Genomic DNA, 57,671 nt, shown 5'->3' on the forward strand with positions numbered 1-57,671 from the left:
CGGTAAGCCCTTTGCGGAGGAATTCGGCCGGCGAGAGATTGACCGCAACTGTGAAGTGCTCGGGCCAATTCACCGCTTGTCGGCAGGCTTGCTCTAGCACCCATTCGCCGATCTCTCCCATCAGGCCGTCTGCTTCCGCCAAGGGAATGAACACGGCCGGCGGCACGATCCCAGCATAGGGGTGCTGCCACCGCAGCAGGGCTTCGAAGCCAACGATCGCATCGGTTTCTATGAGCGGTTGGTATTCGAGGAAGAATTGCCGTTCCTGCAGGGCGACACGCAGACTACGCCTTAGCATCTCGCGCTGTTCCAACATGATGAGCATCGAGCGATTGAAGCTTCTGGCTCGCCCGCGCCCATCGTTCTTGGCGGCATAAAGAGCGATGTCCGCAGCCTTCATCAGTTGCTCGCCATCGTTTCCGTCCTCGAGCGCGATCGCGATCCCGACGCTCGCTCCGACGAACACATCGATGCCTTCGACGGTGAACGGCTCTTTGAAAGCATTCACGATCGACTCGGCGAGACGTTCGGCCTCCATCGACGAGCTACTACGCTGGATGACGGCAAATTCATCACCGGCAAGCCGATAAGCGATGTCTCCTTCGCCAAGCACGGCCTGAAGTCGCTCGGCGGTACCCTGAAGTACGAGGTCACCGGCAGCATGCCCGAGCGTATCGTTGACGGGTTTGAAGTCGTCGAGATCGATTTGCATCAGCGCAATTCTTTCCACGCCCTCGACTGGAAAACGGGCGTCCAAGTCGTCGCTAAATTGCCGGCGATTAGGTAACCCGGTCAACACGTCATGCAGCGCCTGGTGGCGAAGGAGAACGCGTTCGTCGCCCTCGAGTGCTAGGGAGAACGGGGAAACTGCGACTTCCCCCGTCTCGAAGATCCCGAGGAGGCCAGATTTGATGCGGCAGATAAACAGCTTCCGAGCAGGGGGGATCACGATGCTTCGCGGAAAACCGGTGACAAGCACCGATTCCACGACCAGCTTATGGTGAGAACCCAAGAGCTCCGGATATACACTCCCGATGGTCGCCTGCGACGATGCGGCGATCTGATATTTTCGCCCGAGTGCTGCGGAACAGCCGATAAGATTGGTATTCTCATAGAAGGAACTGAGCTCGTCGGCCTCCATCAAAGGCAAACTAAAAACTGCATTGAACTCACTCATTGCCGAAACTCTCGTTGGTCCAGAGGTAAGCGCTTCGCGCAGCACCTTGCCGCCAATCCGCACCGCCCCGGATAGGCGTGCCGTTCTGCAGTCAGTCTGGGCTCGCCTCAATTCCGGGCCGCACGTTAATGTTGCTCGTTTCCCCGCCTCAGATGCTATAGCACGGCTGTATCGGTCAATAGCGCTGCCAGTGCAATGCTGATTTCTAAAGTACTTGTATCTTTTTGGAACGAGGTGCGTATCTAACGCAGAGCGGGCGGGGCAACTTTACGGTGGTATGGCTGGTTCTCGCGGGGCCGGCGCCACGCTGATCGGACTTAAAATGGATGCTCAGAGCACCCACACACAGCCAGTAAAGCGTGCAGTTGTCATGGTCGGGCAATCGACGCGGGCGCCGCGGAGCTCATGGCCAGCGCGGGTCGCACCAGACGCGACTTTCTCTTGAACCATCACCGCGGCGTCCACAAATGTGCTGCAGAGGCAGCGAAGGAGTTCAGCTGACTGAATCCGTACCGTAAAGCTGCGTGAATGATGGGGGACGACCCTCCGGGATCGGCTTTCAGGAGCAGGTCTCAAACAAGTCCGAGCTGCTGCGGTAAAGAGCCGTGGTGGTGAGCGTCGGATGAAAAGTTCGGTCGAGATCCGAGCAGGTGCATGTTCGAAAGACGAACGATAGTGAACCCTCCGAAGACGCGCCGTTAAGAATACAAGCGTCGTCGAAACCAGGACTGTTTCGTCATCCTGGGACAAGTCCGCGGGAAACCTGATGACTGGGCGGGCGGCGACCGGCGTAGAGGGGGGCGTGAGTCGGATATAGGCTTTCACGCGGAACTGCAGGAACCAGGCTGCTCCTGATTGCAAAGGGAGAAGCTCAAGCGCGAGCAACCCGCAAGGCGAGAGCGATGCAGGAGACTGGGGCGGACCGCCCCGTATCAGCGTTGAGGGCCCTGTGAATGGGGGCGGAGCAAAGGGGGCCGGGTCAGGTGGTCGTATTGTTTGGAACAACTGGAAACAGGAGATTTCGATAGGTGCGACAGACAAGCCGTTTCGAATTGAGAAGCGGCAGGTGTACGAATCCTACAAAGCGGTCAAAGCCAACCCTGGTGCAGCCGGGGTGGATACTGATGGACTGCTCTTTCTGTCCCCGGAGCGTTCAATACCGCGCCTATGCCGGATCCTGTTTTGCTAGTGCTTTCACTAGGCCGAGGATCCGGTCCCGCACCCTTTTGTCGGTGATCTGGGAGAAGGCGCGAATAAGCGCAAGACCCACATCGCTCGACGCAAACTCTATGATTTCTGGTTGCAGCTTCTTCTGGCCACTGCGGTTGTCGCCGCCGACCGGCGCTGCGCCGGGCATATCTTCGAAGAAATAGGAAACTGGCGCAACCAGCGCGTCTGCAATCTGTTGGAGACGGCTTGCTCCAACGCGGTTGGTTCCTTTCTCGTATTTTTGTACCTGCTGAAACGTCACTCCGATGGCGTCCGCAAGGGCCGTCAGTGTGACCTGCATCCATATCCGGCGCATCCGAATTCGACGGCCGACATGTACATCGACCGGTTCAGGCCTTCCCTTCATTTTATCGGGGTTAGGATTCAGCATTGCACTTCTCCATGTAGTTTCAGCGGTAGCTCTATATCGCGGCTCCGCTAGTGTCTGACTCAGTGCCCCCGCGCTTTGCGCTAAACCGCAATAGCAGATCGCGCGTCAAGTCAGACGCGGAGGAACGGAACCCGGTTAGAGAACCGGACGAGGCCGTTATCATCGCCATACTTGCAGAGGCCGGCCAGAAGCACGAGCCCTCGCTTGGTGCGGCGATCCGACCGCAGTTCTGGCCGAGGGCGAGGCACTCTTCGGATGGCGCTCGGCGGTGCGGGCCTATTCTACGGCCGAGCTGGTGAAGGTGCTCGCCGGCGAGCGAGCGCAGCCCAGCGTCGAAGCGTTCATGGCCGAGCTGCCGGCGTTCCAATGGCCCAACGCCTAAATTGAGGCTTATTCTTCTTGGGTGGCGACCCGGCCAGCAGCAGCGCGATTGCAGCACGCTCTTCTGATGAGGCGATTCCATCAAAATTGGCGGCTAGTTTCAGAGCGGCCCTACTGTGATCCAGGAACGCCAATGTTGCGTCGTCAATTCCGATACCCGCATAAAGACTGTTGAGATCACAACCAATCGTTCTGGCGGTTTCGACGAGCTTTTTCGATGAAATCCGATCCTTGCCGCTCTCGTACTTCCGTACCTGCTGAAACGTGACGCCGATCGCATCGCCCAGTTCCTTCAGCGAGATCCCACTGATCTCCCGAAATCGACAAATGTCGGTTCCCAGCGCCGCGTCGGCGTCCTTGTCCGCTTGGCTTCTCCGCATATGGCTTCAGTCCTTCGTTCACATGCCGGCTCCGATCCGAAGCCTTGATGTGCTCCTATCTCACCTCACTTCAACATTCACCTTAAAAAGGGAATAAACCAGATGGATAGATGGATAAAACCGTGCCTCCCAGCGCGGCGATGCCGCTATGGACAACCATCTTTGTCGCGGAATGCTTCATTTTCAGGAGGCACCGAGGAGGAGCGCGATGCGTCCTCCCGAGCGGGTCAAAACATTAGAATGGACTGCAGCTCTCGCAGCGGTCGTTTTCGTATGCGGCCCTTGTTGCGCGTTACTGTCTTGATGGTTCGATTTTCAAAGTGATGCTGGAGAAGCCTGCTTCGGCTGATCGTCGGCCGGTCAATGTCGGTACGGGCTCAATCGGCCTTGCGGCTAGAGCCTTGAGGTCCTCGGCGAGGCCGGCAAGCTGTGCCGCAAAGTCCAGAAGATTCGAAGCGGCGCACTGTGCCGCGATTTCTGAGAGGTCAGCAACCAGCTCGATTGGGCCCGCGATTTCCGCTTTGCTGTCGTCCAAGTCCAAGCCCTCATTTCCATTGATGTGGGATCAATGGCGAGACCCGTCAAGGGCCGCGGGCCGGTGACGAGCCTCCCGGCCACCTGCGAGGGGGGCAAAGTGACCGACGTCGGTTTAAATTTGAACAGTGCCCGGCCGCCATGCGCCAGTGCGGCTTAACCCGCTAACAAAGCAACCCCTCAAGGACTATCAGGAGAAACGAATGAGCGTCATCATCGCTCAGGACGTGTGAACGAGAGCAACCTCGCGTCCGTGCTAAGCGGCGCTCGATAAATACGGAGACCGGTTCGGAATGGACGTCTCGCACAATATTTCGCCCAGCTCATGCATGAGGGCGGCGACTTTTGCGACCACGCGGTCCTTGCGATGCCGGCGTATCCCGAACAGCGGCACCGGCAGCAGGGAGACGCCGTGGGCGCGTCCGAACGGACCCGCAACAATTCGGGCAAATCCTATCTGTTCCGGGGTCTTCATGGACCCCCATTTTGCCGTCGTAAACCGTTACCGCGTTTACCCAAAGCGACATGAGTAGCGCGGGCGAGGACTGCGTCCCTCTGCTTTTCTGCTTCAGTCAGCATAGCTACAAGGCCGTCGCCTTCAGGGGGCGGAACGGGAGCCGGGGACTTCTCAAGAATTTTCGAAACTTCTGGCTACCGGATTTTGCACCCGAAAGCATTGTAAGCACGGACCCGGCGCAATCAGTGGTTTTACAGGGGTGTGCGAGACACCGCTTTGCGCTATATAGTTTGCGAGGCTGAAAAGTAATGTACCTGTAACCGTCGGATGACGCTCATGGTTCTCATGGGTAGCCTTCTCATTGGTGAGAAGATGGGATCGGACAACTTCCTTCTATAAACATACGGAGATGAAGTGATCTTCAGACCTCAAGCTGAGGCCCCGTGCGTGTATCACTAACGTTATAGACAATGCCCGCTGTCTCGCTCTTGCAGTTTGGGAGGTTTGATTGTTTGTATCTCACAAAATTGCGTTCTTCGGTGTGGCGAGCGTTCATTCGGCCGCCGATGTGCTATCGGCTGTTGCTCAAGAGGCCCGGACTGTGAGTAACCCACCAACCTACATATTGGCTACCAGCGCTACATCGGCGAGTTCGTCTTGCATTGCCACATTCTCGATCATGAGGACCAGGGGATGATGCAGAACGTCAGGATCACCCTGCCGGACGGCCATGGCGGCACCGTTACCGGCCATCACTAGATAGCTGATCGCCTTTTGGGAGGACATATGAGCTTCGTCGGCACTTGGAGTTATCGGAGCCTGATCAACAATCCCGACCTGTCGACCGATTTCAGTGCCCTGGAATTTGGTCAGGGAACGCTGGTGCTAACCGAGTTGGAGCCGGGCAGGGTTGGCGGAACCATCGGCGGGCCGGGCTGGTCGTTAGAATTGACCGGCGCCGTGCAGCCGGGCGACCCGGTCGAACTGCAATTTACCGGAAAAGGCGAGGTGGCCGGAGAGACCTGGATCTACAGTTATCGCGGCTACGTCGTGCCGAACTGGCCGAACGGCGTCGACCAGAGAGATGCCATTGTCGGCAGCGTCGTCCGCGACGTCCCGCATTCGCACGGGACTGCTGCGGCCGGCTACGTCGCCTCTTGGTATGCCGTGCGGCAGTGATGTTCCACCCCTTGCCGTAGCTGCAAGACATTCTGTCTAACACCTGTTCAGGGGATAATCTCGATGACACGCACGCGATTTCTGACGGTTTCACGCCGCTCTTTCGTCAAAGGCGCAACCGCTGCCGCCGGTACAGCCCTTTTCGCACCAAGCATTCTGCGGGCGGCGACCAAGCATAGGCGCAAGAACATGACCAGCGCCGATGGGCAGAAGGACTTGCAAACTTATATGGATGCCGTGACCGCGATGCTGAAGCTTCCGCCTTCGGATCCGCGCAACTGGTACCGCAATGGCTTCATCCACCTGATGGACTGCCCCCATGGCGACTGGTGGTTCACCAGCTGGCACCGCGGCTATCTTGGCTATTTCGAAGAGACTTGCCGCGAACTGAGCGGCAATCCGGATTTCGCCCTCCCATATTGGGACTGGACGGCCAATCCCGAGGTTCTGCCGCCGCTGTTCGGCACGATTCTCGATCCCGTCAACAGCTCCGCCTACATTCCCGACCACAACCGCTTCCAGGACATCATGCAGGAGCCGATCAAGGCCTATTGGGACAGTCTCAGCTCCGCCCAATTGCAGCAGCAGAACCTGCGCGGCTATCCGGATTTTGATGCGCTATGGAGCGACGCAATGGCGAGCTTCGCCAACCAGCCGAACGCCCGCTTCCTGACGGCGCAGAATCCGAAACTCAATCCCGCCACCCAAACCGCAGTCGACATCGACACCATCAAGGCATCGCTGGCGCCAACAACCTTCGCCAACGACGCGGGCGCTCCGGGTCTCGCTTTCAACAGTCCGGTATCGTCCAGCCACCAGGTGGCACCGGTCGGCTTCTCCATTCTTGAAGGCCAGCCGCATAACCGCGTCCATATGAGCGTCGGCGGCCAGAGCGCTCCCTATGGGCTGATGTCACAGAACCTGTCACCGCTCGACCCGATCTTCTTTCTGCATCATTGCAACATCGATCGGCTGTGGGATGTCTGGACCCGCAAGCAGCAGGCGATGGGCCTGCCCGTCGGGCCAACGGCTGACCAACAGACGCAGTACGATCCGGAACCCTATCTCTTTTATGTCGACGCTGACGGTAGCCCGGTCAGCGATAAGACTAGGGCGGCCGACTATCTCGCAATCGGCGCCTTTGACTATGATTATGAGCCCGGCAGCGGCGACGAGGTGATCCCGGTTGCAACCGCCGGCCGCTCGGCCCCCATTCCGGCATTGGAAGCAGCCGTGCCTGCGTCCGCGGCCGTGGCCATAAACAAACCGGCGACTGCCAAGCTCACCGTTTCGCAGGAGCTCGTGGATGTTGCCGCGAAGCCTTCGGAACAGTCGCGTCAATTCGCTAAGGTCAGCATCGCGCCGCCCATGGACGTTGGCGGCCTGAATTTCCTCGTTTTCATTTCCCCCGAGGGAACGACGCCTGATCTCAACCCGGACGGACCGGATTTCGCCGGCAGTTTCGAGTTCTTCGGTGTTCGTCATCATCATACCGACACGGTCAGCTTCACCATACCGATCGACAAGGCGCTCGATAGGCTGATCGACGATGGTAGGCTCAAAGCGGGCGAACCGATCGACTTCAACGTTGTGGTAGCGCAAGCGGGCAAACGTATCGAAGGCAGCATGCCGGCGGAGGCAAGGCTGACCGACATTCAGGTTGGGTCGTTCTGAGCGGCTCTAGGCCCAGGAACCCACGGTTTTGGTCATGCCGTTGGCCGCAAACACGCTCGTGGTGTTTTTGCAATGGCAACGAAGGATAACGGCAGCGCGCCTGCTGCGGGATTTAAGCGGAGATGGCCGATCAACAACGCAAAATTGTGATCAACCTGCCGCGGGCGCCGCGGCCGGACGAGACCGTGGGGCTCAATATCATCACCGGCCCGTTGCCGCTCGGCGCGGAAATCCGCTTTCGAACCGCCGCCGGCCACTTCATCGGTTCTGCCGTTCCATTCGGCAGGACCGATCCTGACAAGCAACTGGTATTCCAGCTATCGCTTTCCGGCCGCGACATCGATGGTTCCCTGCTGGAAATCTTCGCGGACATGCTCGACGCCGGGAGTTCCTTGCCGCGGGCGCCAACCGAACACGAACTTGTCTCGGTGACGGCGTGGATTGTGCAAAAGTGAGGTTCTTCTTGTTACCATTTTGCGTCGACCGCCGATCGGCTGCGCCAGGCGAGGCGCGTTTAATATCCGCATCAGCGCTTTGATCGAGACCTCAACACCCGGACGATGCGCCGATATGGCAAATCGCGGCGTGCTTTGTTCGATGAAGTCGAGCGCGACCAGCTCAAGCCGCTGCCGTCAACGCCGTTTGAGTATGCGGAATGGAAGGTCGCCAAGGTCCCATCCCGATTACCATGTCGAGGTCGACAAGACGTTTCCGTGCCGCACGCTCTCATCGGCAGACGGGTCGATATCAGGCTGACGTATCGGGCAGTCGAGATCTTCTTTGACCACAAGCGTGTCGCCAGCCACATCCGAAGCTCGCAGCGCTCGGGCCACATTACCGTCAACGAACATATGCCCAAGGCTCACCAGCGCTACGCAAACACGACACCCCACACATTGCGCAGGGAAGCAGCAAAGGTCGGAACCAACACGGCGATTTTTATCGAACGTCTGTTATGCGACCGCCGGCATCCTGAGCAAGGCTACCGATCTGCCCAAGGCGTTCTTTCCCTGGCGCGTCGTTACGAATCCGATCGGCTGGAACTGGCTTGCGAGCGAGCGCTGGTCATCAACGCACTGAGCTATTCGTCTGTCGCCAACATTCTCAGATCTGGTCTCGATCAGGCTCCGGCCATGAGCGAGGCTGTGAAGCCGGCGCCGCCGCACGGCAATATCCGCGGCAAAACCTACTACCAATGAAGAGGACATCAGATGCTGACACATCCAACACTGGATCAGATGAATGCGCTTGGTCTTGCCGGGATGGCGACCGCCTATCGCGAGCTTATCGAGCAGGCTCATGGAAACGACCTTAGCTTCGACGAACGGCTGGGGTTGATGCTCGATCGAGAGATCGCCGTAAGAACAGACCGACGGCTGACAAACAGGCTCGCTACAGCAAGGCTTCGTTTTGCCGATGTCTCGATCGAAGACATCGATTTTGGATTCACCGCGGTCTTGACCGCCGGAACGTCCTATCCCTGGCGCAAGGCGCATGGCTGAAGGCAAACGAGAACCTAATCCTGACCGGCCAAACAGGCACTGGAAAGACGTGGATTGCCTGCGCCTTCGCACGACAGGCCGCCCGCCTCGACTACTCGGTGCTCTACGTTCGTATGCCACGACTGTTCGAGGACCCCGCACTTGCCAAGCTCGATGGACGCTTTCCGCGCCTCGTCGATAAGCTGGCGCGCGTTCAGTTGCTGGTGCTCGACGACTGGGGAACCCACACCTTGAACGATCGACAGAGCCTCGATCTACTGGAAATCTTCGAGGAGCGGTATCTCCGGAAATCGACCCTGATAACGGCTCAGCTTCCCGTGGCCGCCTGGCACGAAATGATCGGAGAAGCCACGTTAGCTGACGCGATCTGGACCGTATTGTTCACAACGCTCACCGCATAACGCTCGAAGGCGATAGCATGCGGAAACGAAAAACGCCGACGCTCTTGACCGGCGCCGAAACAACCGAAATCAATCACCCGTAACAGCAATCAGGCAACCGGAAAATCGATCGCATCCGTTGTCCGCGACTTAGCGAAACGCTTGGAATGCACCCCTCAACTGAGACATATTAAGTAGCGGACAGTTTCTCGAATACAGGAACTGAAATGGTTGGAAGAAAGCCGAGATTTAGCAAAGAAGAGAAGCTCTCCATGCTCGTGCCGATGCACAACGGGGAGAACGTCAGCCGTCTGGCCGACGAACTGGGTATTCACCGTCAACGCTTGTATGCTTGGCGTGAGCAGCTACGAACGTGCGGCAATCTAACGCCGGCCCGGCAGGGACGGCCAAAGAAACAGCCCCCGCCCGAGGCACCGCCGGACCCCCAAACCCTGGCGGCGAGCTTTGCAGTATCGGCGGAACAGCGTCGTGCGGATGCATTGGCCAAAGCCCGTCGCCGCATTGTCGAACTTGAACGCAGGATTGGCCAGCAACAGGTTGAACTGGATTTTTTTCAAGAAGCCTTGCGGCATGTCAGGGGCGGTCAACAGCAGAAAGACGCGCCTGGAGGGGCGGCGTCTTCGAAGTCATCCAGAAAATGACAGCCCGCATGCCGCAAGGCTCGACAGGAATCGAACAGACGTGCCGTCTGGCTGGCGTTAGCCGGGCGGGGTACTACCGGTATTGGCAGCGATCAGCGCCGCGTCAGGAAGAAACCGGTCTACGAGATGTCATCCAAAGGCCGGCCTCGGCGAATCGGCATTATGGATATCGCCGGATTGGCGCTCTTCTAGCCGGGAGGGCTGGCAGGCGAACCACAAACGTGTGTTGCGTTTGATGGGAGAGGACAATCTCTTATGTTTGCGCAATCGGCCGTTCGTACCCCGGACCACCGATTCCAAGCATAGCTGGCGCGTCGTCCCAAACCTGGCTCGGGGGATGGAACTGACAGGGATTAACCAGCTTTGGGTCGCAGACATCACCTATCTGCACCTTGCCGAGCAGTTCGCTTATTTGGCGGTTGTGCTCGATGCCTTCAGCCGCAAGGTCATCGGGTGGGCACTGGAACTCCACTTGCGGGCCAGCCTTGCAGTCGACGCCCTGAAAATGGCGATCTCCGCACGCGCTCCAGTCGCGGGCAGTTTAATTCACCACTCGGACAGGGGAGTTCAATACGCTTGCAGCAGCTATTCTGACATCCTCCACGCGCATGGGATCCAGCCGAGTATGAGCCGGGTGGGCAATCCGTATGACAATGCGCGTGCGGAGAGCTTCATGAAAACCTTGAAGCAGGAAGAAGTTGCAGGATTGGCTTATCGCGATGCCTCGGACGCCCGGCGACGTGCTCATTGGACTCGCGGCGCATCAGCCTGTCCTCGCTGTGTACGAAGATGTGCATTGGGCAGATCCGACCTCGCTGGAACTGCTGGATCTTATTGTTGAACGCGTGCAGGGCTCGCCGGTGCTGGTGCTCATCACATTTCGCTCCGAGTTTCTGCCACCCTGGATGGGCCATCCGCATGTTATCGCCTTGACGCTTAGTCGTTTGAGCCGCCGCCAGGGCGCAGATATGGTCGAGAGCCTGACCGTTGGCAGGGCTCTGCCTGCCGAAGTGCTCCTGGCCATAGATGAAGCGATAGATCGTCTCGGTTCAGACGCGGACGGCGCTCACACCATCGGCAAGCAGACGGCCGGCGATCTGCTCCGGCGACCACGCAGACGCAAGCCGCCGGCCGGTTGGAGCTGGTCAGGGTGTTGATGCTCTGTGACTACTCAAACCCGGACCGATTGGATCTTGTAGATCGGCTCGGCCAGTCGGAGGACCGCAATTTCCCAGGTTCTGTCGTGGTCTGCCTTAAACGCGCGTTTGATGAAGCAGTCCACCTCAACCCCCTTCGTTACCGGCGGAGACTCAGAACTGTACGCGCGGTGGAACTTGGCAGAACTGCGGCCCGTCCCTTAGAGAATACGTTGTGAGCGCACGTCACAGATATCGCTCGTCAGTGAGTGACGCGGTTCCCCATGCCCGAAGAATGCCGAGGCGAATCGACAGCAATCCGATTGCGTTATAGGGTGAACGTTAGCGTCCATTACATGTTGGAGTCCTCTTCACTTCATGGGCACATTCGCGACTAGGTATTTCGGACGATTGCCAAGTTTTGCGATAACCGTGTTTCGCACTTTCGAGTAAATGCTCTCGTTCAGTTCCATGGTCACGATTGATGTCGTGATGTTGAAGTCGGCGTCCCACTTCAGAAAACCTGCCACGGCTTTCTCGAATGTGAACTTTAGAAGTGCGATCGATATGTTTGGACTGTCGCCAGAAATGTAGCTCGGCCCGACAATGACGACCCCCTCGTCGCCAGCCAAGGCTGCATTGCTCCATATGTTGATTGCACTGCTTGCGGCGGGTAGCTGTTGAGATGCCACGATGCTGGAGAGGACGAGGTGATCCACATTTTTCGGCATGTACGATGCAATTAGCTCCCCCCAGTTCACCGGTGATGCGGCAACTTCGGTTCTTTGGCTAAAGTTGCCAATTATCCATCCCACAACTGAGAGCGTGCTGAAAAAAGTCTTTTGCCAATCGCCCGTCGCTGCATGCCTGTTGAAATGTTTGTCAGCAGCCAGCTGGGCGAAGAGAAGTGAGTTGCTGATGTCATCGATCATCTGTTTTGCAAGACCATCGTCAAAAGCTAGCAGTGCCCCTTCATTAACCTGTGCTGAAGGCGCTCCTGCCGGCGAGAACTGCGTCGCTTCGGATGTTGAACCAGTCTCAAGCAAGCGCTCCCGCGCAGAAGGATCAGAGAGCGTAATCTCATTGAAATCTACGGACATCACAGGTCTCTTGCTCAGTTTGGGGCGACACACAAGCGCGCTCTCGGCGCAGACTTGGAAGACGCCAGGTGGGACAACAATAGATGTGAACGGGCGGTCGTGGCCATCCCCGCAGCTTCTAAATCGGCGACGGCCACGACGTTGTGTCTGCGTCTGGCGTTAAATGGGAATGTCTGCGACTAACTGCGCGGCGCGATCACCGAGTTTATCGATAACAGCCTGCCGAACCTGCGAATAGACGCTATCGTTGAGCACGAATTTGTTGGCAGCGCGCTGTATGCGGATGCTAGAGGATTCCCATGTCCACCACAAGAACCGGGAATGAGTGGTGGATGCATTGAACTGCATGCCATCAAGCACCATCACGACGTCCCCGTTGGGCAGAGCATCGACCGGAAATATTTGGAAATTCCCGTTGTTGCCGTCATTCGACTTTGCATCCCAAATGGTCATTTGTTTTGAATCGTCGCTGAGACCCTTGAGGCCATTCATCGTCGCCTCTACCATGGCGATCTCGTCTCCGGTTGCAATCGCGGCGAGGATACCCAAGACCGCCTCGTTGAGTTGAACCGTCGAACCTCCAGAGGTATAGGTATCGAAAGCAAAGCCCGGCTGGTTCCAGCCAATTTGACCTAGGACATTAATGTAGTTCTTGTACCAGTCCATGGGCGAGTTATAACGATCATAAGCGCGGTCTGACGCCAGTTGCGCAAAAAGGGTCGAGTTCTGCACGTCACTTTTGTTCTGGCCAGAAAGATTCTGGGTGAACGAAGTCAGACTTCCCGCGTTGACTTGGGCAGTTTGTTTTTTATCTGCCAAAGAGCGGATTGGCGCGGCAGCGTGAGGGAGACCCCGCAGCTTATCCAGCAGCTCCCCAAGATCGTCGTCGCTAGGAAGTTTTGTTACGGATACGAATTTCAAAGCAGCCGAAGTCATTTACCAGTCTCCTATCCTTAGAGTGGCAGGCGTGGAATGATTTATTTCGATGTGCAGCAGATCGCAGACGTGCGTTGAGCCCGTCAGTTCTACCCCTTGAGAGAGTGGACTTTATCGGATTTTGGAAGCCGTTAAAGAACAAGAGCGAGCCCTTAACGTCTACCCACGGGCGAGCCTTGCATTTAAATACACTACCTGGGCGCCGCTTGTTTGGCAACCATAAATAGTACCATTAATACTATGTGGATCACAGATGGTACCCCTAGCTATCTACTGAGTTCAGAGCAGCAACGAAACAGAAGACCTCGATACGACGAGGCTTCGTAAGCGGCAAGGAGACCCCATCTGGCGTAGGGGTTGGCGGTCGGATATCGGTAGCACACGTTGTGAGCCGAAGTGAGCTTCTATGTCTGCGCCTAGTTCTGGAACTAGAACCTTCCATATGATCGAAGCGGTCGCCGAGCGACTTGAGGGGTGATCTGAACCCTTCAAACTGGACCGATTTTGGTTAGAGTTTTCCGGTGATTTTTCCTGGGAAAGGGACGGAAGGCGATGAAGGCATGGCAATTTCGAACGCGCAGAAAGCGTTCATTCTGAAGCAGGGTGATGAAGGGTGACGGTTGCGGAGATCTGCCGCAAGGCGGGGATCAGCCAGGCGACCTACTTCAATTGGAAAAAGAAATATGCCGGTCTGTTGCCGCCGGAGATGGAAGCTGAAGCAGCTCGAGGACGAGAATGCGAGATTGAAGAAGATCGTTGCGGACCTGACGCTGGGCCGCGAGATGCTGCAGGATGTCATTCGGCGAAAGCTTTAAGGCCTGCTCGGAAGCGGGAGGTAGCAAGGGTATGTGCCGCGATTGGACGATCTCGATCCGGCCTGCATGCGGTGCACTCGACTTTGATCGGTCGACCTACCATCACACCTCCCGTCGTGCCGTGATCCAAGCGACTAAGTAGGATCCCTTAGTGGTTCACGCGAATTTCTTTAAGTCCGCAAAAATGGCACTTTGCGCGCACATCAGATCCGCCGAGGATTTGATGCCAACTGATGGAGAAAGTCTAATGGGTTCCATTGATGATTTTCGCAGCAAGCTGGCTACCGACAGCGCCTTTGCAGCGGCAGTGAAGGCCTGCTCCACCCCGGATGCGATCGTGAATGCTGCCAAGGACGCCGGTATCGACCTCAGCCACAATGATCTGGCCAAGGCGATCGCGGCGGGAAGCCCGAATCTGACGGATGAAGATCTGGAGTCGGTATCCTCCGGCACCATCATGGCCGCAGCGCTGGTCAAGTAATCAGTGTGACGGTTCGGCCAGGTGCGTGCGCCAAGCCGCACCTGGCCTCTCCAGATGAACACGCTTGCTCTAATATCTTGGAGCCCGAGCCCTCCTGCTCCTGAACGAGCTTGTCGGCACTTCAAGCGCATGTCGAGAACATGATTTTGACGAAGCCGTTCAGCGGTCCCCGACCTGCTCGGCGTGATCGAAGCGCCTAAGTGGTATCCCTTAGTGGTTCACCCGAATTTCTTTAAGTCCGCAAAAGTGGCACTTTGCGCTCACATCAGATCCGCCGAGGATTTGATGCCAACTGATGGAGAAAGTCTAATGGGTTCCATTGATGATTTTCGCAGCAAGCTGGCTACCGACAGCGCCTTTGCAGCGGCGGTGAAAGCCTGCTCCACCCCGGATGCGATCGTGAATGCTGCCAAGGACGCCGGTATCGACCTCAGCCACAACGATCTGGCCAAGGCGATCGCGGCAGGAAGCCCGAATCTGACGGATGAAGATCTGGAGTCGGTATCCTCCGGCACCATCATGGCCGCAGCGCTGGTCAAGTAATCAGTGTGACGGTTCGGCCAGGTGCGTGCGCCAAGCCGCACCTGGCCTCTCCAGATGAACACGCTTGCTCTAATATCTTGGAGCCCGAGCCCTCCTGCTCGTGAACGAGCTTGTCGGCACTTCAAGCGCATGTCGAGAACATGATTTTGACGAAGCCGTTCAGTGGTCCCGACCTGCTCGGCGTGATCGAAGCGCCTAAGTGGTATCCCTTAGTGGTTCACCCGAATTTCTTTAAGTCCGCAAAAATGGCACTTTGCGCTCACATCAGATCCGCCGAGGATTTGATGCCAACTGATGGAGAAAGTCTAATGGGTTCCATTGATGATTTTCGCAGCAAGCTGGCTACCGACAGCGCCTTTGCAGCGGCGGTGAAAGCCTGCTCCACCCCGGATGCGATCGTGAATGCTGCCAAGGACGCCGGTATCGACCTCAGCCACAACGATCTGGCCAAGGCGATCGCGGCAGGAAGCCCGAATCTGACGGATGAAGATCTGGAGTCGGTATCCTCCGGCACCATCATGGCCGCAGCGCTGGTCAAGTAATCAGTGTGACGGTTCGGCCAGGTGCGTGCGCCAAGCCGCACCTGGCCTCTCCAGATGAAGGGGCACCGACGTGACCACTCCCGCCATCGGCACTAGAAATCGCAGGCAAGAATCAAGAATAATGACAGCATGTAACAGTTTGGGAACTTCGATTCGCAATGTATCCGCAAGTCATACGCTTGCCGCGATCCAGCCACTTCTCGGACGTTACGACATCAGCGGATTTGCCGATCATTCGCCAAAGGGTGCAGAAACTCTGAAGTTTATAGAGGTCGTGCGCGGCAATCCGCGTTCGGGACATCTTAATCTCGGGAAAGGCTTTAGCTTCGAGACGGCACTTGCCTCGGGATACATGGAAGCCATCGAGATGAGTACGGTTGAAGGTCCGCCCGAGATCGCGTTGCATGCGCTTCCTCGATCCGCGCTTCTTTATACCGGGGGCGGAAAGCCGCCGGAGCCGGATGCGGCGCCCATGATCCGTGGCGTTGACCTGTTGTCGGCAGAGCCGGTTTACAGCCCTGTCTATGAACATTTCCTGTCGCCTGCCCCCTCGGCGCGGTCTGTTTCCGTCAACGGCTTGGCCAGCGGAAACACGGTCGAGGAAGCCAGTTTACATTGTCTCTATGAACTGATCGAACGCGACTTGACTGCCCAATCCCTCCGCGACCCGGTGCTGGTGCAGCAGCTTCTCCTCAGCGACATTCCAGCGCCCATTTCCAACGCCCTGACGGAACTGGAAGCGTTCGGACTACACGCCGAATTCTATCTTCTGGGGCAGTTCCTCGGCGTCACTGTGCTTCAATGTGCGCTTGTAAAAACCGGATCCGGTGGCGAGGTCTATTATGGCTGGGGCGCTCATCACTTCCGAGCCATTGCCATTTCTCGTGCCATGACAGAAGCCGTGCAGGCCTGGTGTACGCGCGAGGCATGCAGAGCGCAGACGCTTCCTCTTTCGCGCATGCCTGGCGGGGTCATGGTCTCTGCCGAGGTTCTGAAGCTTTTGAGGGAACCTGTTACGAAGGGCGAACGTCAGTTGCGGCGGCGCTTCATCGCCTGCCCGAGCGTTGCCTATTCGCTCACCGATCAGGATGAGCAGGCACCGGCATCGCCAACGGCTGCCCTGAACCACCTTCTCTCGTCGGCGCGGGACGCCGGCATCCGTCATGTCTTTGCCTGGACGCTATCCCCGCCAGACCGTCCATTTGCCGTCGTCAAATGTGCCGTCCCCGGATTCGAAACTCCATTTGAGGTGGACGCGTGATGGTTGTCGAGACCAACAATGAGATTGCCGTTTTTCTGGGCCCGTCCTGCTCGATTGAAGAAGCTAAAAGCATCCTGCCGGAGGCAGATTACTTTCCGCCCGCGGCTCGTGGCTCCATCTACGGTATTATCAATGATGGATACCGGATGATCGTCCTTCTCGACGGTCTGTTCTACGGACAATATTCTGTTTGGCATAAGGAACTCCTGTTCGCCCTGGATTGCGGCATTGAAGTAATCGGCGCAACGAGCATGGGTGCCCTGCGGGCGGCCGAACTGGACTGCGAGGGCGTGACCGGTGTCGGGCAGATCTACCAGTGGTTTCGTGACGGCGAAATCGATGGCGATGACGAAGTGGCTCTGCTCCACCAGAGTTCCGAGGGAGCTTACGCGCCTCTTTCCATCCCTCTCGCCAATTTGCGTTGGAATCTGCGCCTTGCCCGAAGAGAATGTATGATCGACGAGCAGCAGGAAGCGCGGATTCTGGACCATGCAAAGGCCCTGTGTTTCCAGGACCGAATGATGGAGGTCGTGCTTTCGCCGCTGGCAAAGGAACTGGATGTTTCTGGCTTGCAAAAATGGCTTGAAACGCATGGAGAGGATCTAAAAAAAAGGGATTGCTTAGAAGCGTTGCACTTTGCCGCCAGCCGGATCGCGACCCTTGGCCCCGCGCAGCCTCCCCGTCTTCGCGCCTATGAGACGGTGCATACGCTGATCGGCATCGAGTATTTCAAGCACGAGCGGTTGAATGCCATCTGCGCAAAACGGCAAGGCAAGGCCATGCCGCTCTCGCAGTACACCGAGCGAGTTGCCGTGGGAGATCCCTCCTATCGTAGCTATCTGCGCGCTCGCGCTTGCCAGCGCCTTATCAATGGCTGGGCTCGGGAACTTCACCTCGAAATCACCCCGGCGCCCATTCTGCCCCAATGGTTACCCAATCGGTTTGACCTCGCTCACCGCAGGGCAACCGGCCTGACGCTAATCGACATTGCACGTGAGGGACGGGAAGCCGCCTTCACCGCAGGCGTCATCGGATCTCTCTCATCACCCGGCAGCCGCAGCCTCGTCTCCGATATTGACCGGCAACTGGCAGAGGCAGGTTTCTCGGCATGGGGCGCGGGAGCCGAAATCACACATTTGGATGGCCGCCTTGTTTATACGCTTCGTCGCCTGGGGCGCGAAAAGGGCATTTTGCCGGACGAGAATGAAGATGCAGATACCGCCGAAGCGGCGCTCCACTACCTTGAATGGGTCTATCGCACCGGCTTGCAGCACTTCGGCTACACATTTGACGCGGCAACCGAAATCCTCCTGGCACACCAATTTGCCGATCGACTTGACGACATTCTCGGATTGAGGGCTGCATCATGAATGCTGTTGAGGAATACTCACAAGGAACCCAGCGCACCTATAATCCGGAAGAGACATTGCGGAGAATTGCGCCAGCGATGCGCACCTGCGGCATCAGCCGCGTTCTCGACGTCACCCATCTCGATCGAATCGGCATCCCCACCTACAATGCCGTGCGCCCCAATGGAATGATCTTGTCCGTGTCCAATGGGAAAGGGTGGACGAAGGCCGCCGCATCCGTATCCGCAATCATGGAGTCGATCGAGGTCGAGCACGCCGAATATCCGGATACCTCGGCCTGGCATCTGGCTCAAAGCGCGAAGGTACTGCGAAACCGGGGATATTCGGTCGTCGATGCGCCAACGCTCATCAGCGAGTGCCTCTGGCCCTCCGATACCTATGGCGGTCTCTACTACTCAGATGATCTTCGCCTCGATTGGGTCGAGGGACGCGAGATCATCGAGTCTCGGCCAGTCCTGCTGCCGGCCAGCACCATCTATGTACGCGCGCCTTACGTGCATTATTTCACCAGCAATGGATTGGCGAGCGGCAACACCTGGGAAGAAGCAACGCTTCACGGCATCTGCGAGTTGATCGAACGCGATTCCACGGCGCGTCTCCTCGGTCGTCCCGAGGGCATGACCACATCACGGTTGCTTCGGATCGAGCCAAAATCGATGCCTGAACATCTCGGGCACTTCTCGGAGAAAGTGGCGCAGGCCGGAATAGAGCTTTTCATGTTCGCTCTTCCGAGTGCCATCGATATCCATACATTCTGGGCTGTGTTCCATTGCCCGGGCGAGCCCAGTTTCATGCTGGCCACCTCGGCGGGCTTCGGGTGCCATACATCGCCGCAGATCGCCGCGTCTCGCGCCCTGACCGAAGCTGCCCAGTCGCGCCTGACCTATATTCACGGGGCGCGGGAGGATCTGGGGATAGACCACGTCAATCGTCAACTGACCTGCGCGGAGACAGAAGCGCGATTGGCCTTGCAGGCGCGGACATTTGCCAAGTTTCGGCAGATCCCGACCGTCACCTGGGATGAACTTCTGGCCGTGGCGCCACATCGTGCCCGCGGGCGTACGATCCCGGAAAGCCTCTCCATGGTGCTGAGAATGTTGAAGGAGGCCGGACACGGTCAGGTCTATGTCCACGATCTGACGAAGCGCGGTCTAGACCTGGCCGTGACGAAGGCCTTCGTGCCGGGGCTCAAGGTCAGCGCGAAGATGATTTGACTCTAGTGAAATGACGATAATCGCGCGCCGCAACAGGCTGCGCAATGGAGACGACCCGCATGACCCTGGAGACAGCATCGCCCGTGCAACCGAATAGCCATCCCGGCACGCCCTTTGGTGAGATGTGGCGCGTAGCGGAACAGAACCCAGCTTATTCCCTTCTGGAAGTGCTCGATTCCATTGATCGAGACGTGTGGGACATGGAAATGCCGAGCGCCGATCAACGCGGCGTCTACGCCCGGGTGAACGGTCAGGCGGCTCTGCACCGGTTGCGGGAGGCGATGAACGGCATGGAGGCGGAGTATCCGCTCGATGCCCCGCCGCGACGCCGCCAATGGCTCGCCTCGGGTTGCTTCATGCGTGTCGAGGCGGTGCTTGATGCCTCACAGGTCCGTGAACTGGCGGGGCACTGCGACCATCTGCTGCATACGCCCGGAATGCGCCCTGTCCGCCTGTTTGAAAACCCGCATATTCTCTCGGAAGAAGCCATAGTCGCCATAGCCCGAACTGCGCTTGCGGCTCTCCCACAGGCTTTGCCGTGCTCGGCGAGACCTGCTCTTCTGAAGAGACGAACGCTCTTGCGCCGGACTTTCCCACGGGCACAGCTTCCCGATGCGCACGGCAACGCCAATAATCAGTTTTGGCATCAGGACAGCAATCAGAAGTTCAACGATGCACCCATGATCACGCTTTGGATTCCGCTGGAGGATGGCGTTGGAAGAACCTGCCCCGGTATGGAAGTTATCGATGCGCCGGTTTCCTACTTCTCCATTTTGCATGGGGATAGTTCCCAAACCATCTGCCCAATTCTGTGCGACATGTTTCCCGGCACCCAAATTACGTCGCTGGAAGCAGCTGCTGGAGATTGCGTCATGTTCAACGGCCTTACATTCCACCAGACCGCGACAAATCCTGAGATGCGGCAGCATCGGGATGCGCTTTTGATCCGCATCATCGAGGCGGCAGATGCGGCCCATTTTGGTCCTGATGGGGCAGCTGATGGGATCGTTCCACTTGTCTAGCCTCGCCGTCCGCATCATAGGCGCCGGTGCAGTGGGAATGGCGTGCGGCTACCTGCTGCAACGGCGCGGGCATAAGCCACTGCATGTCAGTATGCGTGGAGCGCCCTTGCGTGAACTGCCAGTTGCCATGCAAGGCACGGCACGCGGTCGATACCGCCCCGAAGCTGCGACACATGCTTCCCCGACGGATATAACGCTCTTTGCTGTCGGGCCGCACGAAGTGGCCGGTGCATTGGCAACATGGGGTCAACCTGATGGGCGAAACCTTGTGTTCTGCGCTCATCCAGAACCGCAAGAAGGCGCCGTCATGGTCTTTCCGCAGATTTCGGCAGAGATTTGCCCAATGCGCGGACTTGGCATTGTGACGAGCGGCGCTGTGGAGATCTGCAACAAGTCGCAGCCTCATGCCCCTGGCCTTCTGCTGAAATTGGGCTTCAGGCTGGTACGCATGGTGACGCGGGCTCATTTTGCAGGTCGCGCCCTGCAAACGGCGGCATCTTATGTTGTGCTTCTCGCCCTCTCCCGTGGTGAGATGACCCGCGATCAGGTCTCACAGGTCTTGCTGATCGACATCATGCGGTTGCTGATGGAGGCCATGAGAGGGGCCGAAATTGCGGTCCAACTGCCGGATGGCTGTTCCCGCGCCTTCGCTGAACTGGCTTTACACATCTGCGCGCCCACTTCCGCCGAAAATGATGTTCTCTCGCAAAACCTGGAAGCGCTGATGGCAACACCACAGCGCAAATTGCGCGGCCACCTTGCCCTCTACGAAGCGCCATGGCGGCGGCATGGTCCGGCCTCCGACGGGCTTGCGGCACGCCTGATCGATTTCGCGACATCTAAGCCCGTCCTCTAATGAACTGTCCTCGCCCATGCGCAAGAAAGGAAATTCCATGCAACAACTGACAGTGATCGTCCCACCCTCGATCCGGCCCTATGTCGGGGGTCAATCGCGCATCACAGTTGAGGCCCAAACCGTGCGCGAGGCGCTGGGCGCCATGTCCGCCAAATCCGCGCAATTGAAGGAGCATTTGTTCGACACGAAAGGCGAGATCAATCGCTTTGTTCGGATTTTTGTCAACGGACGGCCCGTGCCGCTCGGATCGCGCGGCGATGAAGCCGTCGAAAACGGCGCGGAGATAGCGGTCGTGTTGGCGCTGGCTGGAGGTTGAGGGCATGCTCAGGCAGGAACGTCTATCACGTCTACGGGAATCCTTGTCTCGGATCAGTGTCGAGGAGGCAAGACGGAAGCAAAAGGCTGGCGTCAAACTGATCGATATTCGTGACGCCGAAGAAACCGCCAAAGGCAGCCCTGTCGGCGCGGTACGCATCAGCCGATCCTTTCTGGAATTGCAGATTGAAAACGTGGCGCCGGATGCCGATACCGAGCTTATGGTACTCTGCGCCAGCGATGCGCGCGCGCTGTTTGCCGCAGACGATCTCAACCGCCTCGGCTATTCTTCCGTTCATTGGGTCGATGGCGGATTTCAAGCCTGGGAGGCAGCCGGTCTTCCCGTTGAAAAACACCGACAGCTGAGCGCAGCGGAGAAGGAGCGATACGCGCGCCATTTGAGCATACCCGAAGTGGGGGCTGAGGGTCAGGCGCTGCTTCTGTCCAAGAAGGTGGCTCTGGTCGGTGCTGGAGGCCTTGGCTCTCCGCTGGCCTTTTATCTTGCGGCAGCAGGCATTGGAACATTGGGGCTGATTGACAGCGACCGGCTCGAACGGTCGAATCTTCAGCGGCAAATCCTCCATACCGACGACCGGATCGGGGAGTTGAAGGTCAGTTCGGCCGCAAAATCTCTTCAGGCGTTCAATCCGGACGTAGCTCTCAATCTCCATGAGATACGGTTGAACGAGAACAATGCACTGGAAATACTGGCCGATTACGATCTGGTGATCGACGGCAGCGACAATCTGGCGACCCGCTACGTCGTGAGCGACGCCAGCACGCTGCTTAATATTCCCATGATTTATGGCGCGATCTTCCGTTTCGAGGGACACGTTTCCGCATTTTGGCCCAATGGCCCGTCCGGTGGCCCGTGCTATCGCTGTCTCTTTCCTGAAAAGCTGCCCGCATCGCTCACTCCATCCTGCTCCGAGGTCGGTGTGCTTGGCGTGTTACCGGGCGTCATCGGGACGATCATGGCAACGGAAGCGATCAAGATCCTGCTCGGAATCGGCGATCCGCTGATTGGGCGTTTGCTGACCTACAATGCCCTCGATTGCTCTTTCCACGACCTCGAGGTCCCCGCGAACCCCCATTGCGAGCAGTGCCAATCCAACCGGGATCTGCCACGCATGCGCGCCGGGTTGTGAGCGTGGGCGGCCCTCTTACGATGCTGCAAGCCTTCCGGTTTGGTGAAAGCGACCGGGACCATGTGTCCCGATTGCTGCATTGGGCGGACTTTCCCAACAGTGCACGTATTGTGGACCTCGGCGCTGGCAGCGGCGGGGTCGCGGCCCATATGGCGGCTTTGCGTCCGGATTTACGTTTCTGTCTGGTCGATCTGGATGAAACGAAACTGGCGGCCAGTTCATTCGAAAAACACATTGCAAATATAACGCAAGTCCCAGAACCCGATGGTGCATTCGACGCGGCGATTTGCTGTTACGCAATGGGTTATGCGCCTTCGGATGCGCTATGGTCGGAGATTTCACGCCTTCTGCGACCGGGTGGCACTGTTTTTATCGTGGATATGGTGCCCAAGGATGCCACGATCCCGAAGCTTAGCCTGTTCGGCTATGAGATACGGAGCCGTGGGATGGTCGAGGAAGCGGCGCAATCTGTTGGTTTGATACCGGATGTCTATATCGAGCCGTATGATTCCGGCGATTGGGGCCGGTCCGTCTTTTCGGATGCTTTCGATGTATTCTTCGGCGATCTGCGGCCCGCCATCTGGTGCTGGCGCGCGCCCGAAACCAAGACCGTCGCTCACCCCTCGACCACCCAAGCGTGATCGATCGACGGCATCCTAAGGTTACTGCGGCAGGGGCATAGCAGAGCGCGCATTCTGTCTGAGCGTTATACCAGGGCGATATTCGCCCACAGGTTCATCGCCTCGGCGAGAATTTCGCGATGATGGCTTGAGGAGCACGCCGGCACGCCGCAAGACAACATTTCCCGGTGCAGCCGTCGCTCAGTTCGAAAGCAATGACGGGGTGCCTGACCGACTGTGCCGACGTTCCCAACTCGCCGCCGCAGCGAGGATTTGGCGCTCGCGCCACGTCTGGAACGAGGGACGACCATCGCCATTTCGCCCTCGTCGCGCACCATGTTCCGATAGTCCATTAACTCTTGCTCACACTCAAGCCACATTGCCACCACCGGCCCGGCCACGCTGTACTCTCCGGCTCTTGGCAGTACTTGACGTAGTTCTCGTGCCAAAGCGGCAGTATATCCACCGGGTCGACATCGACACCGTAGCGCTCGGCAATGGTACGGGAGTTGTCGACGTTCTCCAAAAGCGTGGCCAGGAACGCCTTGCACCGAGCCGGCGCTCCGTGAAGCGCTTGACATGCGACAGCGTGCGAAGCTGTCCAGACTTGCGTCGATCAAAGATGTTTCGGTAGCATTCGGTAGCCGCGCTGGTACATAACCGGGCCTCTTACTTGCAGGTTTCAGATTATGGGGGTGGATGTGCGTTTAAGGGTCACAGTGCCGGCCACGACTAGAACGACTTCGATGGCGACAGTCGCAATTACGGTGGTGCCGTTCGATTGATTTTGGCCGGAGATCTCCCCTTCAACAAATGCGTCCGAGCGTGCTGTGCAATTGTTGGCGTCATCGATCGTGAAAATGGTAGCCACGCTTCCTGACGCTCGCCACCAGCGTTGCGAGGCCCCATAGTATTTGATTTAACATGTTCGACGAGGACAAAAGCAAAAACGATCATATCAAAACAAATTTTCAAAACACAGCCTTTCGGCGTTTGACAAAAAAGCTTGTACTTCTGACCGTTCAATGGCCTATGGTCGGAAGAAGACCAGCAGAGATGATAAGGTCGCGAGCCGCGTTGGACCGCTCGTCCCGGATCTGTGCGAACCCTATACCAGCAACGCCAGTGAACAGACCGAGATGGCGTGGATCGCAGTACTTCTGGGTGTCTGAAGAGCATGGCAAATTGCCAGTTGCCTGTGCTGATGACGCGCAGGCCATCTCGACGCCGGCGGTGCCGCTGTGGATACCGGCTCCTTGGTTAGGCAGGGACGCCAATCCGATCACCCCGCGCCGGATTGCAGCATCCGCATTCGCTCGCCATTCTTGGTCATGACGCAGGCACAGGCATGTGATGATGTGACCTGCAATGCCGCAACTCCATTCAGAACCGGCGCGAGGGCCGAAGCGCCAGAAGGCTTCCGAGCTGTGTTGAAGCAGGGATTGAACCGAAGCGCGAATGTTTGCGTTCCCTGATACATGCGCAAACTGACTGAGCGCAGCCAATACACCAAAAGCACCTTGCGCAAAGCCAGACGGTGCCGTTTCCGCCTCTCTGCTGGTCCAGTCGGCCAGACGGCAGGCAACCATCTCGGCCTGAGTGTCCGCTGTGTCGGAATTCACGAGTAGGAGCGGACCCAGCAAGCCCGCATATCCGGACCAGACATCCCAAGGCTTATCTTCGAGCAAGGCCCGATCGAGAACTGCAACCAACTGCTGCATGGCGTGCGGGATTCGATCGGCCATTATGCTAAGCCTCTGCAGTGCCGACAATGCCAGAAGCTGTCCGCCGCTGCCACGCAACCCGATGGGCAGGTCTCGCCACCACCGCAGGCGCTCAGCCGGTGTTCCGCTCTCCGCCAGCCTCAGAAGCGGCTCAGCCAAATTTTCTGCAATATGGCAGGCCTCTGGTCTTCCGGTCGCTGCAAGATAGACGGCAAGACCAAGTGTGCCGCTCACGAGCGACATTCCAAGCGGCTGGTAGCAGAACCGGATACCATCCGGCGCGAGATCGAATCCGATCCAGCCATCTGATCGACGCCTGATTTCCGATAAAAGCTGGTCTGTCGGATTGGTGATCGGTTGGAGGCTGTTCTCGCAACTCCGCCCGTGCTGCGCGAGCCGCAATGCCTTGGCCGATGCCAAAGCGTCTATTGTTTCGATCTCACGCTCGATCCTTTCGCAGGACAATGCCTCTATTCGCTCCCGGCTTGCCGCCAAGCCACTCGTCTCGAAATAGTCATCGATTCGTTGATCGCCGGTCAGGTTCAGGGCCGTTTGCGAGACCGTGTGCGTGAATACGGGAATATCCAGTTGGCGCATTTGCAGCTTTTCAGAGGCGCATAGGCTTGAAACGTCCTGACGATCTGCAAGCGGCGCAAAAAGGCGCTCCAGCGGATAAAGAACGTCTGCTTGGGACTGCTCGCTTCGCAATGCTTCCGCCGTCAACTGACGGCGTGCAAGCGCCGCATAGATCCGTGTCGCGCGAATGACAGCGCGCCCCTTGCAGCCGTTGAAGGCCTGCAACAGGCCATCTTCCCCCAGCCAAACGGGTTTGTTGGCGATGATGGACCTGCACTGCGCATGGAATCCGGCCATGAAGAGCTTACGATGACGGAAAAATGGATTCTTCCTGTCTGACGTTACGGGCAATGATTGCGTGCGAACGAGCTCCCCGATCATGACGGTGCGGGCCATGTTATCCGTATTGATGGAGTGCCAGCCGGGAATTTGCCTTGGCCATTCCTGAGGCTCGATGCCGAAAGCGCTCGTATCGACGGCATCGCGTGCGAGGCCCAGTAAGGTCCAGGCTGGAAATAGCTCGGTTCGTGCAACGGTGGTGTCGAACCAAGACCATGCCGTCTGGGCCGCACCCAGGCTGTCCCCCGGCCGTGGACGGCGAATTGCTGGCTTCTCGAAGGGCGTCAAAAGCGTTTCGGCGTCTATAACATATAGATGGCTGTGATGCGCCACGAGGTTTTCGTGGTGACCATCCGTGTAACCTAAAACATGCAGGAGAGCGGCCAGTCTGCCGGCACTGCGATAGAATGCCTGCAGTACATCTTCGTTGTCGCAGGGCGCGCCCTCAACAAATTCCATATAGCCATAGTCTTCTGCGCACCAGATTTTCAGCCCGGGAAGAGGTGAAAGACCGATGCTAGCGCGCGGATCCGCCAGCAAATTCTGGAACGCCGCCTCGAGGGCGAGGTTACGGGGCTTGTAGACGAGTTTTGTCTGCCGCCCCTGCCAAGTGAATTCCAGCAGCACGACGCTCCGTCCACCCTTATGGGTATCGCCGACAGCAAATTGCATGCCGGAAAGCGCCGCGTCTTCAGGAAGGCGGAAGTTTTGAGCGATTGCTGTCCGATCCGCCTCGAGGCGGGCTAAAAGCTCGCGAAGATTTCTGATCCAGACTGCAATTGTGAAAGGAATCAAGCGTCGAAGGACCGGAAAGCGATCCAGCAGTTCCGCCAGATGTGTCTGCCGCAGTTCGTCTGTCAAGCGATCATAGATCTCGCATTTCGCGGCGCTCGGGTCTTTCTCCGGGGCTAATGCGGCGATGACGGACGCGCCAGCGCCACGCCGCTCTTCAAGTATTTGCTGAAGTGCATCTGCCCCCAACGCGCAAAGGCGCTCTGTCAGCGCTACAATCAGTTGCCCGATGACGGTTGGCGCCAACGCGGCTTGCGGCAGAAGCCCCATTGCGACTTCGGCCAGAGGAAACCACAGGTGAACAAAAGGCAGCTCTTTCGCAAGGCAAGGCGTTCGCGAAATGTCTTGCCTCGCCGCGAAGCATAAACCCGAGAGAAACGCATCTCCGGAACCGGCTTTCTCACGAGGCGCGCCTGTATTGCCCACCGGATCGGCAAGCTCGTCCACCAATGGCCAAAGGGCTACTATCGCCGTATTGTCTCGTGCCTCTTTTCGGATGTTTGCGTCGATCATGGCGATGCCTCCCGCACAAATCTCCCTTTCGACCCGGCAACATTTCCGCATTGACAGCTATGGATATTGCAACATGGTGCAATCTGAGGAATGTGGAGACATATATGCAGCCTACAATGCCGTCCTATAACTTTCTGCCGGAGGATTTCAAGGTCTATGTCGGCGCGGATGGAGGTGTGTCTTACATGCCCGGCCCGCAGCGGCAGGAGCGCACTTTGCCGACGATCAATCGTTACGGGGGGCCTGACGGTGGCTATGTCGCGGTCTGTTCGCGTGTGGCGGATCATGCTGTCTATTCCGTTGGCGACGGGATCTATGTGGTTGGCCAGATCAGGCTGCAAGGCGCCTATGAGGGGCGCTTTTTCGTGCCGAAGGGCTATGGAAGAAAGGGCATCAGCGCTGCTCCGGACATGAAGGCGATATGCGATCAAGCCTTTCCCGGTAGCGCACCAAACTGGGCGAGCGGCGATGCCGGCGGTTGGTTTGGTCTGCTGATCGATAAGCGGGACGTTCGCGATAAGATCCTCACGTTGGATTTGCCCCAGCAATTGCCGGAAAAGGTTGATTTGCGACGATGGTGCTCGCAGGTCCAAAATCAGGGCACCTTGAACGCCTGCACCGCCTACGCCGCCTCGGCCATCCTGGAATATTTCGAAAATCGCGCCGGCGGAAACGCAGTGTCGCTGTCGGAAATTTTCCTTTACAAGGTCACGCGCAACCTGATGCACAAGACGGGCGACACGGGAGCCAATACGCGATCCGTCATGAAGGCTTTGGCAGCCTTAGGCACGGTGCCGGAAGAATATTGGCCGGATGACGCATCCCAATTCGATGCTGAACCGTCTGCCTTTGCCTATGCGCTGGCAGGTCGTTATCGCTCTCTCAAGTACAGCAGGATTGATGCGAAGGACCGTTCAAAGGACGTGGTGTTGCGCCAGGCCAAGACATTGCTCAGTCGGAACCGTCCGGTCATGTTTGGCGTCATGGCGTATTTCGGCACCTGGCAGCAATTCGTGACGTCCGATCGCCTGCCTTACCCGAGTGAGGATGACACGCTTTTTGGCGCCCATAACATTGCCGTCATGGGCTATGACGATGGCATCACAACGGAAAATGCCAAGAACCCCGGCATCAAGACGAGGGGCGCCTTCCTCATTAAAAACTCCTATGGCGAGGAGTGGGGTGACAAGGGCTACGGCTGGATTCCTTACGATTACCTACTGAAACATCAGTCGATTGACTGGTGGACGATCACCAAGCAGGAATGGCTCGACATGAGCGTGTTCAGCTAAATGAAAGGTATAAAATGCAAACCCGTTTCCGCGTGACCGCGGAAACGGGTTCTTCTCCTGACTTTTCGTTAGCCGAGTCATCATGGTAGCCTCCTCGATGCTGGTTCCGCTGATCGGTCGAAATCCGCCGACTTAAAACCAGTAAGGAGAAAGATGTTCGGGCGTACGCGAGGGACCTTAAGCGAAGGCATGATGCGGCGGATGCGTTTTGTTGGCGTTCTCGACTTTCTGCCACGTTGAATACGAATCGTAGAGCATGGGGTAATCGCGGTGCGATCGTCCAAAGCCTTTTCGTAAGATGATGCTGACGGGGTGGTCGCCCCCGATGAGATGGAAAGACGGGCTCACGATTGGAACCGGCTAATATCAAGCGGCAGCAACCCGGGACCAATATATTGGGCTTGATGTTCATTGAAAGATACGGCGACCTCGGTTCGGGAGGGCGGGAAGCGGATCTGGCGGGGAAAGTGCCTTTCGGACCCAAAGCTCGGGGCTGACATTACCCGCAAGCACGCGCCGCACGCCAGGCGCGTCGCCTTCGAAAACGGGGCCGCTGTCGACGTGGTTCTATCATGCGCTAATGGCCGAAGGGGCTCCGGCGATCTGCATTGAAGCGCGGCACGCGCATAAGGTATTGAGCGAAACACTCAACAAGACCGACGCCAATGATGCCGATAGCCTGGCTCAGCTCGCTGAAGTCGGCTTTTTATAAAACGGTTCGCGTCACGTCGTTCGACGCTATGATGGCCCACGCGTTGGGGCGGCCGCAATCTGCTGCTGAGCCTCTCAAGCCAACTTGGCAATCAGATCCGCGGTGTCATGAAGACGTTCGGCCTTATCGTGCGCAACGGCACACGTCGGATTTTTGATCCCAATGTTCGAGAGCTTCTGGAGAATCAGACTACTTTGGTACAGATCATTTTGCCCTTACTTGATGCGTGGCGCGATCTTCGCAAGCGTGCGGCCATTCTTGAACGTCAGCTCATCGCAGAGGGCGCGGCAGAGCCCGGCTACAAAGATGCTTTATATCTCCCAAGTCCTGTATCTCGGGACGCGGGTCTCCAGATTTGGCCTCGAGGCGCGATAGAGGGTCGCCAGCGCGATATAGCCGCTTACCTGCCGGCGCAAAGCGACATCAGCGAGCACGAGCTGCTTCAGAAGCTCATCAGACGACTTCAGGCCGCCAGGCGAAGAATGCGCTTGGCAACGATTGGCGCGGCTGGTGGCCCGACGAAGATCCCGACGATGGTGGCGATGATACCGCCTGATCGAAGGTGCCGGGTTGGCCGCTGCTGTTCCGCACGGCCCCGGCTGGCAGTCGCCAGTTGCAATCCCCCACTCAGCCGCTTCTGGTTTACTCTACCAGCCCTCTTTTGACTGAAATCGAGCCTTCGACGAGCAGTTAGGGACCAACCCAGAGAGGCTGCATGTTGAAAAATTCGTCCTGTTGTTCACCGGTGTTGGCGCTGCTCTTGTCGGCCAGCCTCGCGACGACTGCCGAAACCATTACCGGCCGCTCAAGGGTGATCGACGGAGATACAATCGAAATCAGAGGCGAGCGCATCCGCTTGCACGGCGTCGATGCTCCGGAAAGCTGGCGAGGATGCGAAGACGGCGACGGCGGTACCTATCGCTGCGGTAAAGAGGCCGCTTACGCGCTAGACAGTTCTGTTGCCCCGTCGCGCCCTATTCGTTGCGAGCTCGTCGAGCGCACTCGATACAAGCGCCGGGTCAGCATTTGCTTTCGCGCCGACGGTCGCGAGGTCAATCGCTGGCTGGTTGAGAGTGGCAACGCGGCAGATTGGCCCTGTTGCGGCAAAGCGGGACACCTGGCGAGGAAGGTTCGTCCTGCCGTGCGAGGCGCGCGTGCGGTCCGCACAAAACGGAACGCATCATCATGCTGATGCTGGCAGAGCATGATGGTTGTGTATCTTCGCGCCTCCCCTAGTGCAGCATACCAAAGGATAAATTCATGCCAACCTATCCGCGATAATGAGAGCGCAATCAGCTACCTCAGCGAGGTTGCAGAGAGGCTCAACAAGCAACGGATTAAGGTCCAGGGCGAGAACATGGTGACGAAGTCCCTGATCAAACGGCTCATGATGCTCGTTGTCCTCCCTCGCGCCGAGTTCCGCCAGGGCTGGGATGAGGCACTTGACTCGACCGCGGCGATTGGATACCGAAATTGGAACAGGCAAATGAGCCAACGCGGGCGTTCGTTCAAGCTGCGATAGACCTTCTCGCCTACTACGAGACATCCTCGCCTGACCACGACCCACGGTGTTCTCAGGGTACTTGAGGGAGGCTTGCGGGATTGATGCCCCCCGGTTCTGCCGCTTCCACGGGCGAAGCCGTACAGCGCGTTTTCTCTGCGTGGTGAGATTCGCAAACACCTTGCCGAGCGTGCCCTGAGTCGAATTTGGGCTAAATAGAAGCACGTCCGACACAGCCGAGTTGCTGCGGCCCTCCCTTTTTTCGTCGTTTCCACCCCGGCGCAAAACTTTCGCGCTTCCTGACGTCGTCATTTGTCGTCAGCCGCGCCGCAGTGGGCGCCTAACAGCACCGGACTCCGTAGCGGCCTCGCGCGTGTTGAAATGGTTGCTTCTGCGGGTGGATTCCCAGCGCCCGCGCGCAGCGCCGAGCCTGCTGATGTTCACAATTGTTGACAGTTTCGGTGCAGGGGATCGCTTCGACTCGACTTCAAAGCAACTTCTTGCTTGAAATCTTCCGCCGAAAAAGCACCGATCCATCTACATTGGCCGCGTGAACTTGAATTATGCTCTTGGCCAAATCCAAACCGATTATGCTAACCTTTTCCATGGACGCTCTCCCTTGTAATGGTTCCAACACAACCATTCTGGTACGAAGATGCCGTAGAGTGGGAGCGTCCACCCCATCGCTCACGTTGAATCAGCAGTCGCTGTCTTTGGTAGAAAAAGGCCATGTATCGACTGGAATGCTCGCCGTTGCTGCGGCCGACGACGCGCCGGGTATGGTGCCTACGACTCTCAGGGTAGGGATGACGCTGCAGGGGCCGTACTGAACGCGCGCTGGGCGCACTTCAACAATCATGCAGCCAACCAGTTTGGGCGGTCCCCGACCGTTGCACTTCATCCTCGTCGACTGCGCACCAGTCGCAAATCCGACATATGTCGATGCCGACCTCCGCGCCACGATGAAGCACGATCAGTTTATGTGCTTTGCGATACATGTATGAGGCGACATACGCGCGACTCTGTCCTTCATCATCAACGATTTCGAAGATATACCTCAAACAAATCACCCGCAGTAATTGTACAATCTGAGGAGTATTCGCCAACGCTTGGGGGAGGCTTGTACCCTTCCGCCCAAAGGAGCGCTTTCCATTCTGCCGGATACGGGCTCCTTAGCGACGAGTAACACGCGGCTTGCGCCTCGATGGCTTATTAGCGTCTTGACCGCGCGAGACCTCCCTTGGAATTTGGAAAAGATATCGCGTTCGGCATAACCCCCCTCGCAACTCGAAGCTGAAGTCTAGGAGATTCCCGCTTCAGAGTTTCGGTTGTGACCCCTGCCTTCATATTGATGATCCTTCCCTTCCCTGGACCTCGCGCCATCGCCCCTGTCCTGGATACAAGCCTCAAAGTTCCGGCAACCGCACGGGGCAGACGAAGATCCGGCTGTGGTGCCGCTCCCCACGGCCCTGCGGCTTGGAAGGTGACAATCCGACAGCCGGCCGCCGGGCGGGATGACGGCCGGCCCCGAGACGATCCTCATGCAGAGATTCACATCCAAGAAGGTGGCCAGCAGACCGGATGATCAGCGTCGGATCGACCTGTCTCAACGAGATCGCTCGCGTCTCTTTGTTGCGTACAAAAAAGGGCGGCCCGAGAGCCGCCCTTCGGATCCGGATGGATCGTGCTAAGGCTGTCGCCTTATCACATCATGTCCATTCCACCCATTCCGCCCATGCCGCCAGGCATTGCCGGAGCGTCCTTCTTCGGCAGTTCGGCGATCATGGCTTCGGTGGTGATGAGCAGCGAAGCAACCGAGGCTGCGTCCTGAAGCGCGGTGCGAACGACCTTGACCGGGTCGATAATGCCCATGGCGATCATGTCGCCATATTCGCCGGTCTGTGCGTTGTAACCGAAGTCGTCGGTGTCCTTCTCGAGGATCTTGCCGACAACGATGGATGCTTCGTCGCCAGCGTTTTCGACGATCTGGCGGGCCGGAGACTGCAGAGCGCGGCGAACGATGTTGACGCCGGCATCCTGGTCGTCGTTTTCACCCTTAACGGTGATCTTGACGGAGGAACGCAGCAGGGCAACGCCGCCGCCCGGTACGATGCCTTCCTGAACGGCAGCCCGCGTCGCGTTGAGGGCGTCGTCGATGCGGTCCTTCTTTTCCTTCACTTCGACTTCCGTCGCACCGCCGACGCGGATGACAGCGACGCCGCCGGCGAGCTTGGCAAGGCGCTCCTGCAGCTTCTCACGGTCGTAGTCGGAGGTGGTTTCTTCGATCTGGGCCTTGATCTGAGCGACGCGGCCTTCGATGTCGGACTTCTGGCCGGCGCCGTCGACGATCGTCGTGTTTTCCTTGGTGATCGAAACCTTCTTAGCGCGGCCGAGCATGTCGAGCGTGACGCTTTCGAGTTTGATGCCGAGGTCTTCCGAGATCACCGTGCCGCCCGTCAGGATGGCGATGTCTTCGAGCATGGCCTTGCGGCGGTCGCCGAAGCCCGGGGCCTTGACGGCAGCGATCTTCAGGCCGCCACGCAGCTTGTTGACGACGAGCGTTGCGAGTGCTTCGCCTTCGACGTCTTCAGCGATGATGAGGAGCGGCTTGCCGGTCTGCACGACGGCTTCGAGAACCGGGAGCATCGCCTGGAGGTTGGAGAGCTTCTTCTCGTGCAGGAGAATGAAAGCGTCTTCGAGGTCGGCGACCATCTTTTCCGGGTTGGTGACGAAGTAGGGCGACAGGTAGCCGCGGTCGAACTGCATGCCTTCGACGACTTCGAGCTCGGTCTCGGCGGTCTTGGCTTCTTCAACCGTGATGACGCCTTCGTTGCCGACCTTCTGCATCGCTTCGGCAATGTCGAGGCCGATCTGCTTTTCGCCGTTTGCCGAGATCGTGCCGACCTGGGCGACTTCGTCCGAGGTGTTGATCGTCTTGGCCTTGGCGAGCAGGTCCTTGACCACTTCGGCGACAGCCAGGTCGATACCGCGCTTCAGGTCCATCGGGTTCATGCCGGCGGCAACGGCCTTCGCGCCTTCGCGAACGATCGCCTGGGCGAGAACGGTTGCAGTCGTCGTGCCGTCACCGGCAATGTCGTTGGTCTTCGAAGCGACTTCGCGGACCATCTGGGCGCCCATGTTCTCGAACTTGTCTTCGAGTTCGATCTCCTTGGCGACGGTGACGCCGTCCTTGGTGATGCGCGGCGCGCCGAACGACTTGTCGATAACGACGTTGCGGCCCTTCGGGCCGAGCGTCACCTTGACTGCGTCGGCGAGGATGTCGACGCCGCGCAGCATCTTTTCGCGCGCGCTGCGGCCGAACTTGACTTCTTTAGCTGCCATTTTGAAAGCTCCTGGTTTCGAAATTCCGGAACTGGTCCGGTTTCAAATTGCGGAAGTTTGAAGGGTTGCCGGCGATCAGCCGATGACACCCATGATGTCGGCTTCCTTCATGATCAGAAGGTCTTCGCCGTTGATCTTGACTTCGCTGCCGGACCACTTGCCGAACAGGATGCGGTCGCCGGCCTTGACGTCGAGCGGAACAACCTTGCCGCTTTCGTCACGGGCACCCGAACCGACAGCGACGATTTCGCCTTCCTGCGGCTTTTCCTTAGCGGTGTCCGGAATGATGATGCCGCCCTTGGTCTTTTCTTCAGACTCGACGCGGCGGACGACAACGCGGTCGTGCAGCGGACGGAAATTGGTGCTTGCCATTGTCTAATCCCTCGATCATTGACACTGCGGATTTTGAACGACCCGGTGGTGGTTGTTAGCACTCTTCACACGAGAGTGCTAGCTCCGTGGCTGAGATACGTTCGTCGCAGATCTGTCGTCGCGGGACATCATTGCAGGACAGCTTTGAGACCTGTTCGGAAGCGCGAGACAGTGAAGGGATGGGAAAACTCCACCTTCGTCCCAGCACGACTCATTTTACCCTTGCTGCGGCTAGAGCACGTCCACTTTAATCCGGGTCATATCCTGCTGCTGCGAAGTAGTTCGCACACTCTTGCGGCTCGAAGAGCTTGACGATGTCGCCAACGGTGTTCCACAGGGCGTCGACGGAGCGTTCGGCCCTTGCCCGCAGAAGCGCCTTGAGCTTTGAGAAGGCGTTTTCGATCGGGTTGAAGTCGGGGCTATAGGGCGGGAGATAGAGCAGCGTGCAGCCAGCGGTTTCTATGGCCTGTCGGATGCCATCTGCCTTGTGGGCCGGCAGGTTGTCCATGACGACGATGTCGCCGGGCGTGAAGGTTGGCACGAGAACCTGCTCGACATAGGCCTTGAAAGCAACTCCGTTCATCGCCCCGTCAAGGACCATTGGCGCGGTCATGCCGGAGAGCCTGAGCGCCCCGGTGAACGTCGTAGTTTTCCAATGACCGTGCGGAACGCCCGATCGGCAACGCTCTCCGCGCGGAGAGCGACCGCGAAGTCGGGACATCTTCGTGGAAAGACCCGTCTCGTCTATGAAGACGAGGCGGGCTGGATCGAGATCAAGCTGTGCATCGAACCAGTCCTGACGCCGCTTCAGGAGGTCTGGCCGCTCCTGCTCCAATGCATGTGCGGTCTTTTTTTGAATGTGAAGCCGCGCTTGCGCAGCCAGACGTCGAGGGTGCTGCGGCCGATAGAGACGGATCGGTCCTCTTCCAGACGCAAAACCATCTCGTTCAGCGTGATGTCCTTCGACGCCTCGATCATGCCGATGATGAAAGCCTCATGATCGTCGAGACGGGAACCTCCAGGTCGACCCTGCTTGGCAGCGCTCACCTGACCCTGCCGGGCGCTCGCGATCCAGGCAATCGCCGTCGAAATCCCGATCCCGAGCCGCGCTGCAGTCGACCGCGCGGACATCCCACCAGCCGACGCAGCCAGAACCCGGTGGCGAAGATCATCACTCAATGCTCGGGCCATATTCCCTCCGACAAATCAAAGACAGCAGGAGGGAATCACAGAACGCTCTGAAAAGGAATCCTCACGCCGATTCCGCTTTCATCGGACGCGCTTGGTTTTCGACGTAACCACGTAAATTGCATCTCCGACCGTGATCACGGCCTTTGCCACGTCATCTGAAAGTTCGATATTGAACTCGTCCTGAATCATCATGACGATTTGAGCGACTTCGAGAAAGTCGGCGCCGAGGTCATCGACCAGAGACGCGTCGTCCACAGCATGGGCAGGGTCGACGCCCAACTGCTCGACGATTATTGCTCTTATACGGTTAGAGACGTCCGCGCTGGATTTTTCCACCGGTGTCCTCCCTTAAAGCATGATCACGCTTCTCCCGGCCTGCTCGGGCACCGAGACGTGAGCATAATCATCGCTTTTCTCTATACCATTAATCTCGACGTCGCAGACAGGGCATCTGGTAAGCCGCGTGGCTCACACAACCACGAAAGACCGGGTTCGATTCCCGGGCCTGCAACCAACACACAAACCGGCCACCCCGTTTCATCTTAGGGGCGTCTGAGGAACCACTTCCGGTACATCGGGGGGCACCTCATTCTCTGGAACGAACCAAAGTATGCTCACCATGAGAGCGATGGGGATGCTGATGAGTAAAAGGAAGGCGACGGCGGCTCTTCCTCACATTAAATAACGTTAAGATGGTTGGACGAAGCCTCAGCCAAGGTGGCCAGCGCGAGTGGCGCATTGTATAGGCGCCTGGAGGGTAGCTCTCAGCCCGCGCCCGCCCATCGGTGACGGTTTTTCGTTTTCAGGAGCGTAAATGAACACCCCTTCCCGAAGAGCGACCAGCGCATCTCTGAGGGCCCATACCGCGTCCACTTCTATGAGAAATGCAACCATTCGCCAGCGTCGTGTTTGGTGCCGCAGGCAATAAGTGAGATCAAGAGAAAGGGTTCGCCGACCGGACACCCACTCTGCCGATTTACGAGGAACGCTGCGTGGCAGCTATCGGTGAAGACGGCAAGGCAATGGCCTTGCTCACCTACGTCTGCGTCGGGGAGGAAATCACGCTCGGCTACACGGCCACCCGATCATCGACGGAAAGGTACCCACATCGTTCTCTTCAATGCCCTTGTCGACAGAGCCACAAAGCAAGGAAATATCGTTTCAATCGACTCCCGTACGCACGCCAACAACCTGGCCGCCCAAGCAGCATTCGAAGCGCAAGGTAGGACAAAAGAATACATCACGTATACCTATCCGCTGAAGGATCGGCGCGACGGCAAAGGGCCCACGGATGAGGAGATGAGGATGCCCGAATACTCGTCGAGCCCTTCGAGGCCCAGACGGCCTCAAGAGCATGCAGGCCTTCATAAACGAGAGAAGGCAGCAGAAGGATATGCGCTCCACCAGGCAGTGCCGGAAAGCAAATACCGGTGGGTACTGATCTTTTCCTCGCTCAGCAGCGCGCAAAGACCAGCCACATGAGCGAGAAGGCAGAGGTGAACAGCACCCACCGATTGCTTTCCCGCACTGCCTGGTGGAACGAATAGCCCTTGGCCGCCCACTCGTTGATGAGCACTTCCATGCCCGGCATACCCGTAGGGTCGGAATCGTATTCAACGACGCGGTAGGGCATGGTGGCCTCTTTGTGTGGGAGTAGCCCGCTCGGTACGCTTCTTCGAGCGGCAGCGGGACTTGTTATATGGGAGGGCCGTGAGCTTAGCGCTGCTTAGCACGCATACTGTGCGCCATTCGCGCTGGCCACCATCAACTATGACAGGCCCCGGTGAGGGAACTTCACCGGTGTCGCCTTGCTTTGCTCGCATTCATCGATCGTGATGGGGGATGGATAAGGCAGGCATCGCATTTATGGGTTTAATACTCGTCCTCATCTCTCTCGTGTTGAGCATCCTGGCAGTCGATCGAACATCGATAGAAGCGCGCCCGAATACGCAGGCGCTGGTTCCCACCGACTACCGGTGAGATTGTTTGCGCCCGCGGGAATTCTGGCGGACCTGACAGTTTCCCAGGAAGACTTAAAACCCGCCTCGGGAGGCGGGTGATCAGTTCGCCATCGTGAAGTCTGGTTCCACGTCCGCCCCAAGTCGGGCTTTCCATCAGGAGCCATCCAGCAGCAATGTCCTCGAACGAGTTCACTTCTTGTTCCTAGTTATTTAGGCAACCCTTATGTGAACGATGCCCGGTTAGTGCAATGCCAGCATTGTAAATAGGACGACGGCGGCAAGGACGGAGAGGAGAAGGATAGTACCTTCTTTCATGGCATTGTTACTCCTGCCCCAATTCAGAAAATATGGGGAATCGGACGTCTCTTCACCCATCCGGCCGGCAAACGCAAGAGATCACCATGGCAGGTAAGGACGAACTGCCTGATTGGGGCGCCGGGCTTTGAGGCTGCAACCTCCGATCTCGCTCTTCGAGAATATCAGCTCCCCGGCCTTCATTCCCGCCGAAAATATGCCAGAATGGATAAAGGCGACCTTCCTCAATCCTTCGCTCACCCTCCACAACGAGCAGCACGCTCACCTTGCATATGCCGAGATCGGCTTTCTCTGGACCGTAGTCGAGAACAGCCGCAAAGGCCGCCGCATCATCGGCGACTGCGAGGAGGGAAAACCTCAGGGCGCCATGGGCAAATGGCCCCGCGCCCGAGCAGAGATGCAGGTAAGGCAGTGGTTCGGCTTCGTCCCGGATTTCATCATCACGCTCGATGCCGAATACTGCCGGGCATGTGGCGATGCAGAATTCATGGCGCTCGTCGAGCACGAGCTCTACCACGCCGCCCAAGAGACGGATGCATTCGGTGCTCCGAAGTTCGGCCGGTCGACAGGGCGCCCCGTCTTCACTATCCGCGGACATGACGTGGAAGAGTTCGTCGGCGTTGTTCGGCGCTATGGCGCAGATGCAGCTGGTGTCCGCGCGATCGTAGATGCCGCTAACCGCCCGCCAGAGATAGCCCTGGCTAAGATTATTGCCCACGCTTGCGGCACATGCCAGCTCAGGGTCGCCTGATCAACTCTCGACGATGAGGCCCTGTTGCATCAAGTCCGTAACATTCACTGAGCTGGCATTGAGAGCTTTATCAGCATCAACATATTTGTCAGCGGTCAGGCACAAAAATACGGCCTGCGCCCTGCCGCCTTCAGCTTTCACATCTGGCTGATCAATCGTCACGCCCTGATACGTGCCTTGAGGTATGGCGTGACCGCGGATCTCGCAATCTCCGAGAGCTTCAAGGTTGATCAGGTGTTTAGCCATGCAGATGCGCGGATAGTAGAACAAAGCCCTGGTTAGGTTTTGTCAAGCGTAACATGTTTCTGGTGATGGCGCTGACGAGATATGGTGAAGGCTTTACCGGAAGTACCGCCTCTGCCCTGGCATAGGATGAACATCGTGGGCGGCCATCGGATCAAGCAGGTCGGCGATCGCGGCTCCGCGGCAGGAGCCTACGCCTTCGACGAGGTCGCATTGGAGCTGTGATGACATACGAAGCCGTGACGCTATCCGTCGCCAAAATCCGGTATAGTGTGTCCTGCCTCTCACGGGCCAATCCAGAAATGATACGAGCTATACCTCGTCGCTTAGGCGTCCCAACGGCTTTGAGCAGCAGGCGAGGATATAGCCGTCCTCGACATCCTCATCGGTGATGCCGCCATTGTGCACCATATGAACCGGGCCCCTCGGTCTTGCGGAAGTTGCAGGTGCCGCAGATCCCCATTGCACAGCAAGAGGGATGACGGCCTGCACCTAACAAGACAACTGAGGCCGGGCACATTGCGATCACAGCAATCATCTCGCTCGGCTCAGGTCGCTATCAGCAGGAAATCTCGTCGACGAATTCAAAACGACGGTTTTGAATGCTCGAACACTCTGAGGACTGTCGGCAGGTCCTGAGCAAAAAGGCCGTTCACGAGCTCTGCCATGTGGTCGAGGATGTCCCCGCGCCAGCATGGTCTCCATCGTTCGTGTCCCAATCTCTTTCTTGTCAATCAACCGCCGCGATTCCCGGCATGTATCACGTCAAATCCATCAGAGGCTGCCTCAAAAAGAATTGAGTGATTTCAGCCAGTTGTGATTCCGTCGGATTTGCAAAGATTTGATGGAGATCACGATGGCCTGGACTGAAACCACCCGGCGCAATTATGTCCGGCGGACGAGCGGATATGCAAGCGATGTCACGGATCGCGAATGGGATTTTGTTGCACCGTTCATGCCTGCGCCACGGCGTCTGGGTCGTCCGCGCAAGACTGAATTGCGCGATGTTTTAAACGCCCTTCTCTATATCGCTTCGACAGGCTGCCAGTAGCGGATGCTGCCGAAGGACTTTCCGCCCTGTTCGACGGTGCAGCGATATTTCTATGAATGGCGGGCAATGGGTCTTTGGCCACGGATCAACCATCACCTCGTCATGGAGGCGCGGGAATTGGAGGGGAAAGAAGCCTCGCCGACAGCGGGCGCGATCGACAGCCAAAGCGTTAAAACGACGGAAAGCGGCGGTATTCGTGGCTTTGATGCAGGCAAGAAGATTAAGGGCCGCAAGCGCCACATCATTGTCGACACGCTCGGGCTGATGGTCGGCCTCATGGTGCACAGCGCCGATATTCAGGATCGCGACGGCGCTCCCGATCTCCTGAAATCCATCAAAAACCGGTGGCCGTGGTTGCTTCATGTCTTCGCTGATGGCGGCTATGCGGGCGACAAGCTCAAAAAGCGGCTGCAGAAAATCGGGAAATGGACACTCGAAATCATCAAACGTTCCGACAAGGCCAAAGGTTTTGAAATCCTGCCGCGCCGCTGGGTTCGTCGAGCGGACCTTCGCCTGGCTGGGTCGATGCCGCAGACTGGCCAAGGACTTCGAAAAATCCGTCGCTTCAAGCAGAAGCGTGGATCACCATCGCCCACATCGGCATGCTCACCAGACGCCTTGCAAGATATGGATATCGTTGAAACCTTTTCGAGTCCGACTCTTAGTTGAGACAATAAAACAGGAGAATATTTTTAAATATATTTTTCGTACGTTTCCGGATCTTGACGATATATAGAAGACGTATTGTCGCACTATCAAATAACAGAATATTTTCTTAAATACATCTCTGCTCCTCTTGCCTTAAACAAGTACTACTAGTAGAGCTTCGTCTTACGTCATTCGCTGCCCAGCGCATGCCGGTCCCGCCCTTCCATCGCTTAGAGAGTGAAGTGCCACCATGTCCGAACAACCCTTACCGATGCTGCCGATGTGGCGCGTCGATCACATCGAGCCCTCGCCCGAGATGTTGGCGCTACGCGTCAAAGGTCCGATCCACCGCGTGCGCTTCCCGTCCGGGGACGAAGGCTGGTGGGTGACAGGCTACGACGAGGCCAAGGCGGTACTGTCCGACGCGGCGTTCCGGCCCTCGGGAATGCCGCCAGCGGCAGTCACCTCGGCTACGGTGATTCTCGGTTCGCCGGGGTGGCTGGGCTCGCACGAGGGGAGCGAGCATGCCAGGCTACGCACGATCGTGGCGCCGGCCTTCAGCAGCGGCAGGGTGAAGCTGCTCGCGCAGCAGGTCGAGGCGATCGCAGCGGAGTTGTTCGAGACGCTGGCGGCCCAGCCGCAGCCCGCCGACCTGCGCCGCCACCTCTCCTTTCCGCTTCCGGCCATGGTCATCAGCGCGCTGATGGGCGTGCTCTATGAGGATCACGCCTTTTTCGCCGGGCTGTCCGACAAGGTGATGACGCACCAGCATGAAAGCGGCCCGCGCAGCGCGGCGCGCCTGGCCTGGGAAGAATTGCGCGCCTACATTCGCGGCAAGATGCGAGACAAGCGCCAGGATCCGGGCGACAACCTGCTGACGGATCTACTCGCGGCGGTCGACCAGGGCAAGGCGACCGAGGAAGAGGCGATCGGCCTGGCGGCTGGCATGCTGGTGGCCGGCCACGAGACCACTGTCGCGCAGATCGAATTCGGCCTACTGGCCATGTTCCGCCATCCGCAACAGCGCGAACGCCTGGTCGGCGATCCATCTCTGGTGGACAAGGCGGTGGAGGAAATCCTGCGCATGTACCCGCCGGGCGCGGGCTGGGACGGCATCATGCGCTATCCGAGGACCGACGTGACCATCGCGGGCGTACATATTCCCGCAGAGAGCAAGGTGCTTGTCGGTCTGCCGGCGACATCGTTCGATCCGCGCCATTTTGACGACCCGGAAATCTTCGACGTCGGACGCGAGGAAAAGCCGCATCTGGCCTTCTCCTACGGCCCGCACTACTGCATCGGCGTGGAGCTGGCCAGGCTGGAACTCAGGGTGGTGTTCGGTTCTATCTTCCAGCGATTTCCCGCGCTGCGCCTGGCCGTGGCACCCGAAGAACTGAAGCTGCGCAAGGCGATCATCACGGGCGGGTTCGAAGCGTTCCCGGTGCTCTGGTGATGCGCGGACGCCGCCGCGCATCGCGATCTTTTCCGCAATTTGCCGGGGCGCCTGGCGCGCACCGCCCGGATCAGCCAGCCAAGAGGTAATCAAGATGGACGTGCCAGAAACCACGGCAGCATGCCGGGACGCCTTCGCCGAAATGGCTTCGCCAACCTGCATCCACGACCCGTATCCGTTCATGCGGTGGTTGCGCGAGCATGATCCGGTGCATCGCGCGGAGTCGGGGCTCTTTCTGTTGAGCCGCCACGCCGACATCCACTGGGCGCTCAAGGCGCATACGCGTCTGCGTCGGCTGATCTCGCGCGATTTCACCAGGCGCCAGATCGACAACCTGCGGCCGAGCATCGCGCGCATCGTCGCAGCGCGCCTGGACGGCATGGCGTCCACGCTGGAGCGCGGGGAGGTGGTGGACCTGCATCGGGAATTCGCGCTGGCCTTGCCCATGCTGGTCTTCGCCTGCCCCAGGACGACATGTTCGGGCTCGCCGCCGGCATCGGCGCGATTCTCGAAGGCCTAAGCCCGCACGCCAGCGATCCCCAGCTCGCCGCGGCGGACGCGGCCAGCGCCAGGGTGCAGGCCTACTTCGGCGACCTCATACAGCGCAAGCGCACCGATCCGTGCCACGACATCGTATCGATGCTGGTAGGCGCACACGACGACGATGCCGACACGCTGTCGGATGCGGAGTTGATCAGCATGCTATGGGGCATGCTGCTGGGCGGCTTCGCCACCACTGCTGCGACCATCGACCACGCGGTCCTTGCGATGCTGGCGTATCCCGAACAGCGGCACTGGCTACAGGGAGACGCCGTGGGCGCGTCCGAACGGGCCCGCAACAATTCGGGCCAATCCTATCGGTTACGGGGCCTTCATGGACCCCCATTTTGCCGTCGTAAACCGTTACCGCGTTTACCTAAAGTGACATTGGTAGCGCGGGCGAGGACTGCGTCCCTCTGCTTTTCTGCTTCAGTCAGCATAGCTACAAAGGCTGTCGCCTTCAGGGGGCGAACGGGAGCCGGGAGCTTCTGAAGAATTTTCGAATCTTCTGGCTAGCGGATTTTGCATCCGAAAGCATTGTAAGCACCGACTCGGCGCAATCAGTAGTTTTACAGGGGTGTGCGAGACACCGCTTTGCGCTATATAGTTTGCGAGGCTGAAACGTAATGCACCTGTAACCATCGGATGACCCTCTGGTTCTGATGGGTAACTTCTCATTGGTGAGAAGATTGGATCGGACAACTTCCTTCTATAAACATACGGAGATGAAGTGATCTTCAGACCTCAAGCTGAGGGCCTGTGTGTGTATCACTAACGTCATAGACAATACCCGCTGTCTCGCTCTTGCTCGTTTGGGAGGTTTGATTGTTTGTATCTCACAAAATTGCGCTCTTCGGTGTGGCGAGCGTTCTTTCGGCCGCCCATGTGCTATCGGCTGTTGCTCAAGAGGCCCGGACTGTGAGTAACCCACCAACCTACATATTGGAGCCGATCACGAAATCGCGGGCGAAGCTGGAAACCTTCGCGCAGAACCGGGCGACCTTCCCGGGCGAGGTTCTGCTTGATATGAACGTCACATACCTCGACCGTCAGGTCTACAATCCGGCCACCGCGCGATATGACCGAGTGAGGCTCCGCGGCTATCAGGACGCCCGCCAAGCCCGCCCATCCGGTGCCGACACGCCGCTGGTCGGGCCGACGATCGATGTGCGCCCAGGTGAGACGGTGCGGACAACACTGAACAACATGCTCCCTCAGGATTCGACCTGCGGCATCGGCGGGGGCAGTGCTAATACCCCCCATTGCTTCAACGGTACGAACCTGCATTCTCACGGTCTCTGGGTAAATCCGTCGGGCAATGGCGACAATGTGCTGGTTTCGATCCGCCCCGGCGTCGAGTTCCAATATGAATACAACATCCCCGCCGATCATCCCGCGGGCACCTTCTGGTATCACCCGCACCTGCACGGATCGACCGCATTGCAGGTGTCGAGCGGCATGTCGGGAGCGCTGATTATCCGTGGCGATCGCATGCCGACCCCGACTGAAACCGGAGATCTCGACCGCCTGCTAAAGCAGCCAGACGGCTCCGATATCCCCGAGCGGGTCCTGGTGCTACAGCAGATCCAATATGCTTGCACCGACAGCGACGGCGGCATCACCTATGATTGCAAGCCAGGGCAGGTGGGGGGCATCGAAAGCTACGATCAGTTCGGACCTGGCAGTTGGCCGGCCTCGGGTCGCTTCACCAGCATCAACGGTCAGGTGCTGGGCCAATTGGCGCCGGCGGTGGCTGGATCGATCGAGCGCTGGCGGATGATCCATGCCGGTGTTCGCGACACCATCAATTTCGAGATCCGGCGGAAGACCGGTACGGCCGCATTGCGCACGCTTACCGCGGCGGACACCCACAGATGGATTGACCAGAATTGCGGCAAGGATGCCATCCCGTATGGCGTGGTGGCCCAGGACGGGCTGACAATGGCGCAGGTGCAGATGCGGCAGCAGGCGGTCCTGCAGCCGGGCTACAGGGTTGACGCGCTTGTGGTGCTGCCCGGAGCGGGTGAATACTGCCTCGTCGATGCCGCCGCGCCAGCAGCGGCCAGCGTCAATCAGCTTGGTCCGAGCCGCCGACTTCTCGGCATAGTCACTGCAGTGGAAGGCGATGCCGTCAACGGCGAGATTGGCGCCTATCTGCAGGATTGGCTGATTTCGGCGGCTGAGCGCACCATGGCGCAGGATGTTGCCGGCAAGGTCATCGACGACCTCAAGGGTGAAATGCGGCTTTCAAGTTTCATTCCCCATCCGGACATCGCACCGGGGGAGGTCACGGGCGAGCAGCAGCTGGTGTTCAACATTGATGTCAAGCAGCCGGGCGGCACCTTCTTCGAGATTGACGGTAAGCCCTATGATACGAGCCGCATCGACCGGACGCTGCCGCTTGGCGGAGTCGATGAATGGACGCTCAGGTCGGATTTCGTCAGCCATCCGTTCCATATCCATGTCAATCCGTTCCAAATCATCAAGATCGTCGATGCGGCCGGCAATGATGTCAGCGCCCTTGGTGCCAATGATGACGGCGACCCGCAATATGCGGGACTGAAGAATGTCTGGAAGGACACGCTGTGGATTAAGAATCCCGGCACCGACCCCTCGACGAGTTACACGATTACCGTGCGGACGCGCTACCAGCGCTACATCGGCGAGTTCGTCTTGCATTGCCACATTCTCGATCATGAGGACCAGGGGATGATGCAGAACGTCAGGATCACCCTGCCGGACGGCCATGGCGGCACCGTTACCGGCCATCACTAGATAGCTGATCGCCTTTTGGGAGGACATATGAGCTTCGTCGGCACTTGGAGTTATCGGAGCCTGATCAACAATCCCGACCTGTCGACCGATTTCAGTGCCCTGGAATTTGGTCAGGGAACGCTGGTGCTAACCGAGTTGGAGCCGGGCAGGGTTGGCGGAACCATCGGCGGGCCGGGCTGGTCGTTAGAATTGACCGGCGCCGTGCAGCCGGGCGACCCGGTCGAACTGCAATTTACCGGAAAAGGCGAGGTGGCCGGAGAGACCTGGATCTACAGTTATCGCGGCTACGTCGTGCCGAACTGGCCGAACGGCGTCGACCAGAGAGATGCCATTGTCGGCAGCGTCGTCCGCGACGTCCCGCATTCGCACGGGACTGCTGCGGCCGGCTACGTCGCCTCTTGGTATGCCGTGCGGCAGTGATGTTCCACCCCTTGCCGTAGCTGCAAGACATTCTGTCTAACACCTGTTCAGGGGATAATCTCGATGACACGCACGCGATTTCTGACGGTTTCACGCCGCTCTTTCGTCAAAGGCGCAACCGCTGCCGCCGGTACAGCCCTTTTCGCACCAAGCATTCTGCGGGCGGCGACCAAGCATAGGCGCAAGAACATGACCAGCGCCGATGGGCAGAAGGACTTGCAAACTTATATGGATGCCGTGACCGCGATGCTGAAGCTTCCGCCTTCGGATCCGCGCAACTGGTACCGCAATGGCTTCATCCACCTGATGGACTGCCCCCATGGCGACTGGTGGTTCACCAGCTGGCACCGCGGCTATCTTGGCTATTTCGAAGAGACTTGCCGCGAACTGAGCGGCAATCCGGATTTCGCCCTCCCATATTGGGACTGGACGGCCAATCCCGAGGTTCTGCCGCCGCTGTTCGGCACGATTCTCGATCCCGTCAACAGCTCCGCCTACATTCCCGACCACAACCGCTTCCAGGACATCATGCAGGAGCCGATCAAGGCCTATTGGGACAGTCTCAGCTCCGCCCAATTGCAGCAGCAGAACCTGCGCGGCTATCCGGATTTTGATGCGCTATGGAGCGACGCAATGGCGAGCTTCGCCAACCAGCCGAACGCCCGCTTCCTGACGGCGCAGAATCCGAAACTCAATCCCGCCACCCAAACCGCAGTCGACATCGACACCATCAAGGCATCGCTGGCGCCAACAACCTTCGCCAACGACGCGGGCGCTCCGGGTCTCGCTTTCAACAGTCCGGTATCGTCCAGCCACCAGGTGGCACCGGTCGGCTTCTCCATTCTTGAAGGCCAGCCGCATAACCGCGTCCATATGAGCGTCGGCGGCCAGAGCGCTCCCTATGGGCTGATGTCACAGAACCTGTCACCGCTCGACCCGATCTTCTTTCTGCATCATTGCAACATCGATCGGCTGTGGGATGTCTGGACCCGCAAGCAGCAGGCGATGGGCCTGCCCGTCGGGCCAACGGCTGACCAACAGACGCAGTACGATCCGGAACCCTATCTCTTTTATGTCAACGCTGACGGCAGCCCGGTCAGCGACAAGACCAGGGCCGCCGACTATCTCGAAATCGGCGACTTTGACTATGATTATGAGCCTGGCAGCGGCGAAGAGGTGATCCCGGTTGCAACCGCCGGCCGCTCGGCCCCCATTCCGGCATTGGAAGCAGCCGTGTCTGCGTCCGCGGCCGTGGCCATAAACAAACCGGCGACTGCCAAGCTCACCGTTTCGCAGGAGCTCGTGGATGTTGCCGCGAAGCCTTCGGAACAGTCGCGTCAATTCGCGAAGGTCAGCATCGCGCCGCCTATGGACGTTGGCGGACTGAATTTCCTCGTTTTCATTTCCCCCGAGGGAACGACGCCTGATCTCAACCCGGACGGACCGGATTTCGCCGGCAGTTTCGAGTTCTTCGGTGTTCGTCATCATCATACCGACACGGTCAGCTTCACCATACCGATCGACAAGGCGCTCGACAGGCTGATCGACGATGGTAGGCTCAAAGCAGGCGAACCGATCGACTTCGCCGTTGTGGTCGCGCAAGAGGGCAAGCGTGTTGAAGGCAGCATGCCGGCGAAGGCACAGCTGACCGACATTCAGGTGGGCTCGTTCTGAACCGCGCGAGGCACAGAAATCCGCGGGTTATGTTTTCGGTGATGCGCTGGTCGCAAAACATGCTCGCGGTTTCACGCTGCCTGGCACAGAGATAAACGGCAGCGCGCTGCTTGGGATTTAAGGCGGAGATGGCCGATCAACGAAGAATTGTCATCAACCTGCCGCGGGCGCCGCAGCCCGACGAGATCGTGGGGCTCAATATCGTGACCGGTCCGTTACCGCTTGGTGCGGAAATCCGCTTTCGAACCACCTCCGGCCGCCCTATCGGTTCCGCCACTCCATTCGGCAGGGCCGATCCCAAGAACCAACTGGTATTCCAGCTATCGCTTCCCGGCCGCTATCTCAATGGCTCCCGACTGGAAATCTTTGCGGACATGCTTGACGCCGGAAGCTCCTTACCACGGGCGCCGACCGAACAGGAACTGGTCTCGGTAACGGGGTGGATTGTGCAACAGTGAAATTCCACCGTATGACCGCTCGGAGCACCAAGGGCTCGATCTTGGCAAACTGTTCGATCGGAGCGAAATCGGGAGCTGTCGTTTGCCGGTTAAAAGGGCCGTGTCGCAAGCTGGCGATAGGACGCGTTGAGCCGAGATGCACCCTGCCTTCACGCTTTGTTAACCTTTTGAAGTCCGAAGAGGCGCGCGAGCAGATCGTTCTGATCGTTGACGGTCCAGCCTCCGGCGAAGCCGAAGCCTTTCCGCAGCCACAACATCGCTTCGAAACCCGCGATCGTCCGCCGCGCCGTTTGGAAGGATTGAAAGCCGCCGATCTTCGGCATGTTCTTCTTCACTCTGAAATGGTCGCTCTCGATGCCTTGCTGCAGATGCTTGGTCGGGTCTGGATGCAGGAGCCCATCATCGACTGACGTTTTGATCGCCGACGGAAATGTATTGGCGCCGTCCGTGCCGATCTTTTCGGGCCAGAGTAGCGGCTCCTCCTTGAGCATTTTACGGAAGAACCGCTTGGCGGCATCGAGGTCGCGCTTTGCAGTGAGCAGGAAATCAACCGGGCTTCCGTGCTTGTCGATAGCGCGATACAGATAGCGCCACCTGCCGCGGATCTTGATGTAGGTCTCGTCAATCCGGACCGAACCGCAATGGGGTCGGCGAAACTGGCGCAGCCGCTTTTCGATCATCGGCGCATAGGCGAGGACCCATCGGTTGATCGTGCTGTGGTCTACTTCGATCCACGCTCTCGGAACATCTCCTCAAGGTTTCGGTAGCTGAGCGGGTAGCGCAAGTACCACGCAACCGCCTGGACGATCAGCCACGCCTCGAAATGTCGACCCTTGAAATCGTCCTTAGACTGGCGCTTCAGCTTCTCGGCAATGGCATTCAGAATCATCTGTACGCTCCACGACACTGGAACGGGAATTTCTCAGCCGATCGTCAACATGCCGTTAACCAAGAAAATTTGCGACACGACCGGTTGACGCCTGCCCCGTCCCCGAAGCCCGCCGCCTTGATAAAAAAAGTCGATTGCAGCACCGGATTGATGCTGCAACTGGATTTGATGGACCGGAGCGTGACTCCGCTTGACCGGTAGCCGCGTTCTGATCCGCGGACAAGAGACATCCGCTATCCAAACTTGACACGTGACTTGTAGCAGCGCGAATCTGCCTCGGATCTCATGGAATGCGCTCGCCTTTCAAGCATAGGAGTTAGCACCAGCTCAGAGCCACCCGGATTTCTTGAATCGGTAGAAAAGGAAGGCGCAAAGCCCGGCAATCGTTGCAAGGACAGCGAAATAGCCGTACCGCGTCTTCAACTCGGGCATATACTCGAAATTCATGCCGTAAATTCCTGCTATTGCCGTCGGAACGGCGAGGATGGCGGCCCAAGCGGCAAGTTGGCGGGTGATGGTGCCCTGCCGCTGCTGTTCTAGCAGGTTGCTCGCCTCGAACACTGAGGTAATCACCTCGCGCAGACCATTGACCATGCCTTCGACGCGCATGACGTGGTCATGGACGTCGCGGAAATAGGGCTTTGCGTGGTCGTCAATGCACGGCAAGTCCAAGTGTACCAGCTTGCCCACCACTTCCGACATGGGTCCAAGAATGCGCTGAAACAGGATCACTTGTCGACGCAGGCGAAATATACGACGGATCTGATCGCGCTCAAGAAAGGCCACAAGCATGTGCTTTTCCATCGCCAGGACCTTGTCCTCGATCGTCTGTACGACCGGAAGATAGCCATCGACGATGAAGTCGATAATCGCATGCAGAACGTAATCTGGTCCCTTCTGCAACAGTTGCGGCGAGGCTTCGAGTTGAGAACGAAGCTGGGAATGCGCACGCGCTGACCCTTGCCTGACGGAAATGATGTGGTGTCGTCCGACGAACAGCGCTGTCTCGCCATAGGCGATTTTATCGCCTTCGAGGTGTGCGGTCTTGGCGACCACGAACAGTTGCTCGCCGTAAACGTCGACCTTCGGAATTTGCTGCGAATGGACCGCGTCCTCGACCGCAAGTTGATGAAGAGAGTAAGCCTGCTGGAGGACGCCCATCTCCTCGGCCGTCGGGGCTTGCAAACCAATCCACGCGAACTCATTGTCCCTGAAGGAAATCGGCGTGGGGGAGAGCGGTAAATCCTCTGCGCGCTTTCCGTCGCGATACATGAAAGAGGCGACGACAGGCATGCGATTTCCTTCTTGTTGCCGTGGTCGAGCTAAGAACCGCCCAATTTGATCAATCTACTTCCCGGTCCGACATGCCACCTCAGGCCGAGTTTTCAACCGAACTTCGGGCCATCTCCTTGCGACCAGATGCTGGAGGATCGATGGGCGTCGATGCCGTGTTCTTTCCTAGCCCAGACGCGCGTGCGAGTTCCGAGCGTTGTCTGGCATAGTTCGGAGCTACCATCGGGTATTCGGCCGGGAGCTTCCACCTTTCTCGATACTGCTCCGGCGTCAGAGCGTACTTTGCCATCAGGTGCCGCTTCAGCGATTTGAATTTCTTGGCATCGTCAAGGCAGACTGCATTCAGCCCCACCTGTTCCAAGAAACACAATCATTCCCTCTGCACCCGCCCCAGGGGTAGCTGAACGCAACTCAAATGTCATCATGTCCAGGAGGTCGAACGCAGGTTCTCGAACTGATGAGCACACTCAAACTCTTCGCCATGCGTAGGGCCCGAAGAGGTCTCCTGATGCTGCTCGTTGCGTGGACCTGTGAGCGCCCCTTGAGATAGCCGCTATCGGCCGGTCTACCCGATCGTCTAAAATGAAGTCGAATATACCCGTTGCCGTAAGTCGCAGGAGGGTCAAAGGAGACCTCGAAGCGTCGGACACGCCGCGCGCTGTCCCAATTGGACTTCCAGCGATTTGGACCGCAACAATCGAACGCTCTGCAAGCTTGTTGAGGACGGTCTGAGCTAGTCCATTTTGAGTAGAAATGAACGGAGCGATAACTATCGGAACTGGGCGGTAATGACAATGGCGCTCGACGATTGTATTGATAAAACATAATTAGTACCAAGTATTGGTGACGGCGCTAGCCTGATCTGAACGTATTTAATTTCAATAACGAATTAATTACAACACTGGATCAATATCGTACTGAAGGATTCTTCCGAAATATTTAGGAAATGTTCTCTGTAGGAATTTTAACGCACTCAGACAGTGACACAGAACCCGGAATCTATAGGGAGTGCCAAGGAGGGACAAATGTACCCGACGAGATCGACCGACTTTGAAGATAGCAACAAGGTATTGCCGAAGAAAAGCAAGATTGTAATGCTCGCAAAGAACGACCTGTTCGCCGAATGTTTGACACAGGCGATCAGCGCGCGTTTTCACGATCAGGACATCGTAAGCCTTTCCGATGCCGACGATCTCCTGGACGGCAATCTTATCGACGTAAGCCTGGTCATGCTCTACCGCCTGCCGGCGGCAGCATTCCCGTCGATCATCAGGACGATCCACGAGTTCCATCCCAAGGCCGCGATCGGCCTGATGGTGCAGAACGCGGACGAGCTTGACCCGTCGATCGCGGGTTTTGTCGACGAAGGGTCGGTCAACGGCGTCCTGCCCCTGAATCTCAATCTCGACCTATGCCTTACCGCCATCGATCTCTTGATGAAGGGCGGCGAGCATTTTCCCGCCGCTTTGCTTCGGCGCCCGGCGCCAAGAGGGCTGGCAGGGGGCGGCCTTGTCGCGCAAAAACAGGCGTCTTTGGAAGACATCGATCTAGAACGCAAGATCGACTTTGGCCAAGACCTCCTGACGATGCGCGAGACCCAGATTCTCGATCTCATATGCGTTGGCATGCAGAACAAGATCATCGCCGATCGTCTCGGGCTTTCCGAAAACACCGTCAAGGTGCATGTCCGCAACATCTACAAGAAGATGAACGTGCGCAACCGGACGGAGGCGGCGGCGCGCTACTTCCGGAGCGACGCTGATCACGCCTCGCTCCGCACACCATCGCACTAAGCGCGCGGAAAACAGCCCCTTCGACATGAAAGACCATCTGAAGGCGCCCGGCTATCGCTGGTCGGACGGCAGACGGCGGCCCGAGATCCTTGTGGATCGAGATTGCGGAAGAGCACTCGACGATGAGCTTCGGTATCTGCGGGCGGAACCAGTGGGTATAAGCCGATCCACCGGGACGGCCGCCTGCGCTATGGCCGAGCAGACCGACAATCTCGGAGACCCTCCTTGTCCGGCGCGCATAAGGGGAAGCAATCGTCGGCAGTCGGTCGGTGAACGTTTGTCGTTCACATTTCTGATGCGCGCACCGCCAGCGGCTCAACCGAAGCTTTACCGTTACGGTTTTGCCCTGGACCGGCAGACCTTGGAGGCTTCGGTTGGACCAGCCATGCCGATATCGGGTCCGCCGTCCGCAATCAGGGCAGATGCCGAAAGCTGGCCCGGCAGCGGAAACAACCCAACTTTCGTCATCTGTGAGCGCGACACCCAGAACTTTTGCCCCTCGGCCGGGCGACCATTTCATTTTCGTTCGCATACCCGCCTATAGCGGCATCATGTCTAACGGCGAGTGAACCACACAAATTGAGGAAGGCCCTAATTGAATGCCAAGCCACAGTCAGATCGATGCTCGGGCTCAGTCCGAGCGCCTATCAGGAGGATTGCGAGATCCTTGGACCGGAGAACGCCGCCGCGGTCACGGCCCGCATCCTCGAAAGGGCAGGGCACATCAACTCGGCCGGCGGTTACCTGCGCGATCTGACGCGCAAGGCTGAGTGCGGCAAGTTTTCGCGGGGCCGATGTTGATGGCCCTGATTGCGGGCGAAAGCGTTTGCCGGCGGCAGGGCGTGCTAATGGATCGCTCCCATATCCGTCCGAGGTCGGCGATGAATGGCGTCTTGAGGTGCACTCCGTAGATTGTTGGGGGTACTATCTGTGATCCCTGTAATATTCAGGGGTACTAATTTATGGTTGCAAAAAAAGTGGCGCTCTGTTAGTGTATTCAACGTGCAAGGCTCGCCCGTGAGTTGACGCTGAGGGCTCAGCAATCCGATAAAATGAACTCTCTCCAGGGAGTATAATCGACGGTCAAAGCACGTCTGCGATCTGCTGCATTCGCATGCAAATGAATCATATAGTGCCGTAAAATCTCTGCGCCACTCTAGGGATAGGAGACTGGTAAATGACTTCTGCTGCTTTGAAATTCATATCAGTAACGAAACTTCCAACAGACGATGATCTTGGGGAGCTGCTGGACAAGCTGCGGGGTGCTGCTGGCTATTCCGCGCCGCTCCGTTCTCTGGCAGACAATACACAAACTGCCCAGGTTAACGCGGGAAGCCTGACTTCCTTCACCCAGAATCTTTCTGGCGAAAACAAAGCCGACGTGCAGAACTCAACCCTTTTTGCCCAGTTAGCATCAGACAGAGCTTTCGATCGTTATAGGGCCCCCATGGACTGGTACAGAAACTATATCAATGTCCTGGGTCAGATTGGTTGGAACCAGCCAGCCTTTGCCTTTGATACCTACACATCTGGCGGTTCCACGGTAAAGCTCGACGAGGCCGTTCTTGGTATTCTCGCAGCGATTGCAACCGGAGACGAAGTCGCCATGGTGGCCGCTACGATGGAGGGGCTTAAAGGTCTTAGCGACGATTCGAAGCAAATGACTATTTGGGATGCAAAGTCCAGTGACGGCAACAACGGAAATTTTCAGATATTCCCCGTTGACGCGCTACCCAACGGTGACGTTGTGATGGTGCTTGATGGGATGCAGTTTAATGCATCCACTAGCCATGGCCGGTTCTTGTGGTGGACATGGGAGTCTACGAGCATCCGCATACAGCGAGCTGCTAACAAATTTGTGCTCAACGAAAGCGTCTATTCACAAGTTCGGCAGGCCATTATCGATAAACTCGGCGAGCGCGCCCAGCAGCTGGTCGCCGACATTCCAATTTAACGCCAGGCGCAGACTCAACGTCGTGACCGTCAAAGATGCACTGCCTTTGCATCCGGGACGGCCACGACGATCGTTGCGTGAACCGTCGTCCCACCTGGGTCCTTTGCAAGTCTGTGCCGAGAGTGCCGCTTGCGTGACGCCCAAATCAAGCATGAGGCTTATGATGTCCGTACATTTCGATGCGATCACGCTCCCTGAGCTTTCCGCGCGGGAGCGCGCACTTGAGACCGCTTCACCACCCGAGACTACCCAGTTCTCACTGGTAGGAACGGCTTCAGCGCAGATTAATGAAGGAGCACTGTTGGCTTTCGACAGCGCTCTTCCAAAGCAAATGATCGATGATATCAGCAACTCACTTCTCTTCGCACAGCTGGCTGCTGACAAACAGTTCAACAGGCATACAGCGACGGGCGATTGGCAAAGGACTTTCTTCGGCACGCTTTCAGTGATGGGATGGATAACTGGCAGCTTGAGCGAAAGAACTGAAGTTGCGGCATCACCGGTCGACTGGGCGGAGCTGATTACATCGTACATGCCGGAAAATGTGGATCAACTCGTGCTCTCCAGCATCGCGGCATCTCAACAGCTGCCCACCACAAGCAGTGCAATCCGCATATGGAGCAATGCAGCCTTGGTTGGTGACGAAGGGGTCGTCATTGTCGGGCCGAGTTACATTTCTGGCGACAACCCAAATATGGCAATCGCACTTCTAAAGTTCACATTTGAGAAAGAAGTGGCAGGTTTTTTAAGGTGGGACGTCAACTTCAACATCACGACATCGATCGTGACCATGGAACTGAACGAGAGCATTTACTCGAAAGTGCGAAACTCGGTCATAGCGAAACTTGGCAATCGTCCGAAATACCTAATCGCTAGTGTGCCGATGAAGTGAAGGGGACTCCAAAATGCCACATGTGACGGATGCTAACGTTCCACCTATAACGCAATCGGATTGCTGCAGATTCGCTTCGGCAGTCTCGGGGCATGGGGAACCGCGTTACTCATTGACGAGCGATGTCTGTTGACGTGCGCTCACAACGTATTTTCTAAGGGGCAGGCCGCAGTGTCGGCCAGCTTTCACCGCGCCTACAATTCGGAGATGCCGCCCGTGACGACCGGAGTTGAGGTGGATTGCGCTTTCATCAAGCGCGTGTTCAAGGTAGGTCATGACAGAACCTGGGACATTGCCGTCCTGCGACTGGCCGAGCCGATCTACAAAGTCCAACCGCTCCGACTTGGAGTGGTCACAGAACATCAGCAGCCTGACCCTAATTTGACTGTCGCCGGTTATCCTGGCAGCAGACATTATCGGATGTGGGAGGAACAGGAACTGGTTAGAGGTGTCGCTTGGCAGATAAATGTGAGAATGCGGCTGTTTCAGGCAGGTTTGGCATTTAAAGATGAGAATCCGAGCGACGGGATTGTCAAAACAACTGCAATTGCGAAGACGCCACCGATCGGCATGTACGGGTGATGATCTCGTCGATAGTGCTGCTGAATCGCACTTGGTTCTGACCCATCATTTGGCCGCGCAGCATTTGCAGCATCTCCGGTCCTGCCCGCTCGACGAGCCGCTGAGGGCTGCCAAGTAGAGGTTTCATTATGTTCGATCCTCGCGAGAAAATAGCGCTCTTTATCGACGGCGCCAATCTTTTCGCCGCATCCAAAAGCCTGGGCTTCGACATCGATTATTGCAAACTGCTCCAGGCTTTTCGCAACCGCGCCTACCTCTTGCGGGCCTATTATTACACGGCCATCATCGAAGACCTGGAATTCTCCTCAATTCGGCCGCTGATCGACTGGCTTGATTACAACGGCTACACCGTGGTCACCAAACCAGCCAAGGAATTTACCGACGCCCAAGGCCGACGCAAGATCAAGGGAAACATGGACATCGAACTGGCAATCGATGCCATGGAGCAATCGCGAACCGCCGATCATCTCGTGATCTTTTCGGGCGATGGTGATTTCACCACACTCGTCGAAACTCTGCAGCGCAAGGGGCGCAAGGTTTCCGTGGTCTCGACCATGTCAACACAGCCGCCGATGATCGCTGACGAGTTGCGCAGACAAGCGGATCATTTCATTGATCTGGCTTCGCTTCGCAGTGAGATTGACCGCCATCCGCGAGACCATTTGACTCGTCCAGCCGCTCCGGTTTCAGGTGAGGTCGGCGTCGACGCTGGCGCTTGAGCGAGAACGATCGCTCGCCACGTTTCTGAGCTGGTGTGCGATATCTGTCCGACACTCCCACGGCGCATAACAGGCGCAGCACGAGTAGAATGACAAAGTCGGGAGCAAGGATGTCGAGAGCCGGGAGGCGAGAAGCTTCGGTGGCGCAGGGCTGCGTTCCCAAGATTGTATCCTCACGGTAGGACAGCTGTCGGCAGTCGATCGATGATCGGCGGTCGTTCTGTTTCAGTGGCTGCTGCGCGGCAATACGAGGTCACAAAATTCAATTCGTGGGAGGACTGATAATGAATAGCTGCAAGCTGAGCCCTTCAGGCGGCGTAGTTTCAAGGCATGAGCGCGTCTATTCCGGCTCGGCCACCCACTGGCAATGCACTCAAGGGGTCTGAGTGAACGAGGTAAGCGGATCGACGTTGTTCATCATCGTGGTCTGCAGCAGCCAGCAACAGTGCTCGCGGAGGATGAGGCGTTATTGCTGCTTGGTTTCGAACAGGCGCTCCCCGAAGTAGGCTTCGGTGTCAAGCGGTCTCGATCGGATGGAAGGCGACGGTGCTTAAGCCCGTTGTTCCGAAACGCCTCAGCTGGTCGCCGTTCTTCGTTGGGGCCGACCAGGGCCGCTGTCGCGAGCGTCGAAAATCTAACAAAACTCCGAACGGATCAAAAAGAAACCCTCTATAAGTGGAGGGTTGCTTATGATCAGATCGTGCGTTGTATTATGCATTTACGGATCTGCCCTGCTCGATGGGGTTCTGCATCACTTCATGAATGCAAGGGAGCATTCCATGCTGATCTCCGCCAGCCCTACACGTTCTTCGAATCCTTTGATCATTCTTGCTGGCGGGAGCTATGAGGAAGCCTCGTCGGTCGCCCGCAGCCTTCGGGAAATCGGGTATTCGTGCGTTTGCTCTCCAGACTACCGGACCTTTGAGCAACATGCGCGCCTGGTAAAGCCGGACCTCCTATTGCTGGATAGCGATATCCATGGCGAATTCTTGAGAGATGCAAAACGTTGGGAGGAGTTTCAATCTGTTCCAATGATCCATCTCGTTTCGAGTGCCGCCGAGAGAGAGAGAACGCCTTTGCCGCGGGTGCGGTGGACTGCGTTGTCAAACCTGTGTTGACAGAAGAACTGCTGGCACGTGTAAAAGGCCGTCTCGACCTGCAGCAGGCGCAGAAACAGCTTGACCAGCGCAACATGCAATTCGCCACAACCCTCGAAAATATCGGCCAGGGGGTCTGCTTTTTCGACGCGGACCAGCGGCTGATTCTATCAAATCGGCGGTATGCGGAGGTATACGGCCTACCACCGGAGATGATCAAGCCGGGCATGACTTTAAGCGAGATCACCGAACTGCGCTATGCGGTCGGTGCCTGCCCGGTCGTGCCGCATGATGAATATCTGGCCTGGTGCGATGCGATCAATTCCAAGTCATCCCCGCAAGATTGGTCGATGGAGCTGAAGTCGGGCAAGGCCATTCGCGTCCATCACGAGAGGACATCCGACGGCGGATGGGTTTCCACGCACGAGGATATTACCGAGCACCGAAACGCCGAACGGCAGATAGCGCGTCTGGCGCTGCATGATCCGTTGACCGACTTGCCCAACCGCGCCGCGTTGAAGCAG

Annotated in this window: 45 protein-coding genes, 1 tRNA gene and 17 pseudogenes (2 of these 63 cut by a window edge); 44 read left to right on the forward strand and 19 right to left on the reverse strand. The window is 57.8% G+C overall.

Annotated elements, in window-relative coordinates; translation table 11 throughout:
• Nucleotides 1-1,177, reverse strand: a pseudogene (locus JOH52_RS32780) (putative bifunctional diguanylate cyclase/phosphodiesterase); it reaches 457 nt to the left of the window's first position.
• Nucleotides 1,178-2,342: 1,165 nt separating this feature from the next.
• Nucleotides 2,343-2,777, reverse strand: a complete 435-nt coding sequence (locus JOH52_RS32785) for a helix-turn-helix domain-containing protein (protein ID WP_014530949.1) — start codon at nucleotides 2,775-2,777, stop codon at nucleotides 2,343-2,345.
• 196 nt (nucleotides 2,778-2,973) lie between these two features.
• Here JOH52_RS32785 and JOH52_RS36710 point away from each other — a divergent pair.
• Nucleotides 2,974-3,159: pseudogene (locus JOH52_RS36710) on the forward strand (hypothetical protein); the annotation flags it as partial.
• Here JOH52_RS36710 and JOH52_RS32790 read toward each other — a convergent pair.
• Together JOH52_RS32790 and JOH52_RS32795 are read right to left on the reverse strand one after the other, a co-directional pair.
• Nucleotides 3,119-3,538 (reverse strand): helix-turn-helix domain-containing protein, encoded by a 420-nt coding sequence (locus tag JOH52_RS32790; protein WP_014530951.1) that lies wholly within the window; start codon nucleotides 3,536-3,538, stop codon nucleotides 3,119-3,121. The pseudogene JOH52_RS36710 and the gene JOH52_RS32790 sit on opposite strands and share 41 nt — an antisense overlap.
• 292 nt (nucleotides 3,539-3,830) lie before the next feature.
• On the reverse strand, nucleotides 3,831-4,079 hold the full coding sequence (locus JOH52_RS32795) for a hypothetical protein (protein WP_017275891.1): 249 nt from the start codon (nucleotides 4,077-4,079) through the stop codon (nucleotides 3,831-3,833).
• A 342-nt stretch (nucleotides 4,080-4,421) separates the two neighbouring features.
• Here JOH52_RS32795 and JOH52_RS36715 point away from each other — a divergent pair.
• From JOH52_RS36715 to JOH52_RS36720, 10 genes and pseudogenes are all read left to right on the forward strand, one after another.
• Nucleotides 4,422-4,605, forward strand: a pseudogene (locus JOH52_RS36715) (cytochrome P450); the annotation flags it as partial.
• 554 nt (nucleotides 4,606-5,159) lie between these two features.
• Nucleotides 5,160-5,288, forward strand: a pseudogene (locus tag JOH52_RS32805) (multicopper oxidase domain-containing protein); the annotation flags it as partial.
• A gap of 27 nt (nucleotides 5,289-5,315) precedes the next feature.
• Nucleotides 5,316-5,708: a hypothetical protein gene (locus JOH52_RS32810; protein WP_014528052.1), complete on the forward strand. Its 393-nt coding sequence runs from the start codon at nucleotides 5,316-5,318 to the stop codon at nucleotides 5,706-5,708.
• 63 nt (nucleotides 5,709-5,771) lie between these two features.
• Entirely contained in the window at nucleotides 5,772-7,382 is a 1,611-nt protein-coding gene (locus JOH52_RS32815; protein WP_088194135.1) for a tyrosinase family protein, read from the forward strand.
• Nucleotides 7,383-7,504: 122 nt separating this feature from the next.
• Entirely contained in the window at nucleotides 7,505-7,837 is a 333-nt protein-coding gene (locus JOH52_RS32820; RefSeq protein WP_014530957.1) for a hypothetical protein, read from the forward strand.
• 135 nt (nucleotides 7,838-7,972) lie between these two features.
• On the forward strand, nucleotides 7,973-8,581 hold the full coding sequence (locus JOH52_RS32825) for a Mu transposase domain-containing protein (RefSeq protein ID WP_373865781.1): 609 nt from the start codon (nucleotides 7,973-7,975) through the stop codon (nucleotides 8,579-8,581).
• A gap of 63 nt (nucleotides 8,582-8,644) precedes the next feature.
• A pseudogene (locus JOH52_RS32830) lies at nucleotides 8,645-9,285 on the forward strand (ATP-binding protein).
• Nucleotides 9,286-9,491: 206 nt separating this feature from the next.
• Nucleotides 9,492-9,926, forward strand: coding sequence for a transposase (locus JOH52_RS32835; RefSeq protein ID WP_017266263.1), 435 nt, complete (start codon nucleotides 9,492-9,494; stop codon nucleotides 9,924-9,926).
• A gap of 235 nt (nucleotides 9,927-10,161) precedes the next feature.
• Nucleotides 10,162-10,767, forward strand: a complete 606-nt coding sequence (locus tag JOH52_RS32840) for an IS3 family transposase (RefSeq protein ID WP_014530962.1) — start codon at nucleotides 10,162-10,164, stop codon at nucleotides 10,765-10,767.
• Nucleotides 10,664-10,942 (forward strand): annotated as a pseudogene (locus JOH52_RS36720) (ATP-binding protein); the annotation flags it as partial. The gene JOH52_RS32840 and the pseudogene JOH52_RS36720, both read left to right, overlap by 104 nt.
• A gap of 491 nt (nucleotides 10,943-11,433) precedes the next feature.
• Here JOH52_RS36720 and JOH52_RS32845 read toward each other — a convergent pair.
• Together JOH52_RS32845 and JOH52_RS32850 are read right to left on the reverse strand one after the other, a co-directional pair.
• Nucleotides 11,434-12,162, reverse strand: coding sequence for a hypothetical protein (locus tag JOH52_RS32845; RefSeq protein ID WP_017266261.1), 729 nt, complete (start codon nucleotides 12,160-12,162; stop codon nucleotides 11,434-11,436).
• 159 nt (nucleotides 12,163-12,321) lie between these two features.
• Nucleotides 12,322-13,098 (reverse strand): hypothetical protein, encoded by a 777-nt coding sequence (locus JOH52_RS32850; protein ID WP_014530965.1) that lies wholly within the window; start codon nucleotides 13,096-13,098, stop codon nucleotides 12,322-12,324.
• A gap of 560 nt (nucleotides 13,099-13,658) precedes the next feature.
• Here JOH52_RS32850 and JOH52_RS32855 point away from each other — a divergent pair.
• The 12 genes and pseudogenes from JOH52_RS32855 to JOH52_RS32910 all read left to right on the forward strand — a co-directional run.
• Nucleotides 13,659-14,034: pseudogene (locus tag JOH52_RS32855) on the forward strand (transposase); the annotation flags it as partial.
• 126 nt (nucleotides 14,035-14,160) lie between these two features.
• Nucleotides 14,161-14,394, forward strand: a complete 234-nt coding sequence (locus JOH52_RS32860) for a Nif11-like leader peptide family natural product precursor (protein WP_014530968.1) — start codon at nucleotides 14,161-14,163, stop codon at nucleotides 14,392-14,394.
• Between the two features lie 309 nt (nucleotides 14,395-14,703).
• Nucleotides 14,704-14,937 carry a Nif11-like leader peptide family natural product precursor gene (locus JOH52_RS32865; RefSeq protein WP_014530968.1) on the forward strand — a complete coding sequence of 78 codons (234 nt, stop codon included), beginning with the start codon at nucleotides 14,704-14,706 and terminating at the stop codon, nucleotides 14,935-14,937.
• A 146-nt stretch (nucleotides 14,938-15,083) separates the two neighbouring features.
• Entirely contained in the window at nucleotides 15,084-15,479 is a 396-nt protein-coding gene (locus JOH52_RS35655; protein WP_234835937.1) for a Nif11-like leader peptide family natural product precursor, read from the forward strand.
• A 139-nt stretch (nucleotides 15,480-15,618) separates the two neighbouring features.
• Nucleotides 15,619-16,740, forward strand: a complete 1,122-nt coding sequence (locus JOH52_RS32875) for a YcaO-like family protein (protein ID WP_017266275.1) — start codon at nucleotides 15,619-15,621, stop codon at nucleotides 16,738-16,740.
• On the forward strand, nucleotides 16,740-18,110 hold the full coding sequence (locus JOH52_RS32880; RefSeq protein ID WP_014530970.1) for a TfuA-like protein: 1,371 nt from the start codon (nucleotides 16,740-16,742) through the stop codon (nucleotides 18,108-18,110). The genes JOH52_RS32875 and JOH52_RS32880 overlap by 1 nt, the downstream gene beginning before the upstream one ends.
• The gene (locus JOH52_RS32885; RefSeq protein ID WP_080590370.1) at nucleotides 18,107-19,324 is read left to right on the forward strand and encodes a YcaO-like family protein; all 1,218 of its coding nucleotides are present in this window, start codon (nucleotides 18,107-18,109) and stop codon (nucleotides 19,322-19,324) included. Before JOH52_RS32880 ends, JOH52_RS32885 begins: the two co-directional genes overlap by 4 nt.
• Nucleotides 19,325-19,383: 59 nt before the next feature.
• The gene (locus JOH52_RS32890; protein WP_014530972.1) at nucleotides 19,384-20,346 is read left to right on the forward strand and encodes a phytanoyl-CoA dioxygenase family protein; all 963 of its coding nucleotides are present in this window, start codon (nucleotides 19,384-19,386) and stop codon (nucleotides 20,344-20,346) included.
• A gap of 106 nt (nucleotides 20,347-20,452) precedes the next feature.
• On the forward strand, nucleotides 20,453-21,202 hold the full coding sequence (locus JOH52_RS32895) for a hypothetical protein (protein WP_234841521.1): 750 nt from the start codon (nucleotides 20,453-20,455) through the stop codon (nucleotides 21,200-21,202).
• 16 nt (nucleotides 21,203-21,218) lie between these two features.
• Nucleotides 21,219-21,518 (forward strand): MoaD/ThiS family protein, encoded by a 300-nt coding sequence (locus JOH52_RS32900; RefSeq protein WP_014530974.1) that lies wholly within the window; start codon nucleotides 21,219-21,221, stop codon nucleotides 21,516-21,518.
• Between the two features lie 4 nt (nucleotides 21,519-21,522).
• On the forward strand, nucleotides 21,523-22,665 hold the full coding sequence (moeB, locus tag JOH52_RS32905) for a molybdopterin-synthase adenylyltransferase MoeB (RefSeq protein WP_014530975.1): 1,143 nt from the start codon (nucleotides 21,523-21,525) through the stop codon (nucleotides 22,663-22,665).
• Nucleotides 22,666-22,685: 20 nt separating this feature from the next.
• Nucleotides 22,686-23,306, forward strand: coding sequence for a class I SAM-dependent methyltransferase (locus JOH52_RS32910; RefSeq protein ID WP_017274615.1), 621 nt, complete (start codon nucleotides 22,686-22,688; stop codon nucleotides 23,304-23,306).
• 65 nt (nucleotides 23,307-23,371) lie between these two features.
• Here the strand turns inward: JOH52_RS32910 and JOH52_RS32915 are convergent, their stop codons facing one another.
• Nucleotides 23,372-23,686 (reverse strand): hypothetical protein, encoded by a 315-nt coding sequence (locus JOH52_RS32915; RefSeq protein ID WP_014530977.1) that lies wholly within the window; start codon nucleotides 23,684-23,686, stop codon nucleotides 23,372-23,374.
• Nucleotides 23,687-24,307: 621 nt separating this feature from the next.
• Nucleotides 24,308-27,229 carry a type 2 lanthipeptide synthetase LanM family protein gene (locus JOH52_RS32920; protein ID WP_014530979.1) on the reverse strand — a complete coding sequence of 974 codons (2,922 nt, stop codon included), beginning with the start codon at nucleotides 27,227-27,229 and terminating at the stop codon, nucleotides 24,308-24,310.
• A gap of 104 nt (nucleotides 27,230-27,333) precedes the next feature.
• On the opposite strand from JOH52_RS32920, the gene JOH52_RS32925 reads away from it, so the two are divergent.
• The 4 genes and pseudogenes from JOH52_RS32925 (at nucleotide 27,334) to JOH52_RS32940 (ending at nucleotide 30,425) form a co-directional block, all read left to right on the forward strand.
• Nucleotides 27,334-28,521: a C1 family peptidase gene (locus JOH52_RS32925; RefSeq protein ID WP_014530980.1), complete on the forward strand. Its 1,188-nt coding sequence runs from the start codon at nucleotides 27,334-27,336 to the stop codon at nucleotides 28,519-28,521.
• 394 nt (nucleotides 28,522-28,915) lie between these two features.
• A pseudogene (locus tag JOH52_RS36725) lies at nucleotides 28,916-29,253 on the forward strand (IS110 family transposase); the annotation flags it as partial.
• 351 nt (nucleotides 29,254-29,604) lie between these two features.
• Nucleotides 29,605-29,789: pseudogene (locus JOH52_RS36375) on the forward strand (hypothetical protein).
• A gap of 159 nt (nucleotides 29,790-29,948) precedes the next feature.
• Nucleotides 29,949-30,425 (forward strand): thermonuclease family protein, encoded by a 477-nt coding sequence (locus JOH52_RS32940; protein WP_080567551.1) that lies wholly within the window; start codon nucleotides 29,949-29,951, stop codon nucleotides 30,423-30,425.
• A 2,013-nt stretch (nucleotides 30,426-32,438) separates the two neighbouring features.
• Here JOH52_RS32940 and groL read toward each other — a convergent pair.
• From groL to JOH52_RS32960, 4 genes are all read right to left on the reverse strand, one after another.
• On the reverse strand, nucleotides 32,439-34,076 hold the full coding sequence (groL, locus tag JOH52_RS32945) for a chaperonin GroEL (RefSeq protein WP_014530987.1): 1,638 nt from the start codon (nucleotides 34,074-34,076) through the stop codon (nucleotides 32,439-32,441).
• A gap of 75 nt (nucleotides 34,077-34,151) precedes the next feature.
• A complete protein-coding gene (gene groES, locus JOH52_RS32950; protein ID WP_014530988.1) occupies nucleotides 34,152-34,448 on the reverse strand; it encodes a co-chaperone GroES in 297 nt (98 codons plus the stop codon).
• Between the two features lie 247 nt (nucleotides 34,449-34,695).
• Nucleotides 34,696-35,639, reverse strand: a protein-coding gene (locus JOH52_RS32955) for an IS630 family transposase (protein ID WP_013845244.1) whose coding sequence is annotated in 2 segments (ribosomal slippage) — nucleotides 34,696-35,303 and nucleotides 35,303-35,639 — 945 coding nt in all. Because the reading frame shifts where the segments join, the coding sequence is not laid out codon by codon here.
• Between the two features lie 78 nt (nucleotides 35,640-35,717).
• Nucleotides 35,718-35,975: an acyl carrier protein gene (locus tag JOH52_RS32960; RefSeq protein ID WP_013845245.1), complete on the reverse strand. Its 258-nt coding sequence runs from the start codon at nucleotides 35,973-35,975 to the stop codon at nucleotides 35,718-35,720.
• Nucleotides 35,976-36,076: 101 nt separating this feature from the next.
• Here JOH52_RS32960 and JOH52_RS32965 point away from each other — a divergent pair.
• Nucleotides 36,077-36,153 (forward strand) — tRNA-Val (locus JOH52_RS32965).
• Between the two features lie 939 nt (nucleotides 36,154-37,092).
• On the opposite strand, the gene JOH52_RS32970 is transcribed toward JOH52_RS32965, so the two are convergent.
• Complete coding sequence (locus JOH52_RS32970) at nucleotides 37,093-37,272, reverse strand: hypothetical protein (protein WP_013845247.1); 180 nt, start codon at nucleotides 37,270-37,272, stop codon at nucleotides 37,093-37,095.
• 770 nt (nucleotides 37,273-38,042) lie between these two features.
• Between JOH52_RS32970 and JOH52_RS32975 the strand changes: the two genes are divergently transcribed.
• Nucleotides 38,043-38,666, forward strand: coding sequence for a putative metallopeptidase (locus JOH52_RS32975; RefSeq protein WP_014530994.1), 624 nt, complete (start codon nucleotides 38,043-38,045; stop codon nucleotides 38,664-38,666).
• Here JOH52_RS32975 and JOH52_RS32980 read toward each other — a convergent pair whose 3' ends face one another.
• Nucleotides 38,667-38,912 (reverse strand): hypothetical protein, encoded by a 246-nt coding sequence (locus JOH52_RS32980; RefSeq protein ID WP_017277577.1) that lies wholly within the window; start codon nucleotides 38,910-38,912, stop codon nucleotides 38,667-38,669.
• Nucleotides 38,913-39,221: 309 nt separating this feature from the next.
• Nucleotides 39,222-39,387, reverse strand: a pseudogene (locus JOH52_RS32985) (2Fe-2S iron-sulfur cluster-binding protein); the annotation flags it as partial.
• 378 nt (nucleotides 39,388-39,765) lie between these two features.
• Here JOH52_RS32985 and JOH52_RS32990 point away from each other — a divergent pair.
• The 7 genes and pseudogenes from JOH52_RS32990 (at nucleotide 39,766) to JOH52_RS33020 (ending at nucleotide 47,928) form a co-directional block, all read left to right on the forward strand.
• A pseudogene (locus tag JOH52_RS32990) lies at nucleotides 39,766-40,601 on the forward strand (IS5-like element ISRm4-1 family transposase).
• 257 nt (nucleotides 40,602-40,858) lie between these two features.
• Nucleotides 40,859-42,061, forward strand: coding sequence for a cytochrome P450 (locus tag JOH52_RS32995; RefSeq protein WP_014531000.1), 1,203 nt, complete (start codon nucleotides 40,859-40,861; stop codon nucleotides 42,059-42,061).
• A 94-nt stretch (nucleotides 42,062-42,155) separates the two neighbouring features.
• A pseudogene (locus tag JOH52_RS33000) lies at nucleotides 42,156-42,880 on the forward strand (cytochrome P450); the annotation flags it as partial.
• A gap of 546 nt (nucleotides 42,881-43,426) precedes the next feature.
• Entirely contained in the window at nucleotides 43,427-45,376 is a 1,950-nt protein-coding gene (locus JOH52_RS33005) for a multicopper oxidase family protein (RefSeq protein WP_013845251.1), read from the forward strand.
• A gap of 27 nt (nucleotides 45,377-45,403) precedes the next feature.
• Nucleotides 45,404-45,796, forward strand: coding sequence for a hypothetical protein (locus tag JOH52_RS33010; protein WP_014528052.1), 393 nt, complete (start codon nucleotides 45,404-45,406; stop codon nucleotides 45,794-45,796).
• A gap of 63 nt (nucleotides 45,797-45,859) precedes the next feature.
• Nucleotides 45,860-47,470, forward strand: a complete 1,611-nt coding sequence (locus JOH52_RS33015; RefSeq protein WP_017274288.1) for a tyrosinase family protein — start codon at nucleotides 45,860-45,862, stop codon at nucleotides 47,468-47,470.
• A 128-nt stretch (nucleotides 47,471-47,598) separates the two neighbouring features.
• A complete protein-coding gene (locus JOH52_RS33020) occupies nucleotides 47,599-47,928 on the forward strand; it encodes a hypothetical protein (RefSeq protein WP_013845254.1) in 330 nt (109 codons plus the stop codon).
• Nucleotides 47,929-48,077: 149 nt separating this feature from the next.
• Here the strand turns inward: JOH52_RS33020 and JOH52_RS33025 are convergent.
• From JOH52_RS33025 to JOH52_RS33035, 3 genes and pseudogenes are all read right to left on the reverse strand, one after another.
• A pseudogene (locus tag JOH52_RS33025) lies at nucleotides 48,078-48,817 on the reverse strand (IS6 family transposase).
• 327 nt (nucleotides 48,818-49,144) lie between these two features.
• Nucleotides 49,145-50,110 (reverse strand): magnesium and cobalt transport protein CorA, encoded by a 966-nt coding sequence (locus JOH52_RS33030; protein ID WP_003532601.1) that lies wholly within the window; start codon nucleotides 50,108-50,110, stop codon nucleotides 49,145-49,147.
• Nucleotides 50,111-50,189: 79 nt separating this feature from the next.
• Nucleotides 50,190-50,447: pseudogene (locus tag JOH52_RS33035) on the reverse strand (MucR family transcriptional regulator); the annotation flags it as partial.
• 688 nt (nucleotides 50,448-51,135) lie between these two features.
• Between JOH52_RS33035 and JOH52_RS33040 the strand changes: the two are divergent.
• On the forward strand, nucleotides 51,136-51,903 hold the full coding sequence (locus JOH52_RS33040) for a helix-turn-helix transcriptional regulator (protein ID WP_003532599.1): 768 nt from the start codon (nucleotides 51,136-51,138) through the stop codon (nucleotides 51,901-51,903).
• A gap of 4 nt (nucleotides 51,904-51,907) precedes the next feature.
• Nucleotides 51,908-52,051: pseudogene (locus tag JOH52_RS35660) on the forward strand (3'-5' exonuclease); the annotation flags it as partial.
• Nucleotides 52,052-52,072: 21 nt separating this feature from the next.
• Here the strand turns inward: JOH52_RS35660 and JOH52_RS33045 are convergent.
• Nucleotides 52,073-52,435 (reverse strand): annotated as a pseudogene (locus JOH52_RS33045) (transposase family protein); the annotation flags it as partial.
• Nucleotides 52,436-52,512: 77 nt separating this feature from the next.
• Here JOH52_RS33045 and repC point away from each other — a divergent pair.
• From repC to JOH52_RS33075, 6 genes and pseudogenes are all read left to right on the forward strand, one after another.
• Nucleotides 52,513-52,814, forward strand: a pseudogene (repC, locus tag JOH52_RS35665) (replication initiation protein RepC); the annotation flags it as partial.
• 266 nt (nucleotides 52,815-53,080) lie between these two features.
• A complete protein-coding gene (locus JOH52_RS33055; protein WP_003532595.1) occupies nucleotides 53,081-53,857 on the forward strand; it encodes a hypothetical protein in 777 nt (258 codons plus the stop codon).
• Between the two features lie 163 nt (nucleotides 53,858-54,020).
• Nucleotides 54,021-54,749 (forward strand): hypothetical protein, encoded by a 729-nt coding sequence (locus JOH52_RS33060; RefSeq protein WP_013845255.1) that lies wholly within the window; start codon nucleotides 54,021-54,023, stop codon nucleotides 54,747-54,749.
• Between the two features lie 216 nt (nucleotides 54,750-54,965).
• A complete protein-coding gene (locus JOH52_RS33065) occupies nucleotides 54,966-55,331 on the forward strand; it encodes a serine protease family protein (RefSeq protein WP_324280232.1) in 366 nt (121 codons plus the stop codon).
• Between the two features lie 128 nt (nucleotides 55,332-55,459).
• Complete coding sequence (locus tag JOH52_RS33070) at nucleotides 55,460-56,050, forward strand: LabA-like NYN domain-containing protein (RefSeq protein WP_013845257.1); 591 nt, start codon at nucleotides 55,460-55,462, stop codon at nucleotides 56,048-56,050.
• Between the two features lie 1,114 nt (nucleotides 56,051-57,164).
• Nucleotides 57,165-57,671, forward strand: the 5' portion of a protein-coding gene (locus JOH52_RS33075) for a putative bifunctional diguanylate cyclase/phosphodiesterase (RefSeq protein ID WP_017265677.1). 1,299 nt of this gene lie beyond the right edge of the window; the window shows 507 of its 1,806 coding nt (coding positions 1-507); it begins with the start codon at nucleotides 57,165-57,167; its stop codon lies beyond the right edge, outside the window.

Origin of the sequence: Sinorhizobium meliloti (genome assembly GCF_017876815.1) — a bacterium.
Lineage (GTDB): Bacteria > Pseudomonadota > Alphaproteobacteria > Rhizobiales > Rhizobiaceae > Sinorhizobium > Sinorhizobium meliloti.

Excerpts from the sequence above, each read along its gene's own strand:
- JOH52_RS32995 (WP_014531000.1), top strand. The coding sequence starts at position 40,859 with ATGTCCGAACAACCCTTACCGATGCTGCCGATGTGGCGCGTCGATCAC.
- JOH52_RS32810 (WP_014528052.1), top strand. The coding sequence starts at position 5,316 with ATGAGCTTCGTCGGCACTTGGAGTTATCGGAGCCTGATCAACAATCCC.
- JOH52_RS32860 (WP_014530968.1), top strand. The coding sequence starts at position 14,161 with ATGGGTTCCATTGATGATTTTCGCAGCAAGCTGGCTACCGACAGCGCC.
- JOH52_RS32940 (WP_080567551.1), top strand. The coding sequence starts at position 29,949 with ATGTTGAAAAATTCGTCCTGTTGTTCACCGGTGTTGGCGCTGCTCTTG.
- JOH52_RS32815 (WP_088194135.1), top strand. The coding sequence starts at position 5,772 with ATGACACGCACGCGATTTCTGACGGTTTCACGCCGCTCTTTCGTCAAA.
- JOH52_RS32920 (WP_014530979.1), bottom strand. The coding sequence starts at position 27,229 with ATGATCGACGCAAACATCCGAAAAGAGGCACGAGACAATACGGCGATA.
- JOH52_RS32885 (WP_080590370.1), top strand. The coding sequence starts at position 18,107 with ATGAATGCTGTTGAGGAATACTCACAAGGAACCCAGCGCACCTATAAT.
- JOH52_RS32850 (WP_014530965.1), bottom strand. The coding sequence starts at position 13,098 with ATGACTTCGGCTGCTTTGAAATTCGTATCCGTAACAAAACTTCCTAGC.
- JOH52_RS32900 (WP_014530974.1), top strand. The coding sequence starts at position 21,219 with ATGCGCAAGAAAGGAAATTCCATGCAACAACTGACAGTGATCGTCCCA.
- JOH52_RS32835 (WP_017266263.1), top strand. The coding sequence starts at position 9,492 with ATGGTTGGAAGAAAGCCGAGATTTAGCAAAGAAGAGAAGCTCTCCATG.
- JOH52_RS32785 (WP_014530949.1), bottom strand. The coding sequence starts at position 2,777 with ATGCTGAATCCTAACCCCGATAAAATGAAGGGAAGGCCTGAACCGGTC.
- JOH52_RS33070 (WP_013845257.1), top strand. The coding sequence starts at position 55,460 with ATGTTCGATCCTCGCGAGAAAATAGCGCTCTTTATCGACGGCGCCAAT.
- JOH52_RS32925 (WP_014530980.1), top strand. The coding sequence starts at position 27,334 with ATGCAGCCTACAATGCCGTCCTATAACTTTCTGCCGGAGGATTTCAAG.
- JOH52_RS33040 (WP_003532599.1), top strand. The coding sequence starts at position 51,136 with ATGTACCCGACGAGATCGACCGACTTTGAAGATAGCAACAAGGTATTG.
- JOH52_RS33015 (WP_017274288.1), top strand. The coding sequence starts at position 45,860 with ATGACACGCACGCGATTTCTGACGGTTTCACGCCGCTCTTTCGTCAAA.
- JOH52_RS32840 (WP_014530962.1), top strand. The coding sequence starts at position 10,162 with ATGGGAGAGGACAATCTCTTATGTTTGCGCAATCGGCCGTTCGTACCC.
- JOH52_RS32845 (WP_017266261.1), bottom strand. The coding sequence starts at position 12,162 with ATGTCCGTAGATTTCAATGAGATTACGCTCTCTGATCCTTCTGCGCGG.
- JOH52_RS32910 (WP_017274615.1), top strand. The coding sequence starts at position 22,686 with ATGCTGCAAGCCTTCCGGTTTGGTGAAAGCGACCGGGACCATGTGTCC.
- JOH52_RS33055 (WP_003532595.1), top strand. The coding sequence starts at position 53,081 with ATGACTTCTGCTGCTTTGAAATTCATATCAGTAACGAAACTTCCAACA.
- JOH52_RS33020 (WP_013845254.1), top strand. The coding sequence starts at position 47,599 with ATGGCCGATCAACGAAGAATTGTCATCAACCTGCCGCGGGCGCCGCAG.
- JOH52_RS32980 (WP_017277577.1), bottom strand. The coding sequence starts at position 38,912 with ATGGCTAAACACCTGATCAACCTTGAAGCTCTCGGAGATTGCGAGATC.
- JOH52_RS32820 (WP_014530957.1), top strand. The coding sequence starts at position 7,505 with ATGGCCGATCAACAACGCAAAATTGTGATCAACCTGCCGCGGGCGCCG.
- JOH52_RS32790 (WP_014530951.1), bottom strand. The coding sequence starts at position 3,538 with ATGCGGAGAAGCCAAGCGGACAAGGACGCCGACGCGGCGCTGGGAACC.
- groL (WP_014530987.1), bottom strand. The coding sequence starts at position 34,076 with ATGGCAGCTAAAGAAGTCAAGTTCGGCCGCAGCGCGCGCGAAAAGATG.
- groES (WP_014530988.1), bottom strand. The coding sequence starts at position 34,448 with ATGGCAAGCACCAATTTCCGTCCGCTGCACGACCGCGTTGTCGTCCGC.
- moeB (WP_014530975.1), top strand. The coding sequence starts at position 21,523 with ATGCTCAGGCAGGAACGTCTATCACGTCTACGGGAATCCTTGTCTCGG.
- JOH52_RS32865 (WP_014530968.1), top strand. The coding sequence starts at position 14,704 with ATGGGTTCCATTGATGATTTTCGCAGCAAGCTGGCTACCGACAGCGCC.
- JOH52_RS32890 (WP_014530972.1), top strand. The coding sequence starts at position 19,384 with ATGACCCTGGAGACAGCATCGCCCGTGCAACCGAATAGCCATCCCGGC.
- JOH52_RS32970 (WP_013845247.1), bottom strand. The coding sequence starts at position 37,272 with ATGCCCTACCGCGTCGTTGAATACGATTCCGACCCTACGGGTATGCCG.
- JOH52_RS33060 (WP_013845255.1), top strand. The coding sequence starts at position 54,021 with ATGTCCGTACATTTCGATGCGATCACGCTCCCTGAGCTTTCCGCGCGG.
- JOH52_RS33010 (WP_014528052.1), top strand. The coding sequence starts at position 45,404 with ATGAGCTTCGTCGGCACTTGGAGTTATCGGAGCCTGATCAACAATCCC.
- JOH52_RS33030 (WP_003532601.1), bottom strand. The coding sequence starts at position 50,110 with ATGCCTGTCGTCGCCTCTTTCATGTATCGCGACGGAAAGCGCGCAGAG.
- JOH52_RS32880 (WP_014530970.1), top strand. The coding sequence starts at position 16,740 with ATGGTTGTCGAGACCAACAATGAGATTGCCGTTTTTCTGGGCCCGTCC.